The following is a 57,671-nucleotide window of genomic DNA, read 5'->3' on the forward strand; positions in this document are numbered from 1 at the left end:
GCTTCTGGATCGGTGCCGGCGGGTTTCCTCGTTTCCGTCGGCATTTTTTACAAATAAAAAGCCGGCAGGATTGCTCCTGCCGGCTTTTTGACGGGACTATGTCCCGCTTTAAATGGTCTTCGCGAAAGCGACGGCCGTGTCCGACATGCGGTTGGAGAAACCCCACTCGTTGTCGTACCAGGACAGAACGCGCACGAACTTGCCTTCCATGACCTTGGTCTGGTCGTTCGCGAAGATCGACGAATGGCTGTCATGGTTGAAGTCGCGGGAAACCAGCGGCTCGTCGGTGTAACCGAGAATGCCCTTCAGCTTGCCATCGGCGGCGGCCTTGATCGCTTCGTTGATTTCCGCAACCGTCGTGTCGCGCTTGGCGATGAACTTGAAGTCGACGACCGAAACGTTCGGGGTCGGAACGCGGATCGACGTGCCGTCCAGCTTGCCCTTGAGGTGCGGCAGAACGAGGCCAACGGCCTTGGCGGCGCCCGTCGAGGTCGGGATCATGGACAGGGCTGCGGCGCGGGCGCGGTACAGATCCTTGTGCATGGTGTCCAGCGTCGGCTGGTCGCCCGTGTAGGAGTGGATCGTGGTCATGAAACCATGATCGATGCCGACAACGTCATCGAGAACCTTCACGACCGGCACGAGGCAGTTGGTGGTGCAGGACGCGTTGGAAATGACCAGATGGTCCTTCGTCAGCTGGTCGTGGTTCACGCCGAAAACGACGGTCAGGTCAGCGCCGTCAGCCGGAGCGGACACGATGACGCGCTTTGCGCCGGCCGTCAGGTGGGCAGCGGCCTTGTCACGGGCGGTGAAGATGCCGGTGCACTCGAGCGCGATGTCGACGCCCAGTTCCTTGTGCGGCAGCGTTGCCGGATCGCGAACGGCCGTTACCTTGATCGGCTTGCCGCCGCCAACGATGATCGTGTCGCCTTCGACCTTCACCTCGGCCGGGAACTTGCCGTGGATCGAATCGTAACGCAGCAGGTGGGCATTGGTTTCAACCGGGCCGAGGTCGTTGATGGCAACGACTTCGATATCGGTGCGGCCGGATTCGACGATGGCGCGCAGAACATTGCGGCCGATGCGGCCGAAGCCGTTAATGGCAACTTTTACAGTCATTTACAGTCTCCCGAACAAGAATGGGCGTGGTCTTTGCTGAATGGTGAGGGCCTGGGAAGCCCTCACGCAAGTTTTGCCTCGACTGCGGCGACGACGGCTTCCGCCGTGATGCCGAAGTGCTTGAAGAGATCCTTCGCCGGCGCAGAGGCTCCAAAGGAGTGCATGCCGACGAAAGCGCCGTCATTGCCGATGAAGTAATCCCAGCCCTGGCGGATGGCGGCTTCCACCGCGATCTTGACCGGAGCCTTGCCGATGATGGCGTTGCGATAGGTTTCCGGCTGCTCCTTGAAGAGTTCGAAGCAGGGAACGGAGACGACGCGGGTGGAAACACCCTGGTCCTTCAGCGTTGCGGCAGCCTTCAGCGCCACTTCGACTTCCGAACCGGAAGCGAAGATCGAAACCTTGGCGTCGCTTGCGGATACGAGTTCGTAAGCACCGTAAGCGGAGAGGTTCTTTTCTTCATATTCCTTGCGCGAAGGCGCGAGGTTCTGGCGGGTAAGCGCCAGCGCGGACGGACGATGCTTCTGCTCAAGGGCGAGCTGCCAGCATTCCGCCGTTTCGGTCTCATCCGCCGGGCGGAAGACGAGCAGGTTCGGAATGGCGCGCAGTGCTGCGATCTGTTCGACCGGCTGATGGGTCGGGCCGTCTTCGCCGACACCGATGGAATCATGGGTCAGAACGTGGACGACGCGGATACCCATAAGCGCGGCAAGGCGGATCGACGGACGGCAATAGTCCGAGAAGATCAGGAAGCCGCCGGCATAGGGGATAAGACCGCCATGCAGTGCGATGCCGTTCATCGCCGCAGCCATGCCGTGCTCGCGGATGCCGTAATGCAGGTAGCGGCCTGAGAAATCCGTCGGGGTGATGGACTTCATCTGGCTGGTCTTGGTGTTGTTGGACGGCGTCAAGTCGGCCGAACCACCAACGGTTTCCGGCAGGATGCCGTTGATGACTTCGAGCGCATCCTCGGAAGCCTTGCGGGTGGCAACCGTCGGGTTGTTCTCGATGATCTTCTTCTTGAAGGCATCGATGGCGCTGTCGAAGTTGCCGGGCAGGTCGCCGGCGAAACGGCGCTTGAACTCTGCCTTCTTGCCGGCTTCAGCGGCTTCGAGGCGGGCTTCCCAGTCCTGGCGGGTCTTGGTGGAGCGCAGGCCGGCAAGGCGCCATGCATCGAGGACATCTTCCGGAATGACGAAGGCTTCGGCTTCCCAGTTCAGGCTCTTGCGGGCAGCGGCGATTTCTTCGGCGCCGAGCGGGTTGCCGTGAACCTTGTGGGTGCCGGCCTTGTTGGGCGCGCCGAAGCCGATCACGGTCTTGCAGGCGATGAAGGTCGGGCGGTCGGATTTCTGCGCGGCTTCGATGGCGGCGGCAATCGCATCCGGATCATGGCCGTCGACGCGGATCGTGTTCCAGTGAACGGCCTGGAAGCGGGCGATCTGGTCGGTGCTGTCGGAAAGACCGACTTCGCCGTCGATGGTGATGTTGTTGTCATCCCAGAACAGAACGAGCTTGTTGAGCTTCAGGTGGCCGGCAAGCGCGATGGCTTCGTGGCTGATGCCTTCCATGAGGCAGCCGTCGCCGCACAGAACATAGGTGAAGTGGCTCTGCAGGTCGGAGCCGAATTCCTCTTCCAGCTTGCGTTCGGCAATCGCCATGCCGACGGCATTCGCGATGCCCTGGCCGAGCGGGCCGGTGGTCGTCTCAATGCCGGTCGCATGGCCATATTCGGGATGGCCGGCGGTCTTGGAACCGAACTGACGGAAACGCTTGATCTCGTCGATCGTCATGTCCTCGTAGCCCGTCAGATAGAGCAGCGAGTAAAGAAGCATCGAACCATGGCCCGCCGACAGCACGAAGCGGTCGCGATCCGCCCAGAGCGGTGCCTTGGGATCGAATTTCAGGTAACGGGTGAAGAGAACGGTGGCGACATCGGCGGCGCCCATCGGCAGACCGGGATGGCCTGAATTGGCCTTCTCCACTGCATCCATGGCAAGAAAGCGGATCGCATTTGCCATCCGGTTGTGTTTGTCGCGAGAAATCATGGCTTTTCCGTCTGTTCCGGGTGAAAGGAGATAGTTTTACGCAACTATCCAAAAAGCGGGTTGATCCATAGCAGGTGAGGCAGGCAAGTCAATAAATCCACGGGCAATTGCGGTTCGCCCAAGGATAAAAATCGTTTAGAAAATCGGCTGTCCCGACAAAAATCGTGCGATATGGGCCGCGCTGCTTCGTTCATCCACAGAGCAAAACGCTTCAATGCACTGGTTTGATTGACGGGATGGTAAATCGGGTAATAACCTCGTGAACGTGGAAAAGGCCTGAAACCGGACGATTCGGCCGGTTGCTTGCGAGTTGGAAAAAACGATGTCGGCTGAGAAGACCGTACAATCTGCGCTGACGGAGCTGAATGCTGCCATCACGAATCTCGAAAATGCCATCGATATGCGTATCGAGCGGCAAAGGGAGACGGGCGAGATCGATAACGAGGTCAAGCGGGTCCATGTCGACCGCGCAAGGCTCGCGCACGAGCTGGATCAGGCCGAATTTCGCGCCAACCGTCTTGAGGAAGTCAATCGCGAGGTTTCCCGCCGGCTGGTGACGGCGATGGAGACGATCCGCGCGGTGCTGGATCGATAGGAGCGGTTTCATGGCGCAAGTCACTGTTATGATCGACGGCAAGGCCTATCGCATGGCGTGCGAGGCGGGGCAGGAAGACCACCTGACCGATCTTGCCACCCGTTTTGATCGTTATGTCGGGCATCTCAAGAGCCAGTTCGGCGAAATCGGCGATCTGAGGCTCACCGTCATGGCCGGCATCATGGTGATGGACGAGCTTTCCGAACTCAATCGCAAGATCGAGAAACTGGAAGGCGAGGTTGCTGCCCTTTCCCACAACCGCGACGGCATGGCCGAGCACAAGGCGAAATCGGACGAGATGGTGGCGCTCGCCATCGGCGATCTGGCCGACCGGCTGAACGGCATTACCGAAAAACTGCTGGCGCGGCCGAAGCCCGCGGCGCATTGATTGCCTGAAGGGTTCTGCGGCGGCAAAATTTCGCGCCGCGCCCTCTGGCGGTTTTCTCCGATCCGTCCTATATCTTGCTAGCGTTCTGCGCTTCCCGACAGGAACCACAATCCCTGGGGCCATACTCGATCCAAAGGGAGCTGTCCCTGGCCAGTCCCGTGGGGCTGGACACACGGTGCCCACCTACTTTTGTAGGCACCCAGGATCGTAAATCTCCATCGGTCGCCGTGGATCGCGCTTGAAGTTTCGGATCACCCGCCGATGCTTCTCCTGACCTTTAATATTGTCGACAGTCATTTTCATCGCTGCCGGAGGCGGCTTTTTTATACCGTCGTCATTGCAATGGCGGAACAATTGCCTATTATTCGAATTGGTATGTCTGTCATGCCCTTTAAAAAAGGGCGCTGCGGCCAAAACCGCGACGTGCCGTTCAACAGCCCAAAGAGCTAAACTTGTTTACTGAAATTATGATCGTGGTCCTGCTCACCGTATTGAACGGTGTGCTTGCCATGTCCGAGCTTGCCGTTGTCTCCTCCAGACCGGCGAGGCTCAAGGTGCTTGCCGCGCAGGGCAGCAGGGGTGCAACGCTGGCGCTCAGCCTTTCCGAAAATCCCGGACGTTTTCTTTCCACGGTGCAGATCGGCATCACGCTGGTCGGCATCCTTTCGGGCGCCTTTTCGGGCGCCACGCTCGGCGCCCGCTTCACGACCTGGCTTGCCGAGCAGGGCGTGCCCGACCGTGCGGCCGATGCGCTCGGCGTCGGCTCGGTGGTCGTCGCCATCACCTATCTGTCGCTGATCGTCGGCGAACTGGTGCCCAAGCAGATCGCGCTGCGCGACCCGGAAAAGGTCGCGGCCCGCGTTGCGCCCACCATGACGCTGCTGTCCAAAATCGGTGCGCCGCTCGTCTGGCTGCTCGACAGGTCCGGCAAGGCCGTCCTGGCGCTTCTTGGCCATAGCGGCGAGTCCAACGCGTCGGTCACCGACGATGAAATCCGCACGGTTCTGGCCGAAGCCCATAGCGCCGGCGTGATCGAGACCGAGGAATCGGCGATGATCACCAGCGTCATGCGCCTTGCCGACCGCAATGCCCGCGGCCTGATGACGCCGCGCCGTGACGTGGAAGTGGTCGATATCGAAGACAGCGCCGAGGAGATCCGCGAGCAGCTTCGCCAGACGCAGCGTTCGCGCCTGCCGGTGCGCAACGGCGCCTCCGACGAAATTTTGGGCGTGCTTTTCGCCAAGGATGCCTTCGATGCGCTGGCGTCCGGCAAGGAACTCAATATTCGCGAGCTTCTGCGCGAGGTTCCGGTGGTTTCCGACCTGACGAGCGCGGTGGATGTCATCCAGTCGCTGCGCCGTTCCACCGTGCATATGGTGCTGGTCTATGACGAATATGGCCATTTCGAAGGTATCGTCAGCTCGGGCGACGTGCTGGAGGCCATTACCGGCGCTTTCCAGGAAGAAGATGACGAGGAGCCGGCCATGGTCGAGCGTGAGGACGGTTCGTTCCTCGTCGCCGGCTGGATGCCCGCCGACGAATTCGCTTATCGCATGGGTTTCCAGATCGACGAGGATGCCGAATTCGAAACCGTCGCCGGTCTGGTGCTGGACGAGTTCCGCCGCCTGCCGGAACTGGGCGAACATGTGACCCGCAACGGCTGGCGTTTCGAGGTCATTGATCTGGATGGCCACCGCATCGACAAGGTTCTTGTGAGCCGGGCTGCATGATGTCGGGCGATGTTGCGGAAAAGGCCAGACTGCGCGGTGAGCGGCTTGCCGCGCGCGACGCCTTGAGCGAGGCGGATCGCCGGCAAAGAAGTCTGGCCGTCGCGGCCTATGCGGTTTCCGGCATAAATTTCGAGCCGGGAACCATTGTTTCCGGTTTCATGCCCATCCGCACCGAGGTTGATACGCGTCCGTTGATGGATGTCCTGCGCCACAAGGACGGGCGCCTTGTCCTGCCGGTGGTGCTGACACGCGAAACCATCGTGTTCCGGGCGTTTGCCGCGGATGCGCCCCTCGTCAAGACCGGTTTCGGAACGATGGGGCCGGGAGAAGAGGCTGAGGTTCTCGACCCGGATATACTGCTTGTGCCGCTTGCCGCATTCGATGCGGAGGGCCGCCGTATCGGTTATGGTGCGGGGCACTATGACCGCGCCATCGCGCGATTGCATGACAAAGGTCGAAAGCCCGTTCTCATCGGCATCGCCTTCGATTGTCAGGAAGTGCCCTCGGTGCCGGCCGAGCCGCATGACGTGCCGCTGCACGCCGTCCTGACGGAGAGCGGTCTGCGCTGGTTTTCTGAGCCGCCATCGATGCCGGACAATGGGCAAAAGGCGCTTTAGCACTTTTTAAATGACCGCTTACCCGTTAGAGGGAGCGGAATTCAAACAACATGCGCAAGATCGGGGCGGGTGAATGAGGCTTCTTTTTCTCGGAGATATGGTTGGCAAGACCGGACGCACGGCGGTCTGGGAGCGATTGCCGGGGCTTATTTCCGATCTGAAGCTCGATTTTGTCATCGTCAACGGTGAAAACGCCGCCGGCGGTTTCGGCATCACCGAGGATATCTATCTCGAGACCATCAATGCCGGCGCCGATGTGGTGACGACCGGAAACCATGTCTGGGATCAGAAGGAGGCCGTTTCCTTCTGCGAGCGGCACGACCAGTTCCTGCGGCCCGCCAATTATCCGGACGGCACGCCGGGCAAGGGCTCGGGCATTTTTTATGCCCGCAACGGCGCGCGTATCCTCGTCGCCAACATCATGGGCCGGGTGTTCATGCACCCGGAACTGGACGATCCTTTCAAGTCGGCGGAAAACATTCTTGCGGCCTGTCCGCTGAAGGAACAGGCCGACGCCATCATCTTCGACTTCCACGCCGAGGCGACCAGCGAGAAACAGTGTTTCGGCCATTTCGTCGACGGCCGCGCGAGCTTCGTCGTTGGCACCCACACCCATGTTCCGACGGCGGATGCGCAAATCCTCAACGGCGGCACGGCATATATGTCTGATGCCGGTATGTGCGGTGACTATGACAGCTCGCTTGGCATGGAGAAGGAAGAGCCGATCAACCGCTTCATTTCCAAAATGCCGAAGGGCCGTTTCGAGGCCGCAAGCGGGCCGGCGACGATCTGCGGCGTCGGTGTCGAAATTTCCGATCGCACCGGGCTTGCGGAAAAGATCGCGCCGCTTCGCATCGGCCCGCGTCTTTCGGAAACATTGCCCTCCTTCTGGGCCTGAACGTCTGCCGGAAGCGTTCACAATGACGAGAGTGTGAGCATTCCGCCGTTCTTGTAACTGGACGCCCCGCAAAACCTGCCTCATCCTCTCAACCTTCGCAAGTTCAGGGGAGTGGCATGATGCTGCGCGTGCTAATGCTTGCAATGACCGGGCTGATCGCCTGTGCGGGAGCCGCCTTTTCCCAGACGGAAAGCCGGCCTCCCGTCAGCCAGTGCCAGGCGATTGCCCGCAATATTCCCGGTGTCACGTTCGCGAGCTTCAATCAGCCCGGTGTCCAGCTTGCCCAGGCGGCGGCGAAGGAAGAGGTGAAGATCAGCTTCATCGGCCATTCCACCTATCTGATCGAAAGCCCCGGTGGCGTGACGATCGCCACCGACTATAATGGCGTCTACCGTCCGCCCGTCACGCCGACGGTGGTGACGATGAACCGGGCCCACTCCACCCATTTCACCCTCAATCCGGATTCGGCCATTCAATATGTCCTGCATGGCTGGAGCGATACGCCGGGAGAAAAGGCCGAGCACAAGGTGCTGGTGGGCGACGTCTATATCCGCAACGTCGCGACCGACATTCGCAACCGCTGGGGCGACTACGAATCCTTTCAGGAAAACGGCAATTCCATCTTCATCTTCGAGGTTGCGGGCCTCTGCATCGGTCACCTCGGCCATCTGCATCACGAGCTGACGGATACACATTATGCCGAGATCGGGCGTCTGGATGTGCTGATGGTGCCGGTGGATGGCGGCCTGACCATGGGGGCTGACAGCATGAGCCGGGTGGTCAAGCGCCTGCGCTCGGCGCTGATCCTGCCGATGCATCGCACCGGGCCGCCGCTCGAACAGTTTCTGACGATGTTCGGTGAGAATTTCCGGATTGCCTATGCCGGCGATCCGGTGATCCGGGTTTCGATGAGAAACCTTCCCCGCCAACCGCAGATACTGGTGCCGAAAGGCATGTAGCTGGCAACCGGCGACGAGGCCGGGAGAGATGCTGGTCGGGCATCACGATCAGGCAAAGGTGAGGTGCTGGCGCACGCCGACATCAGGCGTCTTGTCGTCCGACATGTTGGCCTTGGCGATTTCCCAGCCGAATTTGAGCGTGCTGTCGGTCGAGGCCCAGATTTCGGCGTCATCGACATGAAGCGCGAGCATGGCGAGTTGCGGATCGACTTTGCCGTGCTCGTACCAGGCAGCGGTGACGGAATTCCAGTATTCGTCGATCTTTGCCCTGTCGTCACGGGCTTCCAGAATGCCGAAGAGGCAGGCGTGGTAATCATGATCCTTGCCGACGAGGCAGAAATGCGCGCGGGAACCGGACTTCAGTGATTTTACGAGATGGGCGTCTTTTTTCGAGAAAAACCAGATGGTGTTGGTCCTGGGGTCGGCATGCGGCGCCATTGGTTGCATATGGTTGTGCAGGCCCTCGAGGCCGAGCATCCCGGCATGGACAGAGTTCACCTCGTCCCAGAGCTGGCGGGCCGGGGTTTCTCTTGCTTCAGTCAGGCTGACCATGTGTTTTCTCCTTCCGGTTTGATACGGCGGCGGAGCGGGTGAACAGGGCCGGCTCCTTCGCGTTCATGACCAGAACGAGAAGCGGATAAATCAGTTCCTTCCATCGTTGCGGCAAGAGAAAGCGCCTGCGGGCTTGAACGATGCGCTTATCGCACTTATAAGGCCCGCAATCTCCAAATTAAGACAATCGGGTTTTCCATGGCTGGTCATTCACAGTTCAAGAACATCATGCACCGCAAGGGCAAGCAGGACTCCGTACGGTCCAAAATGTTTTCCAAGCTTGCGCGTGAAATCACCGTTGCGGCAAAGTCGGGCATGCCCGACCCGAACATGAACGCGCGCCTGCGTCTGGCAATCCAGAACGCCAAGGCCCAGTCCATGCCGAAGGACAATATCGAGCGCGCGATCAAGAAAGCTTCCGGTGCAGACAGCGAAAACTACGATGAAGTCCGTTACGAGGGTTACGGCCCGGGTGGCGTGGCTGTCGTCGTCGAGGCCCTGACCGACAACCGCAACCGCACCGCCTCCAACGTACGCTCCATCTTCACCAAGGCAGGCGGCGCGCTCGGCGAAACCGGCTCGGTATCCTTCTCCTTCGACCGCGTTGGCGAGATCGCCTACAAGGCCGAAGTCGGCGATGCCGACAAGGTCATGGAAGCGGCTATTGAAGCCGGTGCCGATGATGTCGAATCGTCTGAAGACGGCCACACCATCATCTGCGGTTTCGAAGCGATGAATGAGGTTTCCAAGGCGCTGGAAGGCGTGCTGGGCGAAGCCGAAAGCGTGAAGGCCATCTGGAAGCCGCAGAACACGGTGCCTGTGGATGAAGAAAAGGCGCAGTCGCTGATGAAGCTCATCGACAACCTCGAAGATGATGACGACGTACAGAACGTCTATTCCAACTTCGAAGTTTCCGAAGAAATTCTCGCCAAGCTTTCCGCCTGACGTTTGATATTCCAAGAAAAAGCCCCGGCAGCCACATGGCTCCGGGGCTTTTTGTTTAAAGCGCTTCCAGGAAATGCGAAAAGTCTAGGCGGCCTTCCTGATGGAGGTTCGCACGTCGGCGAAAATCTCCACGGAACGCAGCCGCTTTTCGATATCGTGGATCGGCATCGAGACGATCAGCTCATCCGCCTGCGTTTCGGCCAGAAAACCGTCGAGATGGCGCTCGATCGTCTGGGGTGAACCAACAGCGGCGAAACGCAGCGTGTGTTCGACGGAGAAACGTTCCATCTCGTTCCAGTAATCGTCCATGCTGTGCACCGGTTTCGGAAACTGGGTGCGCACATTGCGCCGCAGATTGACGAATTGCTGCTGGGACGAGGTGAAGAGATGCTGCGCCTCTTCGTCGGTCTCGGCGCCGACACCCATCACACCCACCATCACATAGGGCTTGTCCAGCACCTCGGAAGGCTGGAACCGCTCGCGATAGATGTGGATCGCCTCCATCAGCATATCAGGGGCAAAATGCGAGGCGAAGGAATAGGGCAGGCCGAGCGCTGCGGCCAGATGCGCGCTGTAGGTGCTGGAGCCGAGCAGCCAGAGCGGCACGTTGGAATTCATGCCGGGCACGGCCAGGATCGCCTGATCCGGCTGCGGTGGGCCGAGGTAACGCTGCAGTTCGATGATATCCTGCGGGAAATTTTCCGCGCCGGCATCGAGGTTGCGGCGCAGGGCTCGTGCCGTGCGCATATCGGTTCCCGGCGCGCGGCCGAGACCGAGATCGACGCGGCCCGGCAGAAGTGCTGCAAGTGTGCCGAACTGCTCGGCAATGACGAGCGGTGAGTGGTTGGGCAGCATGATGCCGCCGGAACCGACACGGATATGTTTCGTCGCAGCACCCACATGGGCGATGACGAGTGAGGTCGCGGCACTTGCAATGCCCGGCATGCCGTGATGTTCCGCCAGCCAGATGCGGTTATAACCGTGCTCTTCGGCCTTGATGGCCATGCGGCGGGAATTTTCGAGCGCCGCGCTGACGCTCTCGCCTTCGCCGATCGGCGAAAGGTCGAGAATGGAAAAGGGGATCATCGGACGCTCCTGCAGAAGTTTAAGTCTTTGCTGCGGATGTAGGGCGCGTGTCCTGATTTACCAGAGAAGTCGCGCAGAATTGAAGCATGGTTCAAAAAAATTGGGGCCTCCGGAGAGACCCCTGCTTTCGCCTGCCGGTCGCCTCAGCCCGCCCGCCGGAATTGCCTGTTCTCGTGATGCCGCGCCGTTTGTTGCTCCGAGGCCAGCACGAACTCTCCGAGCCTGCCATCCATTTCACCCGCTTCGGAGGCGAGATTGTGAATGGCCGCTGTCGTCTCTTCCACCATGGCGGCATTCTGCTGGGTCATGGTATCGAGGCTGGTGACGGTGCTGTTGATTTCCGAGAGCGTATGCGCTTCCTCGCGGGTGGATTCCATGATCTCCTCGATGCGCGCGCTGATGGTCTGCACATGTTTGCCGATGCCGGTCAGCGAAGCGCCGGCTTTTTCCACCAGCGCCACGCCGGCGGAAACCTCGTCGGTGGAGCGTTTCAAAAGGCTGGTGATTTCTTTCGCCGCGGCGGCCGAACGCTGCGCCAGTTCGCGCACCTCCTGCGCCACGACGGCAAAACCCTTGCCGGCATCACCGGCGCGTGCTGCTTCCACCCCGGCATTCAAGGCAAGGAGATTGGTCTGGAAGGCGATTTCATCGATGACGCCGATGATCTGGTTGATCTGGCGCGACGAGGTCTGGATCGCCTCCATGGCGGCGATGGTCTGTTCCATGACGCGGCTGGATGTGGTTGCCTCCGTGCTGGCGTCGCGCGCGATCCGGGTTGCCTGTTCGGCGCGTTCGATCTGGTCGCGGACGGCCTCGGCAATCGCCTTGATGGCGCTTGCCGTTTCGGTGATGGAAGCCGCCTGCCGCTCGGTGCGTTCCGCCAGCTGATCGGCCCCCACCCGCATTTCCTCGGAGCCGCCACGAACAGCGGCGGAGTTGCCGCCAATCGCCTCCATGGTCTCGCTGAGCCGGGCAAGCGCCGTATTGAAGTTGTGGCGCAGGCTTTCGAGATCATCTGGAAAAACGGTCTCTATGCGATGGGCGAGATTGCCGTTCGCCAGCCGGTCGAGCCCCTCATCCAAAGACTGCACGACCATCTGCAGGGTGCCGGCCTCGGCCTCGCGCTCAGCAAGATGCGCGCGCCGCGCCGTTTCGGCTTCCTCCCGCGTGCGCGATGCGGTCTCTTCCATTTCCCGCTGCAGGATGAGTTTTTCACGGAAACTGCCGAGCGCACGCGCCATCCGGCCGATCTCGTCCCCGCGATCCTGATTGCCGATTTCCATATCGAGACGGCCGGCGGCCACCTCACCGGTTAACCCTGCAAGTTTTTCCAGTGGTGCGAACAGGCGCCGCGCGAAAAAGGCTGTCGCCGCGCACATGGCGGCCAGAACGCAAAGGCCGATCACGGCAAGCGTACCGGCAATCGAGACGGAGCCGGCATTCAACTCGCTGCGCAGCATGCTTTCGACCGCGAGATATTTCTCGCCGGCAAAAGAGAAGGGGCGGGCATAGGCATTGGCCTCGCCATCCGCGCGATTGATCTTGGCAATGGTCATGCCGGTCGCGTTCAGCGCTTCGCCATGAAAACCGTAGACGACAGGGTCGAGGTTCACCAGCTTTTCGCCTTCCACGCCGAGAACCTTGCCATCGGCGGATATGATGGCGGATTGTTCGGAGCTGCCGACCGCGATGCCTTTGGTAAGTATCTGGCCGAAAACGCCCTCCTTGACGCGGAAAAGAACGATGCCCTTGAACGCGCCAAATTTGACGACCGGAACGCCGAAATAAATACCGGCCTCCTTTGTCGCAGCATCGATCCGCAACCCGGAGAAGCTGGTCTGCGCCACATCGTTGACCGCCTTTTCCGCATTCGTCGCGCCGCGCGCAAAGGCTGCGCCAAGGCCGCTTTCCGTCCAGACGCCGGACGTTACGGTTTCTCCGAAAGCCGGTCCTTTCAGATAGGAATAATAGACCGCCCCGGCGGGATCGATGAAGAGGACGTCGCTGAACGGCGTTCCCTTGAGATAACCGGCTATATCCGTCTGGGTCTTTTCATGGGTGGAATAATAAAAGCCGCTCGGGCTTTCCGGCTTGATCAGCTTTTCCCTGTCGCCAAAGGGGTTCTCCTTGACGAAGACGCGCTGCAACTCCGCCTTCGCGTCACCGGAATTTTTCTGCACGGTCGCCCAGCCGCTGCGCATGGAAACGACAGCCATCTGCAGGGCTTCGATCTTGGCAATGGAATCCGCCTGTGTCTTCAGCTGTTCAAGACGCTCCTGAAGCATGTCACCGCGGAAGACGAGAATGCTCTCCGTGGATTTCGACGCCTGTTCTTCCAGAACGCCGCTGCTGCTCTGATAACCGAGAAGCGTGAGAGCCCCGGTCGAGATCGCCATCAGCGCCAGGAAAATGACGAGCACCTTGGTGGATATGGAATGAAAACGGTTCAGCATGGCCGATACAGCCCCCAATGCCGGATCAGTTCCTACGCCATGCATGGATGGCGCCATCGGACGGCTGATATGGCGAAACTATTGTGCTGCGGATCATCATGTCCGCAGCTCCCCTTTTTTGATTTTGTGGAGAACAATGCGGTACGCGGTTTAAGCAGAGGTAAATGCTGCACTGCAAATTTGATGAATGTTGTCGTTTTGTTCACTTATCGCTGGCAGGGTCGCAACCGGAAAGATAAGGTAGCTCATGCAAAAGACGATTCGAATCATCGGCATCGACCCCGGGCTGCGGCGCACCGGCTGGGGTGTCATCGACACCCTCGGCAATAGCCTCAGGTTTGTCGCTTCCGGCACGGTGACGTCGGATGGCGATATGGACCTCGCCTCCCGGCTCTGCCAGCTGCATGACGGGCTGGCGGATATCGTGCATAGCCATCAGCCCGACGAAGCGGCCGTGGAGCAGACCTTCGTGAACAAGGATGCTGTCGCCACGCTGAAACTTGGCCAGGCGCGCGGCATTGCCATGCTGGTTCCGGCGCGCGCCGGATTGCCGGTCTTCGAATATGCACCGAATGCGGTCAAGAAGGCCGTCATCGGCGTCGGGCACGGCGAAAAGCAGCAGATTCACATGATGCTGAAAATCCTGATGCCGAAGGCCGAATTTAAGGGTAACGATGCGGCGGACGCGCTCGCCATCGCCATCTGCCACGCCCATAATCGCGGCGGTGACAGGATGCGGCGGCTCTTGGCGGCCGGTTGAATATAAGTCTCATTGAGCGGGCGGCATCATGATCGGAAAATTGAAGGGCAGCATCGAAGAAATCGGCGCGGATTACGTGCTGGTGGATGTGCATGGCGTCTGTTACGTCGCCTATTGTTCGGCGCGCACCCTGTCGAAAATCGGCTCCGTCGGGGAAGCGGTGGTGCTGTTCATCGAAACCTACGTGCGTGAGGACCAGCTGAAGCTCTTCGGCTTTCTCTCGGCGCTGGAGCGGGAATGGTTCAACCTGCTGCAAAGTGTGCAGGGGGTTGGCTCGAAAGTGGCACTGGCCGTCCTGTCCACGCTTTCTCCTTCGGAACTCGCCAATGCCATCGCGCTTCAGGACAAGGTGATGATTTCGCGCGCGCCCGGCGTCGGGCCCAAGGTGGCGGTGCGCCTCGTGACCGAGCTTCGCAACAAGGCACCCGCCTTTGCCGGAGAGGCCTCTGCCTCCATCGGCCTCAAGCAGGAGCTTGGAGAGGGTGTCGCCTCCGCGCCGGTGGCGGATGCCGTTTCAGCACTCACCAATCTCGGCTATTCGCGCGACCAGGCCGCCAATGCGGTTGCCGCCGCGCTGAAGAATGGCGGGGAGGGTGGCGACAGCGCCAAGCTCATCCGGCTTGGGCTGAAGGAGCTTTCGCGGTAAGGACGGTCTGTCAATCGGACGTAGAGCCCATACATATCCTGAATTTCGTGAAGCGCGTTGTCGCGATAGTCGTGATATAGCGACGGCGGTCACCTGATGAATTTGACGAGAACAATGGAATGCCCTGAATGAGCGATGCGGAAAGATTGATCACCCCCGAAAAGCGCGGCGAGGATATCGACACCACGCTGCGTCCGCAGTCGCTGGATGATTTTACCGGCCAGGCGGAAGCCCGCGCCAATCTCAAGGTGTTCATCGAGGCGGCCAAGAACCGTGGCGAGGCGCTGGACCACGTGCTGTTTGTCGGCCCGCCCGGCCTCGGCAAGACGACGCTGGCGCAGATCATGGCCAAGGAGCTTGGTGTCAATTTCAAGTCCACCTCGGGACCGGTCATCGCCAAGGCGGGCGATCTTGCGGCCCTCCTTACCAATCTCGAGGAGCGCGATGTGCTCTTCATCGACGAAATCCATCGACTCAATCCGGCGGTGGAGGAAATCCTCTATCCGGCCATGGAGGATTTTCAGCTCGATCTGATCATTGGTGAGGGACCGGCGGCGCGCTCGGTGAAGATCGATCTTTCCAAATTCACCCTTGTGGCCGCCACCACCCGTCTAGGCCTGCTGACGACGCCGCTGCGCGACCGTTTCGGCATTCCCGTCCGGCTGGCCTTCTACACGGTCGATGAACTGGAGCGGATCGTCCGGCGCGGGGCGCGGCTGATGGGGCTCAACATGACCGACGAGGGCGCACGCGAAGTGGCAAGGCGTGCCCGCGGCACACCGCGTATTGCCGGGCGGCTTTTGCGCCGGGTGCGCGATTTCGCCGAGGTGGCGCGCGCGGAAGCCGTTACCCGCGAGATTGCCGATGAGGCTCTGACGCGGCTTCTGGTCGACAATATGGGTCTCGACCAGCTGGACATGCGGTATCTCACCATGATCGCCGTCAATTTCGGCGGCGGCCCCGTCGGCATCGAAACCATCGCCGCCGGTCTCTCGGAGCCGCGTGATGCCATTGAGGACATCATCGAACCCTACATGATCCAGCAGGGTTTCATCCAGCGCACGCCGCGCGGGCGCATCCTGACCGCGACGGCCTGGAAACATCTCGGCATGCAGCCACCGAAGGATCTCGAGGCGGCGCAGTTCCGGCTGACGCTGGAGGATGATTGAGAAAAAAGCCGGCATGCCCACGGGGGCCTGCCTATCTGACCGGGCAGGAAGACGGTGCAAAGGTTCTGAACGCAGGCCGGAGCTTGAGCACTCCGATTGAACGAGGCCGGCTTTTTGCAGGATGGAGGAATAGTGATGGCTTACGATCCGCTACGGGTCTTTCGCAAACTCGCGCGCAACAACCGGTTGGCCAATTTCCGGCTGCATCAGGCCTGTCTTCAGCTTCCGCAGGAGGCCTTCATTGCGCGCCGCGTCAGCTTCTTCGCGACGATCCGGGCGACGTTGAACCACATCCATACCGTCGACCGTTTTTATATTGACGCCCTGCAGGGTGGAACGCTCGGCTTTGCCGCCTTTGCGGTAGTGGAGCCCTTCGCCACCATGGCGGCGCTGCACGACGCCCAGACGGAGCTTGACGAGGTGCTGATCGCATTTGTCGATGGGCTCGATGAGGGAGATCTCGCGGCCTCCGTCAATATTCACCGCGGCGCGCGCATCCAGCAGGATCGTTGCGACGATGTCCTCTCCCATCTCTTCCAGCATCAGACGCATCATCGCGGGCAGGTGCATGCGATGCTGTCCGACACTGCGGTAAAACCGCCGCAACTGGATGAATTCATTGTGGGAGATGATGCACAGGCGAGAAAAGTCGAGATGGATGCGTTAGGATGGGCGGAACCCGATTTGATGTTTCCGGCCCGCAGGTCAGTACAATGACGCACGATACGAAAAAACAGGACACCCGCATTCGCATGAAATTCAAGCCGAAGCGCATCTTCCAGATGCGCGTTGCGGGATTGGCGTTTCGTGATGGCCACGTGCTGGTGCACCGGGCGTCGCATGAAAAATTCTGGACATTCCCGGGTGGTCGCGCCGAAATGGGCGAGCGCTCCGAAGAAACGCTGGCGCGGGAAATGGTGGAGGAGCTGGGTGTCGAGGCCAAGGTGGGAAGGCTTCTCTGGGCGGTGGAGAATTTTTTCCACTATGAAGGCAAGGACTGGCACGAACTCGGCTTTTATTATCTGATGGACCTGCCGCAGACGCTGGCCTTTCATCCCACGGCTGTCATTCACCGCGTTCAGGACGGTGATAACGAACTGGAGTTCCGTTGGGTCGAGGCCACGCGACAGGCATTGACGGAGCTTGATATTCCGCCCTATTTCATCGCCGACGAAATAGAACACCTGCCGCAGACCACAAGACACCTCGTCTGGCATGACGGCGATCTGGACGATAAATGACTTCTGCCCCTGAACGCCACATGATCCGGCTGGACCGGAAACCGCAGCTCTTCAGCATGCGGGTTGCGGCGCTGATCTTGCAGAACGATCATCTTCTCGTCCAGCGCGGCACCAAGGACAATTATTGGGCCTTGCCGGGCGGAAGGGCGGAAATCGGCGAAAGCTCCGAAGAAACCATCATCCGCGAGATCGGCGAGGAACTTGAGCGGGATTGCTCGGTCGAGCGCCTTCTCTGGTCGGCCGAAAACTTTTTTGCCTATGACGGTTATGCTGCGCACGAGTTGGCATTTTATTATCTCATCTCGCTTGCGGCACCTTTTCCGTTCCATGAAAACGATATTGTGCACCGGATTGTGGATGGCACCGAGGTGGAGTTCCGCTGGCTGCCGGCTCAGCCTTCCGTCTTGCTCAAAAACGATCTGCGGCCCCGGTTTATCGCGGAGCGCATCGGGGTGCTACCTCAGCGTCACGAGCATCTTATCGTCTGCGAAGGTCGTTCCCCTGCGGCCGAAATTCTCAAGGAGACAGTATGAGCGGGCTTGTGGTTTCGCTTTCGGGTGAGCTTATCGAACATGGCCATCGTCTGACGCAGCGGGTCTATTATGAGGATACGGATTTTTCCGGTCTCGTTTATCATGCGCGTTATCTGCATTTTCTCGAGCGTGGCCGCACCGATTATCTACGTTGCCTCGGCTGCGAACAGAGCGCGCTTCTGACCGCCGATGAGGAAGGTCTGGTCTTCGTCGTTCACCGCATGGAGATCGATTTCAAGACCCCGGCACGGATGGACGACGTCTTGACCATCACCACCGTGACCGAGAAGGCGGGCGGCGCGAAAATGGTGCTCAATCAGGAAATCCGGCGTGGCGAAACGCTGCTCGTCGCCGCCAAGGTGATCATCGCCGTCATCAATGCCAATGGCCGCCCAAGGCGGCTTCCGGAGACGGTGGCGGAAAAATTCCTGAAGTAATTGACGGCCGGGCGCAGTAAATCCACCCGGCGTGGCCCGGCTGTAACACTCCTTTAACCATAATGGTGTCTTACTTTAGCAACTGGCATTTGTGCGGCGCACGCCTTCCTTTCACCAAATTTATTGGCAAGTAAGGCTTACTGGCAAGTATCGGGGTATGGCTAAGGGGTTAACGGCTACGGCCGTACGACTTCGAGCGTTAACACGCGTTTGAATCGCCCGGTCCCGTACCGGGCGTTTGGATTCGGGGATTGGATTATTTATGGAACAGGCAGGTTTGGCAGCGGCGACGCATGATGTAAGTCTCTGGGCGCTGTTTATGCAGGCGGGCTTCATCGTAAAGCTCGTGATGATCGGACTTATCGCCGCCTCGGTCTGGACGTGGGCGATCGTCTTCGACAAATATGTGACTTTCGGTAAGGCGAAGCGCCAGTTCGACCAGTTCGAACAGGTCTTCTGGTCCGGCCAGTCGCTCGAGGAGCTTTATCGCACGCTGGCGGAGCGCCAGAATGGCGGTCTTGCGGCGATTTTCGTTTCTGCCATGCGGGAATGGAAAAAATCCTTCGAGCGTGGCGCACGTTCGCCCATCGGCCTGCAGATGCGTATCGACCGGGCGATGGATGTGACGATCGCGCGTGAAGGCGAACAATACGAGGCCCGCCTCGGTTCGCTCGCAACGATCGGTTCGGCCGGCCCGTTCATCGGTCTTTTCGGTACGGTTGTCGGTATCATGACCTCGTTCCAGGCGATCGCCGGTTCGAAGTCGACCAACCTTGCGGTCGTGGCACCGGGTATCGCCGAGGCGCTTCTGGCGACGGCTATCGGTCTCGTCGCGGCTATTCCGGCGGTTATCGCCTACAACAAGTTCACGGCCGATGCGCACAAGCTTTCCGCTCGCATGGAAGGTTTTGCCGACGAGTTCTCCGCGATCCTGTCGCGCCAGATCGATGAAAAACTTCAGACGCGGCAGGCCGCCCAATAAGCGGCCGCGATTGAGATGCCGTGCAGTAATTTGCCGCAAGGCAAAATGGAGTAGATGATATGGGTATGTCAGCAGGTGGCAGCGGCGGCGGTTCCGGTGGACGCCGGGGTGGGCGCGGCGGACGGCGCAGAGGTGGCGCGATCAGCGAGATCAACGTGACGCCACTGGTCGACGTCATGCTCGTGCTGCTCATCATCTTCATGGTGGCAGCGCCGATGATGACGGTCGGTGTGCCGATCGACCTGCCGCAGACCTCCGCAAATGCTCTGAATTCGGACACCCAACCGATCACCATTTCCGTCAATGCCAATGGCCAGATCCATTTGCAGGAAACGGAAATCCAGGCAGCCGAAGTGGCCGACAAGCTGCAGGCGATCGCCACCACGGGTTATAACGAACGCATCTTCGTGCGCGCAGATTCCGTTGCCGCCTATGGCGTCGTTGCCGATGTGATGGCGCGTATCCAGGCGGCAGGCTTCAAGAATATCGGCCTCGTGACCCAGCAGAAACAGGACAATTGACGTAAGACGATGAAGGGCAGCCTTACCACATCCGCGATCGTGCACGCGTCGCTTCTGGCTTTCGCCCTTGTCTCCCTGGGCTCGCCGGAACCGCTCGACGTGTCACAGGCCGAGGCACTGCCGGTGGAGCTGGTGCCGATCGAGGAACTGACCCAGATCCAGCAGGGCGACAAGAACGCGCCGAAGGCCGAGAAGTCCGCCCCTGTTCCCACCACGCGTCCTGATATCATCGAGAATGCGCAGAATATCGGCAACAACACCGCCGATATCGAAGCGCCTCCGACCCCGACCGCCAAGCCCAACGACAATATCGCCGCAGCCGCTCCGCCCAAGCAGGAGAAGCCGCAGCCGGTCGTCGATACCAAGGCGAACGAGGTGAAGGAAATCGTCAAGGAAGAAACCTCGGCCCCCAAGCCGCAGGAAATGGCCGCCTTGCCGCAGACCAAGCCCGAAATAGCGCCGCAGCCGAAGACGGAACCGCCACCGCAGGAAACCAAGGCGGAAGAGCCGCCGCCGGCAACGCAGGAGCCGGCCGAAATTCCCGTGCCGCAAAACGTTCCGCGCCCAAATTCCCGCCCGGAGCCGCCGAAGCCGGAGGAGCCGAAACAGGCTGAGACCAAGCCCGCCGAGCAGAAGCCGGCCGAAAAACCGGCTGAGAAAAAGCCGGATCAGGCAAAGTCCACGGACAAGCCTTCCGACAAGAAGCCGGGCGAGAAGAAGCAGGAGACTGCAAAATCCGCCTCTTCGAAGGAGAGCGATTTTAACGCCGATGACGTTGCCGCCCTGTTGAACAAGCAGGCGCCCTCCGGTGGCGGTGCCAAGCGCTCCACCCAGCAGGCAGCCCTTGGCGGCAAAAAATCGACCGGCGGCTCGACGCTCAGCCAGACGGAAATGGATGCGCTACGCGGTGCGATCCAGAAGAACTGGCAGATCATTCCCGGTATGGCGGATGCTTCGGACGTTCGCGTCCGGGTGACCATGAAGCTTGACCGTGACGGAACCATCATTGGTCGGCCCGAGATCGAGGCAACCGGCGGTTCGGAAGGAACGCGCCGTGCTCTTTCCGGCGGAGCCTATCGCGCCATCATGCGTTCTGCTCCGTTCACGAACCTTCCCGCCGAAAAATACGATGCATGGAGCGAAGTTGTCGTGAACTTCGATCCCAGTGAATTGCTATGAATGCTGAAAGGCCTGGCAACATGAAGATATTTTCGCCGATCCGGCTGGTGCTCGCTGTCGCGGCCCTCATGTCGGTTTTCTCCGTACCGGCTTTTGCACGGGTGGAAATCAACATCAACAAGGGCAACGTCGAGCCGCTGCCGATCGCCATCACCGACTTCATGTCGAGTGACGGCATCGGTGCGCAGGTTTCGGCCGTCATCGCCGCCGACCTGCAGCGTTCCGGCCTGTTTGCGCCGGTCAACAAGAATGCCTTCATCGAAAAGATCAGCAATCCGGATCAGCAGCCGCGTTTCGAGGACTGGAAGGTCATCAACGCACAGGCGCTCGTCACCGGCCGCGTGACGCGCGAGAGCGACGGTCGTCTGCGCGCCGAATTCCGCCTGTGGGATACTTTCGCCGGCCAGCAGTTGGCTGGACAGCAATTCTTCACCCAGCCGGAAAACTGGCGTCGTGTCGCCCATATCATCGCGGACGCCATCTACGAGCGCGTCACCGGTGAAAAGGGCTATTTCGATACCCGCGTCGTTTTTGTCTCCGAAAGCGGCCCGAAGACGGCCCGCAAGCGCCAGCTGTCGATCATGGACCAGGACGGCTTCAACGTCCGCAACCTCACCAATTCGAACGATATCGTTCTGACGCCGCGTTTCTCGCCGAACCGCCAGGAAGTGACCTACATGTCCTTCGAAGGCCAGCAGCCGCGCGTTTACCTGCTGCAGCTGGAAACCGGACAGCGCGAAGTCGTCGGCAACTTCCCCGGCATGACCTTCTCGCCGCGCTTCTCGCCGGATGGCCAGAAGGTCATCATGAGCCTTCAGCAGGACGGTAATGCCAATATCTACACCATGGACCTGCGCTCGCGCACCACGACGCGTCTGACGAATACGGCCGCGATCGATACCGCGCCCTCCTATTCGCCTGACGGTCAGCGTGTCGCCTTTGAAAGCGACCGCGGCGGGCGCCAGCAGATTTACGTCATGAATGCCGATGGCTCCGGCCAGCAGCGCGTCTCCTTCGGTGATGGTTCCTATTCCACGCCGGTCTGGTCTCCGCGCGGCGATCTGATCGCTTTCACCAAGCAGTCGGGCGGCAAGTTCTCGATTGGCGTGATGAAGACCGACGGCTCGGGCGAACGTATCCTCACCAGCGGTTTCCACAATGAAGGCCCGACCTGGGCGCCGAATGGCCGCGTGCTGATGTTCTTCCGTCAGAACGCCGGTGCGGGTGGTCCGCAGCTCTATTCGATCGATCTGACGGGCTACAACGAACAGCTCATCAAGACGCCGACCTTCGCTTCGGATCCGGCCTGGTCGCCGCTTCTGGACTGATATTGACTGCCACAGCGGCGCCGGTCTGAACCGGCGCCGTCATGTTTTACGCATGCCATGGGGAAGTGCGCCTCTTTCTTGCCGCAAAGTGTTGTGAGGGAGCAAAAAAGTGGGACATTTCCTTTCTGTTAACCATAAGCGTTTGTCGGCTATTAACCGCGATCAGTTAGTGTCCGACAACGTTATTGAAATCCTAAGGAGAGACCGGCGATGAGCCGTACACACATTTCGGCACTCAGCCCCATGCAGAAACTGGCCCGTAACCCGGCTGTCATCGCCATGACGCTCGCGCTTGCTCTTGCAGGCTGCGCGAACAAGAAGAACATGCCGAACAGCGCCGGTGAACTTGGCCTTGGTGGCGCGGGTTCCGCAACGCCGGGCTCCCAGCAGGACTTCACGGTCAATGTCGGCGACCGCATCTTCTTCGACACCGACTCCACCTCGATCCGCGCCGACGCCCAGCAGACCCTGCAGCGTCAGGCCCAGTGGCTGGCCCGTTACCCGAACTACGCAATCACCGTCGAAGGCCATGCCGACGAACGCGGTACGCGTGAATACAACCTGGCGCTCGGCGCCCGTCGTGCCGCTGCAACCCGTGACTTCCTGGCTTCCCAGGGTGTTCCGGCAAACCGCATGAAGACCATCTCCTACGGCAAGGAAAAGCCGGTCGCGGTTTGCGACGACATTTCCTGCTGGTCCCAGAACCGCCGCGCTGTGACGGTTCTCGGTGGCGCGGGCATGTGATTGCCTGACGTTATTGTGAACGTGAACGAGAGGCGGTCTTCGGGCCGCCTTTTGTTTTTTTCATAGTTTGGCCGAAGTTAAGTTGCTTTTTCGGTTGATATGGAAAAAATCCGGCTTGCGCCATTCCGGTGCAAATCAGTTAAGGCAGGACGAATGAGATGAAGAAACTTGTCGTGGCGGGAATGCTGGGGCTTGCAGCCTGCACCGGCTTGAGCGGCATCGCCGTTTCGGGTCCGCTGTTTGGTGCGGGGGGTAGCTTCGGCACGATCAACTCTCAGCAACAGCCCCCGGTCGTCCGGGTTCAGGCCAATGAAGCCTATCGGGTTCAGCAGCTTGAAGAACAGATCCGGCAGCTCAACGGCCGTATCGAAGAAATGAGCTTCCAGCTCCTGCAGATGCAGGAAACGATCCGAAAGGCACAGGAAGACAACGAGTTCCGCTTCCAGGAACTGGAAGGCGGCAATGGCGGTGGTAAGGGTGCAAGCCCGGCCGCTGCACCGAAAAAGAAGGCGGAAGCCAGTCCGGTCAACCCGGCCTCGCCGCCGACCGACGACGTTGCAACGATCATCGAAACGCCACCCGAGGGTGGCGCTTCCGTTTCGTCCTCCGCTCCGTCCAATGGCGCAACGGGCGCTCCGGGAGAAACGACGCTCGGTTCGATCGAGCTCGATTCCAAAGGAATGCCGGTTGGCGGCACGCTGAACCAGGGCGCCAACAATTCCTCCGGCAGCCTTCCCGGCGTGACCACCGGTAACAGCACCCGCAAGACCGATCCGGTCAATACGGCGGCGCTGACCAGCGAAGGCGATATCTATCAGGCCGCTTATGGCCATGTGCTTTCCGGGGACTACAAGCTGGCGGAGCAGGGCTTCCAGCAATATCTCCAGGGCTACCCCAAGGGCGCCAAGGCGGCCGATGCGAGCTTCTGGCTGGGCGAGGCGCAATATTCGCAGGGCAAGTTCAACGAGGCGGCGAAGACTTTCCTCAACGGCCATCAGGCCTATGGCAAATCTCTGAAGGCGCCGGAAATGCTGATGAAGCTCGGCATGTCGCTTGCTGCTCTCGACAATACCGAAACCGCCTGCGCCACGCTGCGCGAGGTGCCGAAGCGTTATCCCAATGCCTCCAAGACCGTGCTGACCAAGGTTGCCAGCGAACAGAAACGGCTGAGCTGCTGATTTTTTCCTGCCATGGCGGGTATTTCCATGCCGGTTGATGCCCGCATTTCGAATGAAGAGACAGTCGCGCCGCTTGCGGCGGTGAAGTCTTTTGTCGAAAATCTCCACAAACCCACCCATATCCTCGTTGCAATCTCAGGCGGCAGCGACTCCACCGGCCTGTTGCTGGCATTAAACGAGGCAAGATCGGCTGGCGGCGATGGGCTGCGACTTTCCGCCGTCACGATCGACCATGCGCTGAGGGCAGAATCCGCCGATGAGGCGCGCAAGGTCGCCGTGCTCTGCGCCGAACTTGGAATTCCCCACACGACACGCCGATGGGATGGCGCAAAGCCGGCCTCCGGCCTGTCCGAAGCCTCCCGGCTTGCGCGTTATCGCCTGATTGCCGACGTTGCCCGGGCAACCGGCGCCGATCTTGTTGCGACCGGGCACACAATCGGCGACCAGCGCGAAACCGTGGCGATGCGCGCTGCGCGTAGCGGCGGCAGTGACAATCTCGGCCTCTCCGGCATGGCGGATGCGGTCCTATATGATGCACATCTCTGGATCATGCGGCCGTTTCTCACCTGCGAGAGACAGGCGATCCGTGATTACGTATCGTCACGCTCGCGGCATTGGCTGGACGACCCGAGCAATGAAAATGTCAGATATGAGCGGGTCCGCGTGCGGCAGGTGCTGCCCTACTCCCCGATTGCGCTTGATGACAGCGCTGCCGTCAGAAGGCGGATGCTTTCCGAAAGAACAGCCGTTTTCCTGCACGAACATGCCGAGGTTTTTCATGCCGCCCTTGCCAGATTGGCCGGCGATAACGTCAATCCCGATCTTCCCGAGTTTCGGCATGGACTGGCGGCGTTGATCGCCACACTTGGCGGCAGATCCTATTTTCCGGCTGCAAGCAGTATGGAGCGCGTTCTGCTCTTTCTCAAAACGGGTGAAAACGGGCGAATGACCGTCGGCCGGGTTTTGCTCGAGCGCCGGCGGGACGGGCTCTATATTTTTCGTGAACAGCGAAACCTGCCGGAGTTTGAAATCGAGCCGTCCGGGCAGGCCCTTTGGGATGATCGTTTCCTGGTGAAAAACGGAGCGGACTTTGCAATTGATGTTATGGCGGGCAGAGCTGGCACCGCTGAGCAGGCCGCGGCGCTCTTTCCATCGGCGCCCGCCGGGGTGGCGAAACCGGCAATGGCGGGTCTGCCGCAAATTGCCGCAGCGGCCGAAGGGAGGGTTTCCATGCCGGAGGTCGCCGTCATCACGCCAAGGCTTGCCCCTTTCGATCTTTTCCTGCCGCGTTTCGACCTTGAGTTGGCGAATGCAATCGCCAATTTATTCGGGCGGCCGGCCTATCCACAGCCCCCGGTTTAAATCCGGCCTCTTTTTCGTGAATTGCCATGGAATAGTTTTTACACCAAAACGCATCAGATAATGCGCTTTGCCTTGGCAAGGGCATATGTCGTCCTTATGTTAGGGGCACATAATGGCGGGCAGCAGATATGCCCGTGTGAGTTCGGGGAGTTCGATGAACCCAAATTTCAGAAATTTCGCCTTGTGGGCCGTGATCGCCCTCTTGCTGATCGCGTTGTTCAGCATGTTCCAGACGTCGCCGACGCAAACGGGTTCGCGGGAAATTCCGTATTCCCAGTTTCTTCGCGATGTGGATTCCGGGCGAGTTCGCGACGTGACCGTCACCGGTAACCGGGTTCTCGGAACCTATACCGAAAACGGCACGGCCTTTCAGACCTATTCCCCCGTCATCGACGACAGCCTGATGGAGCGCTTGCAGAGCAAGAACGTCACCATCGTGGCGCGTCCCGAAAGCGATGGCTCGTCCGGTTTCCTGAGCTACCTCGGCACTCTTCTGCCGATGTTCCTCATCCTCGGCGTCTGGCTGTTCTTCATGCGGCAGATGCAGGGTGGTTCGCGCGGCGCGATGGGCTTTGGCAAATCCAAGGCCAAGCTTTTGACGGAAGCGCATGGCCGCGTCACCTTTGACGATGTTGCAGGCGTGGACGAAGCCAAGCAGGACCTCGAGGAAATCGTGGAATTCCTGCGTGATCCGCAGAAGTTCCAGCGTCTCGGCGGTAAAATTCCGCGCGGCGTGCTGCTCGTTGGTCCTCCAGGCACCGGTAAGACGCTTCTCGCGCGCTCCGTTGCCGGTGAAGCCAATGTGCCGTTCTTCACCATTTCCGGTTCGGACTTCGTTGAAATGTTCGTCGGCGTCGGTGCAAGCCGCGTGCGTGACATGTTCGAACAGGCCAAGAAGAACGCGCCCTGCATCATCTTCATCGACGAAATCGACGCCGTCGGCCGCCACCGTGGCGCCGGTCTCGGCGGTGGTAACGACGAGCGCGAGCAGACCTTGAACCAGCTGCTGGTCGAGATGGACGGTTTCGAGGCGAATGAAGGCATTATCCTCATCGCCGCCACCAACCGTCCCGACGTTCTGGACCCCGCACTTCTGCGTCCCGGCCGTTTCGACCGTCAGGTCGTCGTGCCGAACCCGGATATTGTCGGCCGCGAACGCATCCTCAAGGTGCATATCCGCAACGTGCCGCTGGCGCCGAATGTCGATCTTAAGGTTCTGGCCCGTGGTACGCCCGGTTTTTCGGGTGCTGACCTGATGAACCTCGTCAACGAAGCCGCCCTCATGGCCGCCCGCCGCAACAAGCGCGTGGTCACCATGCAGGAGTTCGAAGACGCCAAGGACAAGATCATGATGGGTGCGGAACGCCGCTCTTCCGCCATGACCGAAGCCGAAAAGAAGCTGACTGCCTATCACGAGGCCGGCCATGCGATCACCGCGCTGAAGGTCGCCGTGGCTGACCCGTTGCACAAGGCGACGATCATTCCGCGCGGCCGTGCACTCGGCATGGTCATGCAGCTGCCGGAAGGCGACCGCTATTCCATGAGCTACAAGTGGATGGTCTCGCGTCTCGTCATCATGATGGGCGGACGCGTCGCCGAGGAACTGACCTTCGGCAAGGAGAACATTACCTCCGGTGCGTCTTCCGATATCGAGCAGGCCACCAAGCTTGCCCGCGCCATGGTTACGCAATGGGGCTTCTCCGATGCTCTCGGCCAGGTGTCCTATGGCGAAAACCAGCAGGAAGTCTTCCTCGGCCACTCCGTCTCGCAGTCGAAGAATGTCTCCGAAGCGACGGCCCAGACCATCGACACGGAAGTTCGCCGCCTGATCGACGAGGCTTATGCCGAGGCACGCCGTATCCTGACGGAAAACCACGATGGTTTCGTTGCGATTGCCGAGGGGCTGCTCGAATACGAAACCCTGACGGGTGACGAAATCAAGGCGCTGCTGAAGGGCGAAAAGCCCGCCCGCGATCTGGGCGACGATTCTCCGGGCAGCCGTGGTTCTGCGGTTCCGAAGGCCGGCACCAAAAAGGACGGCCCCAGCGAAGCAAAGGGCGATGGCGAGACCAAGGGTGACGGCGAAGCCGAAGGCGGCATGGAGCCGCAGCCGCACTGATCGCTTTCGCAAACGCATGATTGTGAAAGGCCATCCGGGTTTCCGGGTGGCCTTTTCATTTTGGTAACAAGATATAAGCCATTTTTGCGCTAATTTACGTGCTGTTTATCGTGGTTTGTGGCATCTAGCCAAAAACGCTTCCGGCTATTTTTATCTTTTGCCGGAATGCCCGAGAGATTTGGAGTTCAAATGGCACGCCGTTATTTCGGAACCGATGGTATCCGTGGACAATCGAACGTCTTTCCCATGACGCCGGATCTGGCGATGCGCGTGGGTATTGCCGTTGGCACGATCTTCCGCCGGGGCCATCATCGCCATCGCGTCGTGATCGGCAAGGATACGCGCCTTTCGGGCTATATGCTGGAAAACGCGCTGGTCGCCGGTTTCACCGCAGCCGGCCTTGATGTCTTCCTGCTCGGCCCCATCCCGACACCGGCAGTTGCCATGCTCACGCGCTCGTTGCGCGCTGATATCGGCGTGATGATCTCGGCCTCGCACAATCCTTTCTCCGATAACGGCATCAAGCTTTTCGGACCGGATGGCTACAAGCTCTCCGATGAGCTGGAGCTTGAGATCGAGGATCTTCTCGACAAGGACATCTACGCCCAGCTGGCCAAGCCGAGTGAAATCGGTCGCGCCAAGCGTGTCGATGGCGACATCTATCGTTACATCGAATTCGTCAAACGTACCCTGCCGCGTGATGTGACGCTGAGCGGGCTCAGGATCGCCATCGATTGCGCCAATGGTGCCGCCTACAAGGTGGCGCCGGCAGCGCTCTGGGAACTGGGTGCTGAAGTCGTTACCATCGGCAACGAGCCGAACGGCATCAATATCAATCTCGAATGCGGCTCCACCCACCCGGAAGCCCTGCAGAAGAAAGTGCACGAAGTGCGGGCCGATATCGGCATCGCGCTCGATGGGGATGCGGACCGCGTCATCATCGTTGATGAGCGCGGCGAAATCGTCGATGGCGACCAGCTAATGGCGGTCATCGCCGATAGCTGGGCTGCTGACAACACACTGCGCGGTGGCGGCATTGTCGCGACCGTCATGTCCAATCTCGGCCTGGAACGCTTCCTAGGCGACAAGGGCCTCACCCTTGCCCGCACCAAGGTCGGCGACCGTTATGTCGTCGAACATATGCGCAATCACAATTTCAACGTCGGTGGTGAGCAGTCCGGCCATATCGTATTGTCGGATTATGGCACAACCGGAGATGGCCTCGTGGCGGCATTGCAGGTTCTCGCCAAGGTCAAGCGCTCCGGCCGCACGGTCAGCGAAGTTTGCCGCAAGTTCGAGCCGGTGCCGCAGCTCTTGAAGAATGTGCGAATTTCCGGCGGCAAGCCGCTCGAAAACCCTGTCGTGCAGCAGGCGATTGCGGATGCGGAAAGCGCCTTGGCCAATAATGGCCGTCTCGTCATCCGCCCTTCCGGCACCGAGCCGCTGATCCGCGTCATGGCGGAGGGTGATGACAGTGCGAAGGTGGAGCAGATCGTCAACGATCTCGTTGGCGTCATTACCAATGCCCGATCGGCCGCGTAAGGCTTACTGATAATAACGCAACAAGAAGCCGGCCCCGACGCCGGCTTTTTCTTTGAGTATTCGCTAATAAATATAGTGAATGATCGTGGTTAATCGGGACTTAACCATTTTACGTCAATCTCCATGACTGAACCGTTCACTGGCATCTGCTGCCGAAACCGCACGTGCCTCTTCTGGAGTGGAAGTCATGAAAAACGCCCTGGCCGGATTTCTGGCCGTCCTGCTGACCGGCACCAGCGCTATTGCTGCCGATCTTTATCAAGCCGAGCCTGCGCCGGCCTATGTCGAGGCCCCCGAAGTTGCGATCACCCAGGCGAGCGGCTGGTATCTGCGCGGCGATGTCGGTTATTCCTTCAACAAGCTGCGCGGCGCCCATTATTATCAGGGCGGACCGGGTGGTTATCTCCGGGACTTCGATACCGCGACAATCAAGGACAGTTATGTCATCGGTGGTGGTGTCGGTTATCAGTTCAACAACTATCTCCGCAGCGATGTGACCTTTGACTATATGGGGAAATCGGATTTCCGCGGTTCCACGAGCGGTTTCTGCGGCTCCGTTCCCGGTCGCTGCGTCTCGGCTGATCTCAGTTCGTTGAGCGCCTATACGCTGATGGCCAACGCCTATGTCGATCTCGGCACCTATGGTCGCGTCACGCCTTATGTCGGCGGTGGTATCGGCGGCTCCTATGTCAAGTGGGACAAGCTGCGCAACACCTCGTGCAGCGTTAATGGTCTCGGCTGCGATCCGACCACCGAGCACGGCGGCAAGGGCAAGTGGCGCTTCGCTTACGCGCTGATGGCCGGCGCATCCATCGACGTCACCTGTAACCTGAAGGCCGATATCGGCTATCGTTTCCGCCACATCAACAAGGGTGACATGTTCGCTTATGAGAATGGTGGCGGCCCGGGCCGTGACAAGGGTCTCTATTCGCACGAGGTGCGCGTTGGCGGCCGTTATGTCTTCAATGGCTGCGATACGGCACAATATATGCCGCCTGCCGATATTCCACTGCAGCCTGCCGTTTATAAATAAACGTCACGCCCTGCTGGTAGTTTCAAACCGTCCGCATCCTCCGGGTGCGGGCGGTTTTGTTTTGGCGGCATCTGACCCGACGCATGACGCATATGGACCAAAATTCTTCTGCGTAGCGACATATTCCGCTTGACTGAGGTCGGCGACAGGAATAGCAACGGCGTCAGGACACCTCTCCCTAACGAGAGGCGCCTATCTGAAAGGGTAGTTAAATGACAGATATAGTGAAGCCGGACGTCCGTCCGGGCAATACGCATTTTTCCTCTGGTCCCTGCTCGAAGCGTCCCGGTTGGTCGCTAGATGCTCTCTCCGATGCACCGCTCGGTCGCTCGCATCGCGCCAAGGTTGGCAAAGCCAAGCTGAAGCAGGCCATCGATCTCACCCGTGAAATTCTGAACGTTCCTGCCGATTATCGCATCGGTATCGTTCCCGCGTCCGACACCGGCGCCGTTGAAATGGCGCTCTGGTCGCTGCTCGGTGAACGCGGTGTCGATATGCTCGCCTGGGAAAGCTTCGGTGCCGGCTGGGTCACCGATGTCGTCAAGCAGCTGAAGCTGAAGGACGTGCGCAAGTTCGAGGCCGATTACGGCCTGCTGCCGAACCTCGCCGAAGTCGATTTCGACCGTGACGTGGTCTTCACCTGGAACGGCACGACCTCCGGCGTTCGCGTTCCCAATGCCGATTTCATTCCGGCCGACCGTAAGGGCCTGACTATCTGCGATGCCACCTCGGCGGCTTTCGCACAGGACATGGACTTTACGAAACTCGACGTCGTCACCTTCTCCTGGCAGAAGGTTCTGGGCGGTGAGGGCGGCCATGGTGTCATCATTCTGTCGCCGCGTGCTGTCGAGCGTCTGCTGAGCTATTCGCCCACTTGGCCGCTGCCGAAAATCTTCCGCATGGTTTCCGGCGGCAAGCTGATCGAAGGCATCTTCACCGGCGAAACCATCAACACGCCGTCCATGCTCTGCGTTGAAGACTATATCGACGCTCTGCTGTGGGCGAAGAACCTCGGTGGCCTGAAGGCGCTGATCGGCCGTGCCGATGCCAATGCCAAGGTCATCTACGACTTCATCGAGAAGAATGACTGGATCGCCAATCTGGCCGTCAAGCTGGAAACCCGCTCCAACACCTCCGTCTGCCTGAAGATCGTCGATCCCGAGGTGCAGGCGCTGGATGCCGCCGCGCAGGCGGACTTCGCCAAGGGCGTCGTCGCCCTGCTCGAAAAGGAAAATGTCGCCCTCGATATCGGCGCTTACCGTGACGCACCGTCCGGTCTGCGCATCTGGGCCGGCGCCACCATCGAGACGGCGGATATGGAAGCCGTCATGCCCTGGCTCGCCTGGGCCTACCAGACGCAGAAAGCAGCGCTTTCCAAAGCTGCCGCCTGATTTTGATACCGGCCCTGCGCGGATGCAGGGCCGCACATTCCCCATTCGTACATTTCCATCACTTCCTTCAAGGAGCCCGTGAACCATGGCACCTCGCGTACTCGTATCCGACGAACTGTCGGAAACCGCCGTCCAGATTTTCCGTGATCGTGGCGTCGAAGTCGATTTCCAGCCGAAGCTCGGCAAGGACAAGGACAAGCTTGCCGAAATCATCGGCAATTATGATGGTCTCGCCATCCGTTCCGCCACCAAGGCGACCGAAAAGCTGATCGAAGCCGCGACCAATCTCAAGGTCATCGGCCGCGCCGGCATCGGCGTCGACAATGTCGATATTCCGGCTGCTTCGCGCCGCGGTATCATCGTCATGAACACGCCCTTCGGCAACTCCATCACCACCGCCGAACACGCCATCGCGCTGATGTTCGCCGTCGCCCGCCAGCTTCCGGCCGCCGACAGCTCCACGCAGGCCGGCAAGTGGGAAAAGTCGAAATTCATGGGTGTTGAGATCACCGGCAAGACGCTCGGCGTCATCGGTGCCGGCAACATCGGCTCCATCGTCTGCTCGCGTGCGCTTGGCCTCAAGATGCATGTTCTCGCCTATGACCCCTTCCTCTCGCCGGAGCGCGCGCAGGAAATGGGCGTCACCAAGGTTGAGCTGGACGAGTTGCTGGCCCAGGCCGATTTCATCACCCTGCATGTGCCGATGACCGACAAGACACGCGGCATCCTGAACGCTGAAAACCTTGCCAAGACCAAGAAGGGCGTGCGTATCGTCAACTGCGCCCGTGGCGGTCTGGTGGATGAAGCGGCTCTTGCCGAAGCCATCAAGTCCGGCCATGTCGCCGGTGCCGGTTTCGACGTGTTCGAAGTCGAGCCCGCCACAGAGAGCCCGCTTTTCGGCCTGCCGAACGTTGTCTGCACGCCGCACCTTGGCGCCTCGACCACCGAAGCGCAGGAAAATGTTGCCCTGCAGGTTGCCGAGCAGATGTCGGATTACCTCGTCAAGGGTGCCGTTTCCAACGCCATCAACATGCCGTCGATCACCGCGGAAGAAGCGCCGCGCCTGAAGCCCTTCATCCGTCTGGCGGATGTTCTCGGCTCTTTCGTTGGTCAGGTGCAGGAAAGCGCCACCAAGGAAATCGAAATCCTTTATGATGGCGCAACTGCCAACATGAACACCAAGGCGCTGACCAGCGCGTTGCTGGCCGGTCTCATCCGCAGCCAGGTTGCGGATGTGAACATGGTTTCCGCCCCTGTCATGATCAAGGAAAAGGGCATCATCCTGTCCGAGGTCAAGCGCGACAAGACCGGCGTCTACGACGGTTACATCAAGCTGACGGTGAAGACGGAAAACCAGATCCGCTCTGTCGCCGGCACGGTCTTCTCGGATGGCAAGCCGCGCTTCATCCAGATCAAGAACATCAACATGGATGCCGATGTCGGATCGCACATGATCTACATCACCAATACCGACGTTCCCGGCATGATCGGCTTCATGGGCACCACGCTCGGTGAAGCTGGTGTCAACATCGCCAACTTCCAGCTCGGCCGTGAAAAGGAAGGCGGCGACGCCATCGCGCTTCTTTATGTCGATGGCCCGGTTTCTGAAACCGTGCTCGACAAGCTGCGGGCCAACCCGGCGATCCGCCAGGTCAAGCCGCTGACGTTTAACGTCGACTGATACGCCTATCGTTCCTCCCAAGGGGACAATAAGGCCCGGTGCAGGGGAAACCCTGTGCCGGGTTTTTCGTTTTTCCAATGACTGTTTCGTCGCAAAATGCGTGAGATTATCGCATTGGTTGCATATCACAAAAAATTTAAGCCGAGTGGTCTAAAAATGATGATCATGAGTTGCTATATCGCCTGCTGACATGCCGCTCATGGGAGGGCGGCCAACAGGAGATAACAATGTTTGCTGCCTTTCGGCGCTTCAAGGGTTTGTTCGCAGTCGCCGCGCTTGGTATCGCGGTGTCTTTCGTTGCCGTTGACATGGCAGAGGCGCGCCGCGCCAGCGGCGGTTTCGGCAGCCGCGGCACGCGGACCTATTCCGCTCCGCCTTCGACCAGCACGGCACCCGGCCAGACCGCGCCGATCAACCGCAGCATGACCCCGAATACGAACCAGAACCAGGCGACACCGGGCGCGGCCCAGCCGGCACGCCCCGGCGCGCAGGCCCCGCAGCAGAACCGTGGCCTGTTCGGCGGCATGATGGGTGGTCTGATGGGCGGCCTGTTGATGGGCGGCCTGTTCGGCATGCTGCTGGGCGGCGGTTTTGGCGGCATGGCCGGTTTCTTCGGCATGCTGCTGCAGGTGGCGCTGATCGGTCTTCTGGTCATGTTCGCCATGCGTTTCTTCGCCTCGCGCCGTCAGGGCCAGCCGGCCTATGGTTCGGCAGGCGGATCGCAGCGCACGGATAACTCCGGTTCCTCCTTTAACGGTGGTTCGCAGGCGGGCTCTTCCGCATCCTCGTTCAAGATCCCGAAGATCGGCGCGCTTGCCGGCGCTGCGGGCGGTGTGGCTGCTGCAACTGCGGCCAAGCCGGTGCCGCATGCCAATGCCGTGTCGGAAGGCGATGAAATCGGCATTACCCAGGGTGACCTCGAAACCTTCCAGAAGATGCTGGAAGACGTACAGGCTGCCTATGCCGCCGAGGATTACGGCACATTGCGCAAGCTGACGACGCCGGAAGCCATGTCCTACCTCGCCGAAGAACTGAGCGACAATGCCACCAGCGGCGTGAAGAACGACGTGCGTGACGTGACGCTGCTGCAGGGCGATGTCGCCGAAGCCTGGCACGAAGAGGGGCAGGACTATGCGACGGTGGCGATGCGTTATTCCGCCATCGATGTGATGCGCGACCGCAACTCCGGCAAGGTGATCGAAGGCGACGAGCAGCATCCGTCCGAAGCGGTCGAGATGTGGACCTTCGTACGCCGCGCGGGCAATGACAACTGGCAGGTCGCAGCCATTCAGGCCGCTGCCTGAGGCGAAGGATTCGATCTTTATTGAATGAAACGGCCCGGAGGTTCCCCAACCTCCGGGCTTTTGTTTGTGAGGACTCACAATGATCTCCGTCCCGAGGTTGGCCACACTTCAGCTTCGCCCCGCGCAAGACCGGCAGGCGGTAAAAAAATCGACTGATAAATCTAACGGGTGATATCTCCGCCAATGACGGGTCGCGATTTTGACTTCGCCCTGCTATGCAAGGCTTTAAGTCCTGTTTGTCGAGGCATATCGCTAACGCATGGCTTGGTCACTCCACGGAATTGCCTTTTTTCATTCATCCGGCATTCAGTCCCTGCATCCTAACCAGAACGCCTACACGTCAATGTGACTTTTCGCGCCGGTTCTAAACCGCTTTGGAAAGGGAACCTCAGCCGCAAAACAGCGTTGACAATCCAATCCCCGGCGCCTCCCAAGCCGGGCTGGGTGGCCCGGCAATGTGCGGTCCGCGAGAACGGAGAGCTATCGAGATGAAACGCTTTGACCTGATCGACGGGATGCGTGGTTACTTCCTCGTCTTCATGCTGATCAATCATCTGGTGTTTGCCGGCGGTTTCTGGCTGGTGGAAATCAATCACCGGCAGTTTGCCTTTGTTGAGGATGCGCAGGGCTTCGTGTTCCTGTCTGGCCTCCTGATCGGCATGGTTTATGCGCGGAAAATGATGAAATACGGCTATGATGCCGGTAAGCAGATGATCTGGAACCGGGCGATGGAGCTTTATCGTTATGCGATGGGCCTCGTCATTGCCGTGCTGTTCTTCCGTATGGTCATCCCGCATGCGCCCTATATCTGGTACAACTGGCTCGGCATGACGACGTTTGACGACCCGCTGCGTCTGGCGGCGATTGCGACATTCCTTTTCCAGCCGACCTTCATGGATATCCTACCGCAATATATCGTCTACATGATTTTTGCTCCGCTGCTGGTGAAGCTTTGCCTCGACGGCAAGTGGGCCTATGTGATGGCCGGTTCTTTGCTGGTCTGGATGGCCGGCCAGCTCGGCCTGCAGCAGATCGTGACGACGCCGCTCAATGAACTCGTCAAGGGTGCTGACGAGCAGGGCATTCGCGTCAGCTTCAACCTGCTCGGCTGGCAGCTTGTCTTCTATTCGGCGCTGGTCATGGGCGCGATGACGGCGCAGAACCGCATTCCGTGGAAGGCGATCTTCTCGCCTGAGCATACATGGCTGCCGAAGGCCGCCCTTGTCATCTGCCTGTTCTTCATGCCGCTGCGCATCGCCACCGCCTGGGGCCTGATGCCGGAATTCATGATGGGCAAATTCTCCACCATGGAAATCCGCGCCGATTTCGGCCCGGTCTATCTCATCAACTTCCTCGCCGTCGGTGTCGGCCTGACCTGGCTGGTGATTGCCGGTCCGAAGCACCACCGCCCGCTCGTGCGTTCCATTGCCGAAGGGGTTATCTGGGTGCTTTCGCTGAAGTTCCTGCAATTGCTCGGCCGTCATTCGCTGCAGGTCTACGTCTGGCACGTGGCGATCGTTTATGGCGTCTATTATCTGGATGGCCGTACGGCGGAACTGTCGCAGCTCAACAAGACGCTGATCGCCTTCACGGCCATCGGATTGCTGGCTTTGCCCGCTCTGTGGCGGGAACGCGACAGGTGGTTCGGCAGCAGCGACCAGAAGACGGCCGGCGCTTAACGGCCCGTCACGACCCGAATCTGATGGCTTTACGGGGCGGTTTTCCGCCCCGTACTTGCGTGCGCGGCCATTCCTTTCTATATGCAGCCCTTAAATCCGCAGGATGGCGAGACAGGACGGCCCGATTGATGGCCAGTTTTCTCGCGGCGGATGACCGACAGGCGGCGGGGCCTTTACCCCCGTTATGACTGACGATGGGAAAAAACGTGAATACGCTCGATTTTGACAAGAGGCCGGAAGATACCCGGATCGTTGTCGCCATGTCCGGTGGCGTCGATTCTTCCGTGGTGGCCGGTATCCTCAAGCGCGAGGGCTATGATGTCCTCGGCATTACGCTTCAGCTTTACGACCATGGTGCTGCCGTGCATCGCGCCGGTTCCTGTTGCGCGGGGCAGGATATCGATGATGCGCGCAGAGTCTGCGAAACGCTCGGCATTCCACACTATGTGCTGGATTACGAAGCGCGGTTCCGTGAAACCGTCATCAATCCCTTTGCCGAAGCCTATGCGATGGGCGAAACGCCGATCCCCTGTGTTGCCTGCAACCAGACTGTAAAATTTGCCGATCTGCTGGCCACGGCGCAGGAACTGGGCGCCGATGCGCTGGCGACCGGTCATTACATCCGCTCGCGCCCCAATCCCGTTCCCGGCCAACCGGGGCGGCGCGCGCTCTATCGCCCGATCGACAGCGACCGTGACCAGAGCTGGTTCCTGTTTGCGACCACGCAGGAACAGATCGATTATCTGCGCTTCCCGCTCGGCGGCCTCTCCAAGGCCGAAACGCGGGCGCTGGCGGAAGAAATGGGGCTTGTCGTGGCCAAGAAGGCCGACAGCCAGGACATCTGTTTCGTGCCGCAGGGCAAATATACCGACATCATCAACAAGCTGAAGCCGAATGCGGCTCTGGCGGGTGATATCGTGCATCTCGACGGCCGCGTGCTCGGCCGCCATGATGGCATCGTGCACTATACGATCGGCCAGCGCCGCGGCATCGGCGTTGCGACGGGCGAGCCGCTTTACGTCGTACATCTCGATGCACGGGGCCGCCGGGTCATCGTTGGCCCGCGTGAGGCGCTGGAAACCCGTCGCGTCTATCTGCGTGACATGAACTGGCTTGGCGATGGTGAACTGGCGAATGATGCCGGGCAGGGCTTTGCCTGTTTTGCCAAGGTGCGCTCCACCCGCCCGCCGACGGAAGCGGTGCTGCATGCGGACGAAAACGGTATCTATGTGGAGCTGATGACCGGCGAGGCCGGCGTTGCGCCAGGGCAGGCCTGCGTGCTCTATTCCGCGCCGGGCGCAGATGCCCGTGTTTACGGCGGCGGTTTCATCGAACGTTCGGAACGCTCGGCGGAAGCGGAAGCTTCGCTCAAGGCTCTTCTGGAAAAGCCGGTTGCCGCCTGAAACAGCGTACTTTTTGCAGCACTGCGGAAAGCGAATTTTTTGCGCATCTTGCGCTTGACACTTTGGGGAGCGGCACCTTATAAGCCGCTCATCCTGATGGAGCGGCCAGTCACATGACTGTCACGTTTCCCCTGTGGCGGGGTAGCTCAGGTGGTTAGAGCAGCGGAATCATAATCCGCGTGTCGGGGGTTCAAGTCCCTCTCCCGCTACCAAACAACAGCCGATATTCGGGCTGCATCAAACCGATAGATACCTTGATCTGCCATATAGTCTTCGCCTGTTTTTCTCAGGTGTGAGATGACGCTTGCGATCAATTCTCTGCACGCGAGCCACGCCGCCGCCATTCACACGGTGCATTTCGACACCGCAGAATTTGAGCGCCTTGTGGATATGCGCAAGGTCGGCCATGTCACGGGAAATGCGGTTGGGCGCTTCCAACCCCTCCAATTGAAACGTTCACCTGGCTGTTCAGGCCCGATTAACATCGCGTGCGTCAGTATTGGCCAATGGAACCGCTGCATTTGCAATGCGTTTGAGTCGGTCATTGGGAGCTAAAATCATGAAGCTATTGAGCGCAGCTATTTGTCTGGTGTCGCTGGGTGTCCTGACTGGATGCGTCGACGATAGCGGATACCGAGGTGGATATTATTCATCCGGCGTCTATTATCGGTCTTATGATCGTGATCGCTACTATCGCGATTACGATCGCCGGTACTGGGGCGAACGGAGAGAATGGCGCGATCATCGCGACCGCAGAGAGTGGCGAGACCGAGAACGGAACCAAACGGAGTGGCGCGATCGGGTGCAGCCCCGCGTAGAGCCTAGCGCCAGAAACGGCCGCGATTCAGGGAATGCGCCAGTTATCTTGCCAAATGGTCGGGCAATTTATCCAGACTAGACAAGAACTGACTATCGGCACCCGAACGCTTCTTGGTCTCTCGCTGTTCAACCGATATCGGCATCATCAGCAGGCTGATGGCGTGCGCTCGGGTTTCCCCTGTACAGACAATGCTCCCGGCAATGCCAAGATGGCTTCTGGAGCGGCTAGCAAGCTGCGGGCGGCTTGGTACAGACAATCAGGGTTATTCCGGCAAGCCGTGTCCGCCCAATCTGGCGGCCTTCGGGAAATCAAGGTCATTGTGCAGAGGATGGAGAAGAAGGGCGCAGGCCTTCAATAATGGAAAGTAAGCGATAACTTACACACATTGTAATTGAGAGGCTCCGAGGCGCTATCGTCCGTCAAAGGCAAATAAGTACTCATACGCGTAACATTAGCCGATAAGTCTTGCCCTAAAAAAGGGAAACCCGCTTGCTGTCAAATGCAGCTAGCGGGTCTCAACCTCTACCCCCTCCCACAAGGGCGGCTGCACAAAAGCACATGAAATGAAATATGGCAAGATCATGGCGAATATATTCTTGTGATGCGTCGCGGCCCTTGGCTGATTTTGGATCAGAAGCTGGGCAGCACAGGGGTCAGTTCTTTGAGGCCTCGGTGAAGACCGCCAGTTGGGCGTCATAGGCCCGCTTGAACGCCGGACGGGCCTTGCCTCGTTCAACATAGGCCGAAAGGTTTCCATAGCCTTTCAATATGCCCGATGATTCCAGCCGGCGTAATACGCAGATCATCAGAATATCTGCAGCGCTGAAAGAACCTTCGAGCCATTCGCGCTCGCCAAACCATGCGGACAATTCGTCAAGGCGCTTCAGGAGCTGCTCCTTGACCCGGGCAAGGCGGGCTTCGTGCCAGGGCTCGTCGCGCTCGAAAAGCCAGGTCGTACCAAAGTTGAGGACGGGCGGCTCGATCGTGTTCAATGCGGCGAACATCCAGGCAATGGTCCGGGCTCGTCGCAATTCGTCCTCCGGCAGCAGGCCCGCATGATTTTGCGCGATATGGAGCACGATCGCCCCCGACTCGAACAGAATGAGGTCGCCCTGCTCATAGGAGGGTATCTGGCCGAAAGGCTGGCAAGCGAGGTGCGAAGCTTCCTTCATCGCTTCGAACGACAGGCGCCGGACATGATAGGGCTGGCCTACTTCCTCGAGCGCCCACCGCACCGGCATATCACGCGCGAGACCGCGGCCACCATCGGGAGAGCGTTCAAAAACAGTGATCGTGGGGTTGGGCTTCATTTCGATAGAAGCGGGGAATGTTTCGATATTTGACATCCGGCATCTCCCATACGAAATCCGTATTTCGAGGAACAACCTCCGCCTCGCGGGGCGTTCAGTCAACGGTGCTGCGTGGTGCACAAGCGGTCAATGTAGATATCAAGATGGCGATGGGCGGGCGGGCGCTCTTCGGCAGCGTGGAATGGAAACGCCGATTGCAAGCCAAAACCGCGACATCTTAAGAGACGATCGCCCAAATATCGATTTTCCTAGGGAAATTTGGAGCGGGCGAAGGGATTTGAACCCTCGACCCCAACCTTGGCAAGGTTGTGCTCTACCCCTGAGCTACACCCGCTCAAATCCACCGGTCCGGGGTAGTTCGCTGAACCGTGGGCCGCCAAGTGGCGACGGGCGCTATATCGCTCAATCGATTTTGGAATGCAACAGGGAAATGACAAAAACGCGAAAATTTCTTTGAGAAATGCGACAAGCAGCGGAAATGATTGAGAATTTTTCATCTCGCCGTTTTTTCCAGCGTTGCCAAGTGCCGGTCACCCCCTTAATCAGGTAAGGAATGACAATGGAATCGACAGAGGCAGGCGGCAGGATATGGCAGAAAATTCTCCCAAGACGGCAACGGAACTCTTCGAGTTTCTCGACGGGCTCGGCATTTCTCATACCACGAAAGAGCACGAGCCGGTGTTTACCGTCGCGGAATCCCAGTCGCTGCGCGATCTCATTCCCGGCGGTCATACAAAGAACCTCTTCGTGAAGGACAAGAAGGATCAGTATTTCGTCCTGACTGTTGAGGAAAATGCCGTCGTGGATCTGAAAAGCGTCCACAAGACCATCGGCGCGGCAAGTCGCGTCTCCTTCGGCAGGCCGGAAAAGATGCTCGAATATCTGGGCGTCGTGCCGGGCTCGGTCACGGTCTTCGGGGCCATCAACGATACGGACAGGCAGGTCACCTTCGTGCTCGACAGCGATCTCCTGGAAAACGAGCTGGTCAACGGCCATCCGCTTTCCAACGATCAGACGACGACGATCGCGTCGAGCGATCTCATTCGCTTTCTGGAGGCGACCGGACATGCGCCGCTCGTCTTGAAAGTCAGCGAGTGAAATACGATCTTTGCTTCAATTAACACAGACAGAGAGTTCAGGAGACCGGCATGAGCGGCACGAATAATCCTTACGGCGGTTCCTATGGCGGGCAGATGACCGCAAGCGTTCATCACAATGGCGAGTTGAACGGCGCGGCCTCCGGCCACATCAAGGACACGACGACCGCGGGTTTTACCAGGGACGTTCTTGAAGAATCGCGTCGCCAGCCGGTTCTGGTGGATTTCTGGGCGCCCTGGTGCGGCCCCTGCAAGCAGCTGACGCCCGTGCTCGAAAAGGTCATCAACGAGGCGAATGGCCGCGTGAAGCTTGTGAAGCTGAATATCGACGATCATCCGTCCATTCCCGGCCAGCTCGGCATCCAGTCCATTCCCGCCATCGTTGCCTTTGCGGATGGTCGGCCGGTGGATGGCTTCATGGGCGCGGTTCCGGAAAGCCAGATCAAGCAGTTCATCGACAAGATTGCCGGGCCCGACGCAGGTGACCCCAAGGCCGAGATCGAAGCCGTTCTGGCCGAGGCGAAGCAGCTTTTGGCGGATGGCGATTTTAATGGTGCGGCACAGCTTTTCGGCGCCGTCATGCAGGCCGATCCGGAAAACCCCGCAGCGATTGCCGGTATCGCCGAATGCATGATCGCCGCCGGCCAATATGAGCGGGCGGGTGAATTGCTCTCCTCTCTTCCAGCGGAACTCAATGACGATGCGGGCATTCAGCTCGTTTCGAAAAAGATCGCGCAATATGAGGAAGCCCGCAAGATTGGTGATCCCGTGGCGCTTGAACGTGATCTGGCGCTTGATCCCGACCGCCACGAGGCGCGGGTGAAGCTTGCCAAGGTGCTGAATGCGCAGGGACGGCGTGACGAAGCGGCGGACCATCTGCTTTACGTCATGCGCAAGGACCGGACCTTTGACGATGACGGTGCGCGCCGCCAGCTTCTGGAATTTTTCGAGGCCTGGGGCTTCAAGGATCCGGCGACGGTTGCCGGCCGCAGGAAGCTTTCGGCGATACTGTTTTCGTAATGCGGGCATATCCCGGCCGTGGCGGCTGAGCCGCCGGCCGGGCAGCAGTGAACAGGGGGCTTGATCCCATGCATATCGGAAATGCAAGATATGTGAAGAATGACGACCTGCCGGAAACCGTGCCGGTCTTTCCGTTGCCGGGCGCGCTGCTTCTGCCGGAAGGCCATCTTCCGCTCAATGTTTTCGAACCGCGATATCTCGCCATGATCGACACGGCACTGGCGAGCCACCGGCTCATCGGCATGGTGCAGCCGGCGCTTCATGTCATCGAGGCGGGGCTGGAAGGCGGTCCGCTCAGCGCGGTCGGATGTCTTGGCCGCATCACCTCCTTTTCCGAAACGGGGGATGGCCGTTACATCATCTCACTCACCGGTGTCTGCCGCTTCCGCCTGCTGGAAGAGGTCGAGGCGGGCGAGCCCTATCGCAGCTTCCGGCATGCGCCCTTCATCGCCGATCTTTCCGGTGAATATGACGAGGAGGCGGTGGACCGTGAAAACCTGCTGCGCGTATTCCGCTCGTTCCTGGATGCTAATCAGCTGGAAGCGGATTGGGAAAGCGTGGAGAGGGCCGGCAATCGCGTTCTCGTCAATTCACTTTCCATGATGTCTCCTTTCGGGCCGGCCGAAAAACAGGCGCTGCTGGAAGCGCCTGATCTGAAGACGCGGGCTGAAACATTGATCGCCATCACCGAGATCGTTCTTGCCCAGGGTTCGGGCGAGGGCGGCACCGTGCTGCAATAGGATCGACGCCATGGACGACAGGATGAGCAATGTCGATCCGAAGCTGCTGGAGCTTTTGGTCTGCCCTTTGACGAAGGGTCGCCTTTCCTATGACCGCGCCCACAACGAGCTCATCTCCGAAAGCGCGAGGCTCGCCTATCCGATCCGTGACGGCGTGCCGATCATGCTGATTTCCGAAGCGCGCAAAATAGAAGACTAGTCTCCCCGTCTTCAGGTCTCCACCGATTGTCACGTCGCAAATTGACGAAGATGCGTTGACAACCATGCGTGGATTTGACCAGAGTCCCGCCCGACATGTCTGTTGCGGGGAGAATACCGATGTCGTTGCGCGCTCTTGTCCGGATCTCGTTGGTTGCGGTCTCTACCGCCCTCTTTTTTCTTCCAGTCACGGCAGCAGAACCGTCTCGAAAGGTGGTAACCACCCAGAACGGCGATTATTTCGGCTTCGATCTTAGAACGGAGCAGAATGTCTCGCTGGAGCAATGCGGCGAGATTTGTGTGGGCGACGCTGCCTGCAAGGCCTTCACCTACAATCCCAAGGTGAAATGGTGCTTCCTCAAATCCGATTTCAATCAGCTGAACGCCTTCCCCGGCGCTGTTGCCGGCAAGATCGTGGAAGTGGCGACGGAAGCCGATATCGGCGCGCCTCAGCGCCTGTCTTTCGTCACTGACAGCCTGCAGCAGGAAGCGCGCCGGCTGAAATCCGGCCTTGCGGCAAATGATGGCGAGACAGGACAGGGTGTGGAAGCGCTGGTGGAGACGGCGCGGCAGCAGGCGGCATCTGGCAATATTCCCGATGCGGTGGCGACCTACAAGGCGGCCCTTGCAATCACGCCGGATGATGGCGCGCTCTGGGCGGAGTTCGCGGAAAAGGCGGCGCAGGTCACCGATAATTACTCCATCGCCGGTCAGGCCGCTTCCGCCGCCATCAATGCTTATCAGCTGAGCCGTACGGTCAGCGCCCGCACCGAAGCCCTGAACCGGCTGGCGCAGGCCTTCGAGAAAACCCAGAATTATCGCGCGGCACTGAACGCCTATAAGGAGAGCCTCGCGCTTTCCAACAATGCACGTATCAAGGCCGCCTATGCCGACCTGCGCACCCGCCAGGGTTTCCGCGTCATCAACAATACCGTGGATACGGACAGCGTCAGCCCACGCGCCTGCGTGCAGTTTTCCGAACCGCTGGTGAAGAATGGCGTCGATTATTCCTCCTTCATCACGCTGGATGGGGCAGCCCCCAAAGCCATTGAGGCGAAGGGCAGCGAGATTTGCGTCGAAGGCCTGACCCATGGCCAGCGTTACAAGATTGCGCTGCGCGCCGGCCTGCCGTCTTCGGTGGAAGAGCCGCTGGAAAAGCAGGTCGATCTCGATATTTACGTGCGTGACCGCGCCGCGACCGTACGCTTCACGGGTGAGAATTTCGTGCTGCCGGGCACCGCGCGCCGCGGCATCCCGATCGTCTCGGTCAATGCCGACAAGGCCGACCTGAAGCTCTATCGCGTCGGCGACCGCAACATTACCTCGCTGCTCACAAATTCGCAGTTCCTGACGCAGATGGACGGTTACAATGCCGACCGTATCGAAAACGAGATCGGTGAACTCGTCTGGCAGGGCTCGATCGAGATCAAGCCTGATCTCAACAAGGATGTGGTGACGAGCTTCCCGGTGGATGAGGCCCTGCCGGAGCGCAAACCCGGCATCTATGTGCTGACCGCAGTGCCGCCGGGCGTAGCACCGGAAACATGGGATTCCCGCGCCACGCAATGGTTCCTGGTTTCTGACACCGGCATCACCACCTACGCCGGCACCGATGGGCTGAATGTCTTCGTCCGTGCGCTTGGCAGCGCCAAGCCGCTCGCGGATGTGGATCTGCAGCTGCTTGCCAAGAATAACGAGGTGCTGGGCACGGCAAAGACGGATGCCGATGGCCGCGCGGTATTCTCCGCAGGCCTGATGCGCGGCACGGCCGCACAGGCACCGGCAATCCTGACCGCGCGCAACGGCGACGAGGATTACGTCTTCCTCTACATGACCCGCGCCGGCTTCGACCTCTCAGACCGTGGCGTGACGGGACGGGCAGCCCCCGGTGCCATCGACGTGTTCAGCTGGACCGAGCGCGGCATCTACCGCGCCGGCGAGACCGTGCACGCGGCAGCGCTTGCCCGTGATGTCGATGGCAAGGCAATCGAGGATCTGCCGCTCACCTTCATCTTCTCGCGCCCGGATGGCGTCGAGGATCGGCGTTTCGTCAGCGATGGCAAGGCGCTGGGCGGCCATGCGGTCGATCTGCCGCTGCAGGCAAATGCCATGCGTGGCACCTGGACGCTGCGTATTCATACCGATCCAAAGACGGCTGCCATCAGCGAAAAGAGCTTCCTTGTCGACGATTTTGTGCCTGATCGCACCGAGTTCGACCTCTCGAGCAAGGCAAAACAGATCGACCCGGGCGCGGAAACGGCAATCGACGTCGATGGCCGTTATCTCTATGGCGCGCCCGCTGCCGGCCTGACGCTGGAAGGCGAGGTGGCGATCAAACCGACGCGCACGAGTGCCGATTTCGAAGGTTATTTCTTCGGTCTGGCGGATGAGGAAAGCGAAGAGGAAAACCGCAGCACGCTTGCCGAGCTGCCGGTTCTGGACGAAGAGGGCAAGGCGAGCTTTAACGTCGATCTCACCGATCTGCCTTCCACCACCCAGCTTCTTTCGGCCAACATTACCGTCCGCATGCAAGAGGCCGGCGGCCGCGCCGTGGAGCGCTCGCTGACGTTGCCTATCAAGGCGGATGCCCCGGTCATCGGCATCAAGCCGCAATTTTCCGGCGATCTTGCCCAGAATTCCGTTGGCCGTTTCCATATCATCGGCGTCAGCGCCGATGGGGCGAAGCAGGCGATGAGCGGCCTCAACTGGAAGCTCATCAAGGTCGAACGGAACTATCAGTGGTACCGTCAGGGCAATTCCTGGCGTTACGAGCCGGTGGAATATACCAAGCAGCAGGAAGCCGGCACCCTGTCCGTCGATGCCAATGGCGGCGAGATTTCCGTGCCCGTCACCTGGGGCCGTTACCGGCTGGAAGTGGAGGGCGCCGGCAATGGCGCGCCGGTTTCCAGCGTCGAATTTGATGCCGGTTTCTACGTCGAGGCAAGCTCGACGGAAACGCCCGATGCGTTGGAAATCGCGCTGGACAAACAGAGCTACAAGATTGGCGATACGGCGAAACTTAAGGTTTCCTCGCGTTTTGCCGGCGAGTTGATGATCACTTCCGGTTCCGAGAAGCTGATTTCCGTTCAGAATGCCGAGATCGGTGAGGATGGCGGCGAGATCGACATTCCGGTCACCGAGGAATGGGGAGCGGGTGCTTATGTGACGGCGACGCTGTTCCGGCCTGGCGATGCGCAGGAAAGCCGCATGCCGATGCGCGCCATCGGCATTAAGTGGCTTGCCGTCGATCCGGCCGAGCGCAAGCTCGCCGTCACCCTCGGTGCGCCGCAAAAGACGCTGCCGCGCCAGCCGCTTGAAATTCCGATCACCGTTGCGGGTGCCGGCGTCGGCGAAAAGGCCTATGCCATCGTTGCTGCGGTGGATGTCGGTATCTTGAACCTCACCAGCTATGAGCCGCCGAAGCCGGATGAATGGTATTTCGGCCAGCGCCGGCTGGGGCTTGAAATCCGCGACCTTTATGGTCGCCTGATCGATGGTTCGCTTGGTGCCACCGGCCGGTTGCGCACCGGCGGTGATGGCGCAGGGGCGGCCCTTCAGGGCAGCCCGCCCACCGAAAAGCTGGTGGCCTTCTTTGCCGGTCCGGTCGAACTCGACGGTGACGGCAAGGCGACAATCAGCTTCGATATTCCGCAGTTCAACGGCACGGCCCGTATCATGGCGGTGGCCTGGACGAAGACGGGTGTCGGTCATGCGGTCTCGGATGCCATCATCCGTGATCCCGTCGTGGTCATCGCCAGCGCGCCGAAATTCCTCGCCCCCGGTGATGTCTCGCAATTGCGGCTCGATATCGCCAATACGGATGGCGAGGCCGGCGATTACCGGCTGGATGTGACTAGCAACACGGCGCTAACGGTCGATCAGGGCGAGATGTCGCAGACATTGGCGCTTCAAAAAGGCGGCAAGTCGTCACTGACCGTGCCCCTGACGGGTGAACAACCCGGCAATGGCGCGATCACCATCAAGGTCTCCAACGCATCAGGTGTCTCGCTGGAGCAGGTGCTGAATGTTCCAGTCCGCCCGGCCGTTCTGCCGGTCACGACGCGGCGCGAAATCAAGATTGCGCCCAATAGCAGCCTGACGATCAATGGCGATCTTCTGGCCGACAGCATGCTGCTTGGCTCCTCCGTCGCGGTCAACGTCACGCGTTCGCCGGCCTTCGATATTCCGGCGCTGGTGATGATGCTGGATAAATATCCTTACGGCTGCGCCGAGCAGACGACGAGCCGCGCTTTGCCGCTGCTTTACGTATCGGAACTGACGAAAGACAGTGGCATGGCTGAGGACCCTGATACCCGCAAGCGGGTGCAGGAAGCGATCTACCGCGTGCTGTCCTTCCAGTCGAGTTCGGGCAGCTTCGGCCTCTGGTCGCCCGGTTATGGCGATCTGTGGCTCGATGCCTATATCACCGACTTCCTGACCCGCGCCCGCGAGCAGAGTTACGACGTGCCCGAAGCGGCCATGGTGCAGGCGCTGAACAACCTGCAGAACGGCCTTTCCTATGACAGCAACGTCAAGGACCGCGGCAACGAGATCGCCTATTCGCTCTATGTGCTGGCGCGCAACCGCAAGGCTGCAATCAACGATCTGCGTTATTATGCGGATACGGCGCTGGCCGATTTTCCGACGCCGCTGGCCAAGGCGCATGTTGCCGCCGCCCTTTCGCTTTATGGCGATCAGGTCCGGTCCAAGAGCGTTTTCGGCGCTTCGCTTGATATGGCAAGCCGTGCCACCAATGTGAGCTTCGCGCGTTCGGATTATGGCTCTGCCCTGCGCGATGGCGCAGCGACGCTGGCGCTTGCGGCGGAAAGCCGGCCGGTGCCGGCCGTCGTGCCGCAGCTTGCCGGTGCCGTGGCGAAGGAATGGGAAAAGAAGCCCTATACCAGCACGCAGGAACAGGCCTGGATGCTGCTCGCCGCCCGCGCCGTCAAAGGCGAGGACAAGGACATCCGCCTCGATGTGAACGGCGATTTGCAGACGGGAGGCTTCGGCAAGCGGATGAGCGGCGATGAATTGCTGGCAGCTCCCTTGAAGATCGCCAATGCCTCTGCCGATCCGGTCACGGCGGTCGTCACCACGGTGGCACCGCCGGCACAGCCGCTCGCCGCCGGTGGCGAGGGCTTCACCATCACCCGCACCTATTATTCCATGGATGGCGAGGAGGTGAACCCGAGCGAGGTCACGCAGAACGAGCGTTATGTAGTGGTGCTGAATGTGGTGCCGCAGAATAACTGGCAGTCGCGCATTCTGGTGACCGATCTCTTGCCCTCCGGTTTCGAAATCGACAATCCGAGCCTCGTTAATTCGGCCGAACTGTCGAATTTCGACTGGTTGCCGGAAACGGAAGCCGCACATACCGAATTCCGCTACGACCGTTTCGTCGCGGCCTTCGATCGCTCGGCCGGTGACAGTTCGGAGATTGCGCTCGCTTATGTGGTCCGCGCCGTCACCCCGGGCACCTATGATCACCCGGCAGCCTCGGTTGAAGATATGTACCGGCCGCAATTTGCCGCCCGCACGGCAACCGGCCGCATGGAGGTGCGCTCGGCAACCCCATGAGGCGGAAAAAGGCTGTCATCATCGGCTTCGTAACGGCCGCGTTGCTTTTGGGCGGCGCGGCCTTCGGTCTTGATGCGCTCGACAAGGCCTATCCGCCGCCGCTGGAGGCTGCGCGACAGCGCTCCTTCGAGGTGCTGGACCGTGATGGAAAACTGTTGCGCGCCTTCGCGACGCCGGATGGCCGCTGGCGGCTGAAGACCACGGCTTCCGAGGTCGATCCGCAGTTCCTGCGCATGCTGATCGCTTATGAGGACCAGCGCTTTTACGATCACCACGGCGTCGATCCCTGGGCGCTTTTGCGCTCCGCCTGGCAATTGGCCAGTAACGGCCGGATCGTCTCCGGCGCCTCGACGCTGTCGATGCAGGTGGCGCGGTTGATCGAGCCGCGCGCTGATCGCTCCTTTTCGGCCAAGCTTCTTCAGGCCGTTCGGGCCATTCAAATTGAAAGACGGCTCGGTAAAGCGGAGATTCTCGATCTTTATCTGAATATCGCGCCCTATGGCGGCAATCTGGAAGGCATTCGCGCCGCAAGCCTTGCCTGGTTCGGCAAGGAGCCGGGCCGGCTCGACACCGCGGAGGCGGCCTTGCTGGTGGCGCTGCCGCAATTGCCGGAAAAACGCCGCCCGGATCGTTTCCCGGAGGCGGCAAGGCAGGCGCGCGAGCGGGTGTTACAACGGCTTGCCGTCGAACGTGTGGTCGGCGAGGGAGAGGCGGAGCGGGCCGCATCGGCGGCCGTGCCGGTCAACCGGCGGGACCTGCCATCCTATGCGCCGCACATGGCCGTCGCCGCCCGTGCCAAATTTCAAAATGCCGCAGAGGCGCATTCGACGCTGAGATTGCCGATCCAGCGGGAACTGGAAGCTGTTGCCCGCCACGCGGCGGAAAAACTGGGCGACAAGGTCTCCGTCGCCATCCTCATGGCTGATGCGCAGACCGGTGATATTCTGGCGGAAGTAGGTTCGGCGGATTATCTCGATACGGCGAGGCGCGGTTTCGTGGAGATGAGCCGGGCCGTTCGTTCGCCGGGCTCCACCCTCAAACCGTTCATTTACGGCCTTGCCTTTGAAGACGGTCTTGTCGGACAGGAGACCATCATCGAGGATCGGCCGGCCGATTTTTCCGGTTACCGGCCGCGCAATTTCGATATGCATTATCAGGGTGATGTCAGCATCCGGCAGGCGCTGCAACTGTCGCTCAACGTGCCGGCGGTCAAGCTGCTTGATGCCGTCAGCCCCTCGGCGCTGATGGTGCGTTTCCGGCGGGCGGGCGTCAAGCTCGTGCTTCCGGCCAACGAAGCGCCCGGCCTTGCCATTGCGCTTGGCGGTGCCGGTATCTCTCTCGTGGATCTGGTGCAGCTTTACGCCGGGCTTGCTGGCAACGGCGACCCCGTGCGGCTCGGCGATGGTGTCCGCGCCATCCCCGAACGGCTGGAGGGCGACCGGCTGTTTTCCGATGCCGCGATCTGGAACGTCACCGACATACTCTCCGGCGTGCTGCCGCCGCTTGGCGTGAAACAGCGTGGCATCGCCTACAAGACCGGCACCAGCTATGGGTATCGCGACGCATGGTCGGTAGGTTATGACGGGCGGCACATCATCGGCGTCTGGGTCGGCCGTGCCGATAATGGCGCGGTGCCGGGCATTGCCGGTTATGCGACGGCGGCCCCGATCCTTTTCGAGGCTTTTGCGAAATCCGGTGTGGCGGTGACGCCGATGCCCGCCGCACCCTCCGGCATTGCGCGCGTAGCCGTAAGCGATCTTCCCGCCAACCAGCGACGTTTCACGACAACCGCAAGCGGTCTGCTTTCTGCTTCAAGACGCGAAAGCGCCCCCCGCATCGTGTATCCGCCGGAAGGCGCGCGGGTGGAACTCTCCAGCCAGTCCGGCATTTCACCGCTGGTGCTGAAACTGCAGGGCGGCCGCGCGCCCTTCCGCTGGCTTGCCAATGGCAGGCCCCTGCCGGACCCTTCCCACCGCCGCAACAGCGAATGGCGGCCGGAAGGGCAGGGGTTTTCAACGCTCACGGTAATCGACGCCGACGGCCGCGCCTCGAGTGTGCGGGTTTTCGTCGAGTGAATTCTACGACGCACAAAAGATGGCGCGTGCCGTCGGCCTGATTCTGTTCAGCGCACCAGAGTGCCAGTGGCTCCGAATACTCGGTCACTGCGGGTGCCAGTTTTTTCTTCCTTCGGCTTGAAACCAGCCCTAAAAGGACCGAAACCGACACTCGCGCCGAAGCCGCGTTTATACCAGGTTTCGATCTCACTGCCGACGGCAACCTGATCAACAACCAGATATGGTTTGTTGCGAGGCAACACGGCGTCGAAACAACTATCTTTCCCTCGTTTTACATTGGACAAGATATAGGACGCATCGACAGGCGTATTTCCGTCGCGGACATCATAGGTTTGATATCCTTTTACTTTGATACTATTGTAAGTCGCGAGGGATTGCCCCAATACCTCGATTTCCAAATCTCTTGGACGATCAGCAATAGTCTCGGTTTTCTCGTCGACCTTAACTGGGGCGAGTGTTTTCAACCTGTTCTGTTGCTCGATATCTTTTCCGCAAATTTCTTTGAAATCGTTGTCAGCTACTTTGTAAATATGGCCTGGAAGAAGTTTTTTGGGGCTGACGAGCGCAATATTGTGTGCGGAACCGTCCAACGCCTGCTGCGCTGCTGTCTGACCAATAAAAGGATTAGGACGAACTAAAATGCTACTACTTTCGCAAGAGGTAAGCATGCCGGTGACGATGAATGCTAAAAACAATCTTTGCATTTATTCCCCCCAAAAAATAAATCCTCAGTAGTAAGGATGATTCTGTATCCTTAGTCAACTTTGGCGTGTTTTATTGGGTTTGCACCTGAGGGCGCGCGTCTCAGTCGGCGGTAAAATCAATTTACAAATTGAAATACAATCGTAAATTATTATATTTATTCGATTTTTTATGCTAAAACTGTAAAATATTATTAATTAAATCAAGAAAATAACAGAATTGTACTGTGTTATCTCGGTGTTTTCTGGGGGTAGTATTTTTCTTGTATGGATTAATTCTAAATAAAAGCCGGAAATATTATTATTTTACTTCTGTTTTCCGAGATTTTTCAGAAGTGAGGTGAATTTCACCTTGTGCCTAAGCTCTACTATGAGGAGAATTCAGGAGAAATGGCGTCCACGAGAGGATTCGAACCTCCGACCCCAGGATTCATACCACTTCGGCTTTAGCCGCCGTCCTGCCGCTAACGACAGAACGTTCGTGGTCTGGACTGTCCCTTCACCATGGACCTTGCGGCCTTTAGGTGCTGCCCATCCAGTCTCTACACCTTCACCGGATTTCTCCGGAGCTTGGCTCGGGATTGGCATGCTGGAAGACCAGCGAAGCTTTCCCCGACTTTGAGCAGATCGATTGCGTCGTTTCCGGGCGCAACCCCCAATTTACCTTAGGAATCCTGTGCTCTATCCTGCTGAGCTACGTGGACACTGAATTGCTCTTTAACCCGACGATGCCTGCGGATCAACCGCGTTCTGCATCGCGGTCGATCTCTTCCTCGGCTTTCTTTCCGTAAGTCGGCGGTCAGTTCGCCAGACGCTGTTCGGCCAGCTTCACCCAGTAGGAAATGCCGTAGGCGATGGCGTCGTCGTTGAAATCGTAGCCGGGATTGTGAAGCCCGGCCGAATCGCCATTGCCGATGAAGATGAAGCAGCCCGGTCTTTCCTTCAGCATGAAGGAGAAATCCTCGCCCGCCATGGAGGGGTCTACATCGGGGTCGACATTCGGTTCACCCGCCACATCACGGGCAACGAGGATGGCGTGGTCGGTTTCGGCCGAATGGTTGAAAGTGACAGGGCAATAACGCTCATAGACGACTTCCGCTTCCGCGCCATTGGCGAGTGCTATGCCTTCCGCCATCTGTTTGATGCGCTCCTGCGCGAGATCGCGCACCGTTTCATCCAGGCTGCGCACGGTGCCGGCGATCAGCGCCTCGTTGGGGATGATGTTGTGGCTGGAGCCGGCGTGGAACCGGGTGACGGAGACGACCACCGAGCGGATCGGATCGGCATTGCGCGAGGCGATCATCTGCAGGTTGCCGACGATCTGTGCGCCGATGGTGATGGGATCGATGGTGCGGTGCGGCTGTGCCGCATGGCCGCCACGGCCCTTGACGGTGATGGAGAATTTGTCCGGCGCCGCCATGATGCCGCCCTTGCGGATGGCGAAGGCGCCGAGCGGAATGCCCGGCATATTGTGCATGCCGTAGACCTCGTTGATGCCGAAACGCTCCATCAGGCCGTCCTCGACCATGGCGAGCGCGCCAGCACCACCTTCTTCGGCGGGCTGGAAGATGACAGCGATCGAGCCGGTGAAATTGCGGGTCTCGGTGAGGTATCTGGCGGCGCCGAGCAGCATCGCGGTGTGGCCGTCATGGCCGCAGGCATGCATTGCACCCGCCGTTTTCGAGGCCCAGGGTTTGCCGGTTTCCTCGAGGATGGGCAGCGCGTCCATATCCGCCCGGAAGCCAATGGTACGATTACCCGGAAGATTGCCTCTGATGATGCCCACTACCCCGGTGCGGCCGAGACCGGTCACGATTTCGTCAACGCCAAAGGATTTCAGCTTCTCCGCGACAAAGGCCGCGGTGTTGTCGACGTCATACAAAATCTCGGGGTTTTCATGCAGGTGACGCCGCCATTCGCTGACTTCCTGCTGAAGTTCGGCGGCTCTGTTCAAAATTGGCATTCGTTCATTCCTGGGTTCATCGGTGCGGCATGTGGTAAAAGCCCATCCTCCGTGGTGGATAGTGCGCCGCATAATTGACGTAATCAATGTACTTTGCCATTGCTAGGACATATATGGTGAATATTGCCATTCCCCGACCGAAGACGGGAATTCGAGGACTAGCCTTGCCAAACACAGTGAAATCGCCAAACGCCGCCCGCCGGCTTTCCGCAACCATTGCCATCGTCACCGCAGGCCTTGTTGCAGCAGTGCCCGTGGCCAATGCCAATCCGAAAATGGTGGTGGATGTCAAAACCGGCAAGGTGATTTCCCATCAGGAAGCCTTCCGCAAATGGTATCCGGCTTCGCTGACCAAGCTGATGACCGCCTATATCGCCTTTTCGCAGATGAAGGCCGGCAAGATCAGCCCGCAGACGGAAGTGGTGATGAGCAAGAAGGCCGCCGACCAGCCGGCCTCTAAAATGTATTTCAAGCCGGGCCAGAAGCTGACGATGGACAGCGCGCTGAAGCTGCTGCTGATCAAATCCGCCAATGACATCGCCGTGGCGATCGCCGAAACCATCGGCGGCACCAGCGACAATTTCGTGGCGCAAATGAATGCGCAGGCGCAGCGGCTGGGCATGAGCTCCACCCACTACATCAATGCCAACGGCCTGCCCGGCAAGGGGCAATATACGACGGCGCGTGACCTTGCGCTGCTGGCGCTGATCATCAAGCGGGAATTCCCGGAATATGCCGGCTATTTCTCGCTGGAAGGTGTCAGCACCGGCAAGAAGAACTACGCCAACTTCAACATGCTGGTCGGCCGTTTCGATGGTGCGGATGGCATGAAGACCGGCTTCATCTGTGCCTCGGGCTTCAACCAGGTCTCGTCCGCCGTGCGCAATGGCCGCTCGGTCATCACGGTGGTGCTGGGCGCGGATAGCCTTGCCGGGCGAACCGACCAGTCCGCCGATCTCTTGCAGATGGGGCTGACGGCGCCTTCCGGTCAGGGTGTTTCGCTTGCCGCGCTCGCGCCCTATGGCGAGACCGGTGATGTGAACGACGTCAGTGCCGAGATTTGTAACCCGAAGGCTGCCAAGGTGCGCAGCGAAAGCCGCGATGAGACGGGTCGTATGGTCATCCATTCGCCCTATGTCAAGGAAATGACCCGGCCACCGGAATATTCCTTCGCCGGTCTCATTCCGGGCAGCGAGACCGTGGCGGTGAATACCGCCAAGGGCGCTGCCGGCAAGGGCGAAGTGGCCAATGTGCCGATCCCGATTCCGCGTCCGACATTCTGATCGCCGGCAACGGGCTTCGCGGCCGCCGCGATGCGGTTTATGTATTCGCAGCTTGCTGATGTTATGATATTACGATGGCGCCCGTGGCTTTTGCCCCGGGCGATTTCTTTTTGTTCCGTGCGGTTCCGGCTCTTGTCTTACGCAATGGCATGCCGGGGCAGCCATCACCATACAGGCAAGGCATGTCTCGCGATCGCATTCCGGTTTCCATCATCACCGGCTTTCTCGGCGCCGGAAAATCGACGCTGCTCAATCGGCTTCTCAAAGACCCTGAGATGAGCGATGCCGCGATCATCATCAATGAATTCGGCGATGTCAGCATCGATCACATGCTGGTCGAAAGCGCCGGCGAAGGCATCATCGAGCTGGCGGAAGGTTGCCTGTGTTGCACGGTGCGGGGTGAGCTGGTGGATACGCTGGCGGAACTCATGGATGGTATCCAGACCGGCAAGCTGAAGCCGGTCAAGCGGGTGGTGATCGAGACTACGGGTCTTGCCGATCCCGCCCCTGTCATGCAGTCGGTCATGGGTAATCCGGTCATTGCGCAGAATTTCGTGCTGAGCGGCATGGTCACGGTGGTGGATGCCGTCAACGGCCTGTCCACGCTCGACAATCACGAGGAAGCGGTGAAACAGGCGGCGGTGGCCGACCGGCTGGTGATGACCAAGCGGGCACTTGCCGATGCTGCCACGATTGCCGCACTGACGGCGCGCCTTGAGGCGCTGAACCCGCGCGCGACAATCGAGGATGGCGACAAAACCGACTGGAGTGCCGCAGGGCTTCTCGACAACGGCCTTTACGATGTTTCCAGCAAAAATGCCGATGTCGGCCGCTGGCTGGGGGAAGAGTCCGGTCATGATCAAGACCATGAGCATGATCACGCGCACGGCCATCACCACCATCATGGCGACCACGATCATCATCATGATGTGAATCGGCATGACGCGTCGATCCGCTCCTTCTCGATCATTCATGACAAGCCGATCGAGCCGATGGCGATCGATATGTTTGTAGATTTGCTGCGTTCGGCCCATGGCGAAAAACTGCTGCGCATGAAGGCCATCGTCAAATTGTCGGACAATCCGGGCCGGCCTTTGGTGCTGCATGGGGTGCAGAACATTTTCCACACGCCGGAACGCCTCGCGGCCTGGCCGGACCCGGCGGACCAGCGCACACGTATGGTGCTGATCACGAAGGATCTGCCGGAGGCCTTCGTGAAGGACCTGTTTGCGGCCTTCACGGGAACGCCGGGCATTGACCGGCCGGACAGGCAGGCGATGACGGATAATCCGCTGGCGGTTTCGGGGTTGCGGTTTTAGGTCGTGCCGTGATGGGCGAGGTCGGCGGGTGTGGTTCACCCCCCTCTGTCCTGCCGGACATCTCCCCCGCAAGGGGGGAGATCGACTCGCGGCTGGGTTTCGCCCAACTTCACCGTTGCGATTGTAGTGACGACGATACATCTTGCTGATCTCCCCCCCTTGAGAGGGAGATGCCCGGCAGGGCAGAGGGGGTAACCGCGGCTGGTGCCGTCAAATGTCGGTTTACCCGCCCTTCACGATCCGAAACCGATGCCCCTTGTCCACCGCAACGGCCTCGACCAACCGATGCCCGTCCTCATTGCACATATGGGTAATATCGATCACCGCAAGAGGGTCGGTCGTCTCGACGGTCAGAATATCGCCGGCCTTGAGGGTGGCGAGTTTCTTGCGGCTTCTCAAAACCGGAAGGGGGCATTTAAGCCCCCTCAAATCATAAACAATCTCGGCCGTGTCGTTCATTCCTTGGCCCAGAACTTCCAGAAGGGCTTCTTTTCCGGTGCTTCCGGTGCCGGGGCGGGGGAATAGGCGAGCGGGTTCATGGTCGGGACCGGTACGCCCTGGGCGGCAGTGCTGGTCTGGCCAGCCGCTGCGGGGGTAGCCGCGGCAACCATGGTCGGGGCCGCTGGCGCCGGGTTCGATTGCGGGGCGGCGGGTTGGGTCGCCGAAGGGCGCGGGCCGCGCAGGGCAGAGGCGGTCGCGGACGTCGCTGGTGAGGACGACGTAACCTGCTGCGCCTTTTTCTCCATCAACGCGGCATATTCTGTTTCCTTCATCAGCTTGCCGGCCTTCAGCGCCGAGCCGGTCGGGGCGTATGCGGGTTCGCGGCCCTTGCGCTTTTCGGCCACCAGCGCCTTGCGCTCGGCCTCGCTCGGGTCGTACCAGGCCATGCCGTCATATTTCTTCATCGCCTTTTCATAGGCGAGATCATAGGTCTTTTCGTAGCTTGAAAGCGCGCTGATGAGTGCCGGCGGCGTGCTCATCGGCGGGCACTGGGCGGCGGCGTTGAAGCTGCCGCCTTCCGTCTGCTGGTTGAAGACATATTTCTTCTCGCAGACATTCACTTCCGGCGGACGCTTGGTCACTTCGAAATTGTCGTAACCGACCTTCAGCATCTTCCAGAATTCGAGATGTTCGCTCTGGCGATGGCGGGCCATGTTTTCCGCCGTCATGCGGAAGGGAAAGGCCTGCAGCTGCACGGTCTTCTGGCCGCCCTTGAAGGCGTCGCGCGCAAAACCGTAGATTTCAAGAATCTGCGCATCCGTCATCGAATAACAGCCGGAGGACGAGCAGGCGCCATGGATCATCAGATTGGTGCCGTTGCGGCCATTGGCTGCATCGTAACGGTTCGGAAAACCGGTATTGATGGCGAGGTAATATTTGGAATTCGGGTTAAGGTGCGCAGGCGTCAGGTTGTAGAAACCTTCCGGCGCCTGGCGGTCGCCTTCCTTCACCTTGGGGCCGAGTTTACCGGACCAGGCGCAAATCTCGTAGCCGGCGATCTTCTCGAAACGGTTGTCGCGCCTGGCCTTCCAGATTTCCAGCGCGCCTTCTTCCTTGAAGATGCGGATCATGATCGGTGAGGTGCGGTCCATGCCCCGCTTGTCGATCTCGGCCAGAATAGCCGGAGACAGCGGGTAATCGACCTTGTTCTTAACGTGGGAAACGTCGCGTTCGACGGTTTCGAGCGTATCGTTGCAGCCGGCAAGAACGAGCGCGGTGCAGGCAAGAAGTGCAAAATGTGTCAAACGCATGATCTGATCCGAAAGACGATGGCACGAAACGGCGGCAGTTCTATACCGTTCCGTGTGCAATTTAAATACGGTATTAACCGTTTACATCTTCTTAACTCAAATCGGATCCGCCCCCGCGGCCGCCGATACATCTGTTGATGTGACCGGACTATGGCCGAGTTGGGGCGATCTTGCCGGAAATTAAGGCCGGAGTCGGAT

General features: G+C 59.7%; 47 protein-coding genes, 2 tRNA genes and 1 other RNA gene. 39 read left to right on the forward strand and 11 right to left on the reverse strand.

The window, feature by feature from the left end; all coding sequences use genetic code 11:
* Nucleotides 1–108 precede the first annotated feature (108 nt).
* Both gap and tkt read right to left on the reverse strand, forming a co-directional pair.
* Nucleotides 109–1,119, reverse strand: a complete 1,011-nt coding sequence (gap, locus tag O3S81_RS21935) for a type I glyceraldehyde-3-phosphate dehydrogenase (protein WP_269346651.1) — start codon at nucleotides 1,117–1,119, stop codon at nucleotides 109–111.
* Nucleotides 1,120–1,181: 62 nt separating this feature from the next.
* Nucleotides 1,182–3,164 (reverse strand): transketolase, encoded by a 1,983-nt coding sequence (gene tkt / locus O3S81_RS21940; RefSeq protein WP_269346652.1) that lies wholly within the window; start codon nucleotides 3,162–3,164, stop codon nucleotides 1,182–1,184.
* Nucleotides 3,165–3,486: 322 nt separating this feature from the next.
* Between tkt and O3S81_RS21945 the strand changes: the two genes are divergently transcribed.
* From O3S81_RS21945 to O3S81_RS21975, 7 genes are all read left to right on the forward strand, one after another.
* Nucleotides 3,487–3,759 carry a DUF4164 domain-containing protein gene (locus O3S81_RS21945; RefSeq protein WP_003506205.1) on the forward strand — a complete coding sequence of 91 codons (273 nt, stop codon included), beginning with the start codon at nucleotides 3,487–3,489 and terminating at the stop codon, nucleotides 3,757–3,759.
* A 10-nt stretch (nucleotides 3,760–3,769) separates the two neighbouring features.
* On the forward strand, nucleotides 3,770–4,147 hold the full coding sequence (locus O3S81_RS21950) for a cell division protein ZapA (protein ID WP_269346656.1): 378 nt from the start codon (nucleotides 3,770–3,772) through the stop codon (nucleotides 4,145–4,147).
* 79 nt (nucleotides 4,148–4,226) lie between these two features.
* Nucleotides 4,227–4,385, forward strand: a non-coding RNA gene (gene ssrS, locus O3S81_RS21955) — 6S RNA.
* A gap of 229 nt (nucleotides 4,386–4,614) precedes the next feature.
* Nucleotides 4,615–5,877, forward strand: a complete 1,263-nt coding sequence (locus O3S81_RS21960) for a hemolysin family protein (RefSeq protein ID WP_331284203.1) — start codon at nucleotides 4,615–4,617, stop codon at nucleotides 5,875–5,877.
* Nucleotides 5,877–6,494 carry a 5-formyltetrahydrofolate cyclo-ligase gene (locus O3S81_RS21965; RefSeq protein ID WP_269346781.1) on the forward strand — a complete coding sequence of 206 codons (618 nt, stop codon included), beginning with the start codon at nucleotides 5,877–5,879 and terminating at the stop codon, nucleotides 6,492–6,494. The genes O3S81_RS21960 and O3S81_RS21965 overlap by 1 nt, the downstream gene beginning before the upstream one ends.
* A gap of 73 nt (nucleotides 6,495–6,567) precedes the next feature.
* On the forward strand, nucleotides 6,568–7,392 hold the full coding sequence (locus O3S81_RS21970) for a TIGR00282 family metallophosphoesterase (RefSeq protein WP_020012218.1): 825 nt from the start codon (nucleotides 6,568–6,570) through the stop codon (nucleotides 7,390–7,392).
* Between the two features lie 116 nt (nucleotides 7,393–7,508).
* Nucleotides 7,509–8,351 carry an MBL fold metallo-hydrolase gene (locus O3S81_RS21975; protein ID WP_269346658.1) on the forward strand — a complete coding sequence of 281 codons (843 nt, stop codon included), beginning with the start codon at nucleotides 7,509–7,511 and terminating at the stop codon, nucleotides 8,349–8,351.
* Between the two features lie 48 nt (nucleotides 8,352–8,399).
* On the opposite strand, the gene O3S81_RS21980 is transcribed toward O3S81_RS21975, so the two are convergent.
* Nucleotides 8,400–8,903, reverse strand: a complete 504-nt coding sequence (locus tag O3S81_RS21980; protein WP_269346660.1) for a pyridoxamine 5'-phosphate oxidase family protein — start codon at nucleotides 8,901–8,903, stop codon at nucleotides 8,400–8,402.
* 198 nt (nucleotides 8,904–9,101) lie between these two features.
* Here O3S81_RS21980 and O3S81_RS21985 point away from each other — a divergent pair, with 198 nt between their 5' ends.
* Nucleotides 9,102–9,848: a YebC/PmpR family DNA-binding transcriptional regulator gene (locus O3S81_RS21985; protein ID WP_269346662.1), complete on the forward strand. Its 747-nt coding sequence runs from the start codon at nucleotides 9,102–9,104 to the stop codon at nucleotides 9,846–9,848.
* Between the two features lie 84 nt (nucleotides 9,849–9,932).
* On the opposite strand, the gene O3S81_RS21990 is transcribed toward O3S81_RS21985, so the two are convergent.
* Complete coding sequence (locus O3S81_RS21990; RefSeq protein WP_269346664.1) at nucleotides 9,933–10,934, reverse strand: LLM class flavin-dependent oxidoreductase; 1,002 nt, start codon at nucleotides 10,932–10,934, stop codon at nucleotides 9,933–9,935.
* 143 nt (nucleotides 10,935–11,077) lie between these two features.
* The gene (locus O3S81_RS21995) at nucleotides 11,078–13,387 is read right to left on the reverse strand and encodes a methyl-accepting chemotaxis protein (RefSeq protein WP_269346665.1); all 2,310 of its coding nucleotides are present in this window, start codon (nucleotides 13,385–13,387) and stop codon (nucleotides 11,078–11,080) included.
* Between the two features lie 247 nt (nucleotides 13,388–13,634).
* Between O3S81_RS21995 and ruvC the strand changes: the two genes are divergently transcribed.
* From ruvC to O3S81_RS22110, 23 genes are all read left to right on the forward strand, one after another.
* Nucleotides 13,635–14,147 (forward strand): crossover junction endodeoxyribonuclease RuvC, encoded by a 513-nt coding sequence (gene ruvC / locus O3S81_RS22000; protein WP_003523217.1) that lies wholly within the window; start codon nucleotides 13,635–13,637, stop codon nucleotides 14,145–14,147.
* Nucleotides 14,148–14,175: 28 nt separating this feature from the next.
* Complete coding sequence (ruvA, locus tag O3S81_RS22005; RefSeq protein ID WP_003506224.1) at nucleotides 14,176–14,793, forward strand: Holliday junction branch migration protein RuvA; 618 nt, start codon at nucleotides 14,176–14,178, stop codon at nucleotides 14,791–14,793.
* Nucleotides 14,794–14,921: 128 nt separating this feature from the next.
* Nucleotides 14,922–15,962: a Holliday junction branch migration DNA helicase RuvB gene (gene ruvB / locus O3S81_RS22010; RefSeq protein WP_269346667.1), complete on the forward strand. Its 1,041-nt coding sequence runs from the start codon at nucleotides 14,922–14,924 to the stop codon at nucleotides 15,960–15,962.
* Nucleotides 15,963–16,097: 135 nt separating this feature from the next.
* On the forward strand, nucleotides 16,098–16,679 hold the full coding sequence (locus O3S81_RS22015) for a DinB family protein (RefSeq protein ID WP_269346668.1): 582 nt from the start codon (nucleotides 16,098–16,100) through the stop codon (nucleotides 16,677–16,679).
* On the forward strand, nucleotides 16,676–17,203 hold the full coding sequence (locus O3S81_RS22020; protein ID WP_269346670.1) for an NUDIX hydrolase: 528 nt from the start codon (nucleotides 16,676–16,678) through the stop codon (nucleotides 17,201–17,203). Before O3S81_RS22015 ends, O3S81_RS22020 begins: the two co-directional genes overlap by 4 nt.
* The gene (locus O3S81_RS22025; RefSeq protein WP_269346672.1) at nucleotides 17,200–17,736 is read left to right on the forward strand and encodes an NUDIX hydrolase; all 537 of its coding nucleotides are present in this window, start codon (nucleotides 17,200–17,202) and stop codon (nucleotides 17,734–17,736) included. Before O3S81_RS22020 ends, O3S81_RS22025 begins: the two co-directional genes overlap by 4 nt.
* On the forward strand, nucleotides 17,733–18,173 hold the full coding sequence (gene ybgC, locus O3S81_RS22030; protein WP_269346673.1) for a tol-pal system-associated acyl-CoA thioesterase: 441 nt from the start codon (nucleotides 17,733–17,735) through the stop codon (nucleotides 18,171–18,173). Before O3S81_RS22025 ends, ybgC begins: the two co-directional genes overlap by 4 nt.
* 262 nt (nucleotides 18,174–18,435) lie before the next feature.
* Entirely contained in the window at nucleotides 18,436–19,155 is a 720-nt protein-coding gene (gene tolQ / locus O3S81_RS22035; protein ID WP_269346675.1) for a protein TolQ, read from the forward strand.
* 59 nt (nucleotides 19,156–19,214) lie between these two features.
* Nucleotides 19,215–19,676: a protein TolR gene (gene tolR, locus O3S81_RS22040; protein WP_004445732.1), complete on the forward strand. Its 462-nt coding sequence runs from the start codon at nucleotides 19,215–19,217 to the stop codon at nucleotides 19,674–19,676.
* 9 nt (nucleotides 19,677–19,685) lie between these two features.
* Entirely contained in the window at nucleotides 19,686–20,855 is a 1,170-nt protein-coding gene (locus O3S81_RS22045) for a TonB C-terminal domain-containing protein (RefSeq protein WP_269346680.1), read from the forward strand.
* Nucleotides 20,856–20,875: 20 nt separating this feature from the next.
* Nucleotides 20,876–22,183: a Tol-Pal system beta propeller repeat protein TolB gene (tolB, locus tag O3S81_RS22050; protein ID WP_269346681.1), complete on the forward strand. Its 1,308-nt coding sequence runs from the start codon at nucleotides 20,876–20,878 to the stop codon at nucleotides 22,181–22,183.
* Nucleotides 22,184–22,393: 210 nt separating this feature from the next.
* Complete coding sequence (gene pal / locus O3S81_RS22055) at nucleotides 22,394–22,927, forward strand: peptidoglycan-associated lipoprotein Pal (protein ID WP_003506243.1); 534 nt, start codon at nucleotides 22,394–22,396, stop codon at nucleotides 22,925–22,927.
* Between the two features lie 158 nt (nucleotides 22,928–23,085).
* Entirely contained in the window at nucleotides 23,086–24,105 is a 1,020-nt protein-coding gene (gene ybgF, locus O3S81_RS22060; protein ID WP_269346684.1) for a tol-pal system protein YbgF, read from the forward strand.
* Between the two features lie 27 nt (nucleotides 24,106–24,132).
* Nucleotides 24,133–25,467, forward strand: coding sequence for a tRNA lysidine(34) synthetase TilS (gene tilS / locus O3S81_RS22065; protein WP_269346685.1), 1,335 nt, complete (start codon nucleotides 24,133–24,135; stop codon nucleotides 25,465–25,467).
* A 154-nt stretch (nucleotides 25,468–25,621) separates the two neighbouring features.
* Nucleotides 25,622–27,586, forward strand: a complete 1,965-nt coding sequence (gene ftsH / locus O3S81_RS22070) for an ATP-dependent zinc metalloprotease FtsH (RefSeq protein WP_269346687.1) — start codon at nucleotides 25,622–25,624, stop codon at nucleotides 27,584–27,586.
* Between the two features lie 189 nt (nucleotides 27,587–27,775).
* Nucleotides 27,776–29,128, forward strand: a complete 1,353-nt coding sequence (gene glmM / locus O3S81_RS22075) for a phosphoglucosamine mutase (protein WP_269346689.1) — start codon at nucleotides 27,776–27,778, stop codon at nucleotides 29,126–29,128.
* A 187-nt stretch (nucleotides 29,129–29,315) separates the two neighbouring features.
* Nucleotides 29,316–30,161 (forward strand): outer membrane protein, encoded by an 846-nt coding sequence (locus O3S81_RS22080; RefSeq protein WP_269346690.1) that lies wholly within the window; start codon nucleotides 29,316–29,318, stop codon nucleotides 30,159–30,161.
* A gap of 212 nt (nucleotides 30,162–30,373) precedes the next feature.
* Nucleotides 30,374–31,552: a phosphoserine transaminase gene (locus tag O3S81_RS22085; RefSeq protein WP_269346692.1), complete on the forward strand. Its 1,179-nt coding sequence runs from the start codon at nucleotides 30,374–30,376 to the stop codon at nucleotides 31,550–31,552.
* An 85-nt stretch (nucleotides 31,553–31,637) separates the two neighbouring features.
* Complete coding sequence (serA, locus tag O3S81_RS22090) at nucleotides 31,638–33,233, forward strand: phosphoglycerate dehydrogenase (protein WP_269346694.1); 1,596 nt, start codon at nucleotides 31,638–31,640, stop codon at nucleotides 33,231–33,233.
* Nucleotides 33,234–33,460: 227 nt separating this feature from the next.
* The gene (locus O3S81_RS22095) at nucleotides 33,461–34,537 is read left to right on the forward strand and encodes a Tim44 domain-containing protein (RefSeq protein WP_269346695.1); all 1,077 of its coding nucleotides are present in this window, start codon (nucleotides 33,461–33,463) and stop codon (nucleotides 34,535–34,537) included.
* Nucleotides 34,538–35,025: 488 nt separating this feature from the next.
* Nucleotides 35,026–36,216 carry an OpgC family protein gene (locus O3S81_RS22100; protein ID WP_269346696.1) on the forward strand — a complete coding sequence of 397 codons (1,191 nt, stop codon included), beginning with the start codon at nucleotides 35,026–35,028 and terminating at the stop codon, nucleotides 36,214–36,216.
* A 206-nt stretch (nucleotides 36,217–36,422) separates the two neighbouring features.
* Nucleotides 36,423–37,619: a tRNA 2-thiouridine(34) synthase MnmA gene (gene mnmA / locus O3S81_RS22105; RefSeq protein ID WP_269346697.1), complete on the forward strand. Its 1,197-nt coding sequence runs from the start codon at nucleotides 36,423–36,425 to the stop codon at nucleotides 37,617–37,619.
* Between the two features lie 135 nt (nucleotides 37,620–37,754).
* Nucleotides 37,755–37,831: transfer RNA gene (locus O3S81_RS22110), tRNA-Met, on the forward strand.
* 1,261 nt (nucleotides 37,832–39,092) lie between these two features.
* On the opposite strand, the gene O3S81_RS22115 is transcribed toward O3S81_RS22110, so the two are convergent.
* Both O3S81_RS22115 and O3S81_RS22120 read right to left on the reverse strand, forming a co-directional pair.
* Nucleotides 39,093–39,785, reverse strand: coding sequence for a glutathione S-transferase family protein (locus O3S81_RS22115; protein ID WP_269346699.1), 693 nt, complete (start codon nucleotides 39,783–39,785; stop codon nucleotides 39,093–39,095).
* Between the two features lie 223 nt (nucleotides 39,786–40,008).
* A tRNA-Gly gene (locus tag O3S81_RS22120) sits at nucleotides 40,009–40,083 on the reverse strand.
* 254 nt (nucleotides 40,084–40,337) lie between these two features.
* On the opposite strand from O3S81_RS22120, the gene O3S81_RS22125 reads away from it, so the two are divergent.
* The 6 genes from O3S81_RS22125 (at nucleotide 40,338) to pbpC (ending at nucleotide 50,456) form a co-directional block, all read left to right on the forward strand.
* On the forward strand, nucleotides 40,338–40,847 hold the full coding sequence (locus O3S81_RS22125) for a prolyl-tRNA synthetase associated domain-containing protein (protein ID WP_269346700.1): 510 nt from the start codon (nucleotides 40,338–40,340) through the stop codon (nucleotides 40,845–40,847).
* Between the two features lie 50 nt (nucleotides 40,848–40,897).
* Nucleotides 40,898–41,866 carry a thioredoxin gene (trxA, locus tag O3S81_RS22130; protein ID WP_269346702.1) on the forward strand — a complete coding sequence of 323 codons (969 nt, stop codon included), beginning with the start codon at nucleotides 40,898–40,900 and terminating at the stop codon, nucleotides 41,864–41,866.
* Nucleotides 41,867–41,934: 68 nt separating this feature from the next.
* Nucleotides 41,935–42,606 carry an LON peptidase substrate-binding domain-containing protein gene (locus O3S81_RS22135; protein WP_269346705.1) on the forward strand — a complete coding sequence of 224 codons (672 nt, stop codon included), beginning with the start codon at nucleotides 41,935–41,937 and terminating at the stop codon, nucleotides 42,604–42,606.
* 10 nt (nucleotides 42,607–42,616) lie between these two features.
* Complete coding sequence (locus O3S81_RS22140; RefSeq protein ID WP_035222506.1) at nucleotides 42,617–42,805, forward strand: Trm112 family protein; 189 nt, start codon at nucleotides 42,617–42,619, stop codon at nucleotides 42,803–42,805.
* A gap of 119 nt (nucleotides 42,806–42,924) precedes the next feature.
* Entirely contained in the window at nucleotides 42,925–48,381 is a 5,457-nt protein-coding gene (locus tag O3S81_RS22145) for an alpha-2-macroglobulin family protein (protein ID WP_269346706.1), read from the forward strand.
* Entirely contained in the window at nucleotides 48,378–50,456 is a 2,079-nt protein-coding gene (pbpC, locus tag O3S81_RS22150; protein ID WP_269346708.1) for a penicillin-binding protein 1C, read from the forward strand. Before O3S81_RS22145 ends, pbpC begins: the two co-directional genes overlap by 4 nt.
* Nucleotides 50,457–50,503: 47 nt before the next feature.
* Here the strand turns inward: pbpC and O3S81_RS22155 are convergent, their stop codons facing one another.
* Nucleotides 50,504–51,160, reverse strand: a complete 657-nt coding sequence (locus tag O3S81_RS22155; protein WP_269346710.1) for a hypothetical protein — start codon at nucleotides 51,158–51,160, stop codon at nucleotides 50,504–50,506.
* Between the two features lie 796 nt (nucleotides 51,161–51,956).
* Entirely contained in the window at nucleotides 51,957–53,120 is a 1,164-nt protein-coding gene (locus O3S81_RS22160) for a M20 aminoacylase family protein (RefSeq protein ID WP_269346711.1), read from the reverse strand.
* A 164-nt stretch (nucleotides 53,121–53,284) separates the two neighbouring features.
* Here O3S81_RS22160 and O3S81_RS22165 point away from each other — a divergent pair, with 164 nt between their 5' ends.
* Nucleotides 53,285–54,403: a D-alanyl-D-alanine carboxypeptidase family protein gene (locus O3S81_RS22165; RefSeq protein WP_269346713.1), complete on the forward strand. Its 1,119-nt coding sequence runs from the start codon at nucleotides 53,285–53,287 to the stop codon at nucleotides 54,401–54,403.
* 182 nt (nucleotides 54,404–54,585) lie between these two features.
* Nucleotides 54,586–55,722: a CobW family GTP-binding protein gene (locus O3S81_RS22170; RefSeq protein ID WP_269346714.1), complete on the forward strand. Its 1,137-nt coding sequence runs from the start codon at nucleotides 54,586–54,588 to the stop codon at nucleotides 55,720–55,722.
* 222 nt (nucleotides 55,723–55,944) lie between these two features.
* On the opposite strand, the gene O3S81_RS22175 is transcribed toward O3S81_RS22170, so the two are convergent.
* Nucleotides 55,945–56,181, reverse strand: coding sequence for a sulfurtransferase TusA family protein (locus O3S81_RS22175; protein WP_269346715.1), 237 nt, complete (start codon nucleotides 56,179–56,181; stop codon nucleotides 55,945–55,947).
* Nucleotides 56,178–57,473 carry a L,D-transpeptidase family protein gene (locus O3S81_RS22180; RefSeq protein ID WP_269346717.1) on the reverse strand — a complete coding sequence of 432 codons (1,296 nt, stop codon included), beginning with the start codon at nucleotides 57,471–57,473 and terminating at the stop codon, nucleotides 56,178–56,180. The genes O3S81_RS22175 and O3S81_RS22180 overlap by 4 nt, the downstream gene beginning before the upstream one ends.
* Between the last annotated feature and the right edge of the window lie 198 nt (nucleotides 57,474–57,671).

This window comes from Agrobacterium sp. SOY23 (assembly GCF_027212525.1).
GTDB classification, from domain to species: Bacteria; Pseudomonadota; Alphaproteobacteria; order Rhizobiales; family Rhizobiaceae; genus Agrobacterium; species Agrobacterium tumefaciens_I.

Bases quoted from the DNA above. Each gene is read 5' to 3' on its own strand.
- tilS (WP_269346685.1), top strand. From the start codon at position 24,133: ATGCCGGTTGATGCCCGCATTTCGAATGAAGAGACAGTCGCGCCGCTT.
- O3S81_RS22175 (WP_269346715.1), bottom strand. From the start codon at position 56,181: ATGAACGACACGGCCGAGATTGTTTATGATTTGAGGGGGCTTAAATGC.
- ybgF (WP_269346684.1), top strand. From the start codon at position 23,086: ATGAAGAAACTTGTCGTGGCGGGAATGCTGGGGCTTGCAGCCTGCACC.
- gap (WP_269346651.1), bottom strand. From the start codon at position 1,119: ATGACTGTAAAAGTTGCCATTAACGGCTTCGGCCGCATCGGCCGCAAT.
- ruvB (WP_269346667.1), top strand. From the start codon at position 14,922: ATGAGCGATGCGGAAAGATTGATCACCCCCGAAAAGCGCGGCGAGGAT.
- O3S81_RS22115 (WP_269346699.1), bottom strand. From the start codon at position 39,785: ATGTCAAATATCGAAACATTCCCCGCTTCTATCGAAATGAAGCCCAAC.
- tolR (WP_004445732.1), top strand. From the start codon at position 19,215: ATGGGTATGTCAGCAGGTGGCAGCGGCGGCGGTTCCGGTGGACGCCGG.
- O3S81_RS22160 (WP_269346711.1), bottom strand. From the start codon at position 53,120: ATGCCAATTTTGAACAGAGCCGCCGAACTTCAGCAGGAAGTCAGCGAA.
- O3S81_RS22045 (WP_269346680.1), top strand. From the start codon at position 19,686: ATGAAGGGCAGCCTTACCACATCCGCGATCGTGCACGCGTCGCTTCTG.
- ruvC (WP_003523217.1), top strand. From the start codon at position 13,635: ATGCAAAAGACGATTCGAATCATCGGCATCGACCCCGGGCTGCGGCGC.
- serA (WP_269346694.1), top strand. From the start codon at position 31,638: ATGGCACCTCGCGTACTCGTATCCGACGAACTGTCGGAAACCGCCGTC.
- tolQ (WP_269346675.1), top strand. From the start codon at position 18,436: ATGGAACAGGCAGGTTTGGCAGCGGCGACGCATGATGTAAGTCTCTGG.
- ftsH (WP_269346687.1), top strand. From the start codon at position 25,622: ATGAACCCAAATTTCAGAAATTTCGCCTTGTGGGCCGTGATCGCCCTC.
- O3S81_RS21990 (WP_269346664.1), bottom strand. From the start codon at position 10,934: ATGATCCCCTTTTCCATTCTCGACCTTTCGCCGATCGGCGAAGGCGAG.
- pal (WP_003506243.1), top strand. From the start codon at position 22,394: ATGAGCCGTACACACATTTCGGCACTCAGCCCCATGCAGAAACTGGCC.
- O3S81_RS22095 (WP_269346695.1), top strand. From the start codon at position 33,461: ATGTTTGCTGCCTTTCGGCGCTTCAAGGGTTTGTTCGCAGTCGCCGCG.
- tkt (WP_269346652.1), bottom strand. From the start codon at position 3,164: ATGATTTCTCGCGACAAACACAACCGGATGGCAAATGCGATCCGCTTT.
- O3S81_RS22025 (WP_269346672.1), top strand. From the start codon at position 17,200: ATGACTTCTGCCCCTGAACGCCACATGATCCGGCTGGACCGGAAACCG.
- O3S81_RS22135 (WP_269346705.1), top strand. From the start codon at position 41,935: ATGCATATCGGAAATGCAAGATATGTGAAGAATGACGACCTGCCGGAA.
- O3S81_RS22015 (WP_269346668.1), top strand. From the start codon at position 16,098: ATGGCTTACGATCCGCTACGGGTCTTTCGCAAACTCGCGCGCAACAAC.
- O3S81_RS22145 (WP_269346706.1), top strand. From the start codon at position 42,925: ATGTCGTTGCGCGCTCTTGTCCGGATCTCGTTGGTTGCGGTCTCTACC.
- O3S81_RS21945 (WP_003506205.1), top strand. From the start codon at position 3,487: ATGTCGGCTGAGAAGACCGTACAATCTGCGCTGACGGAGCTGAATGCT.
- O3S81_RS22020 (WP_269346670.1), top strand. From the start codon at position 16,676: ATGACGCACGATACGAAAAAACAGGACACCCGCATTCGCATGAAATTC.
- O3S81_RS22080 (WP_269346690.1), top strand. From the start codon at position 29,316: ATGAAAAACGCCCTGGCCGGATTTCTGGCCGTCCTGCTGACCGGCACC.
- trxA (WP_269346702.1), top strand. From the start codon at position 40,898: ATGAGCGGCACGAATAATCCTTACGGCGGTTCCTATGGCGGGCAGATG.
- O3S81_RS21975 (WP_269346658.1), top strand. From the start codon at position 7,509: ATGATGCTGCGCGTGCTAATGCTTGCAATGACCGGGCTGATCGCCTGT.
- O3S81_RS22170 (WP_269346714.1), top strand. From the start codon at position 54,586: ATGTCTCGCGATCGCATTCCGGTTTCCATCATCACCGGCTTTCTCGGC.
- O3S81_RS22180 (WP_269346717.1), bottom strand. From the start codon at position 57,473: ATGCGTTTGACACATTTTGCACTTCTTGCCTGCACCGCGCTCGTTCTT.
- glmM (WP_269346689.1), top strand. From the start codon at position 27,776: ATGGCACGCCGTTATTTCGGAACCGATGGTATCCGTGGACAATCGAAC.
- O3S81_RS21960 (WP_331284203.1), top strand. From the start codon at position 4,615: ATGATCGTGGTCCTGCTCACCGTATTGAACGGTGTGCTTGCCATGTCC.
- O3S81_RS21965 (WP_269346781.1), top strand. From the start codon at position 5,877: ATGTCGGGCGATGTTGCGGAAAAGGCCAGACTGCGCGGTGAGCGGCTT.
- O3S81_RS22100 (WP_269346696.1), top strand. From the start codon at position 35,026: ATGAAACGCTTTGACCTGATCGACGGGATGCGTGGTTACTTCCTCGTC.
- O3S81_RS22140 (WP_035222506.1), top strand. From the start codon at position 42,617: ATGGACGACAGGATGAGCAATGTCGATCCGAAGCTGCTGGAGCTTTTG.
- O3S81_RS22085 (WP_269346692.1), top strand. From the start codon at position 30,374: ATGACAGATATAGTGAAGCCGGACGTCCGTCCGGGCAATACGCATTTT.
- pbpC (WP_269346708.1), top strand. From the start codon at position 48,378: ATGAGGCGGAAAAAGGCTGTCATCATCGGCTTCGTAACGGCCGCGTTG.
- tolB (WP_269346681.1), top strand. From the start codon at position 20,876: ATGAAGATATTTTCGCCGATCCGGCTGGTGCTCGCTGTCGCGGCCCTC.
- O3S81_RS21970 (WP_020012218.1), top strand. From the start codon at position 6,568: ATGAGGCTTCTTTTTCTCGGAGATATGGTTGGCAAGACCGGACGCACG.
- ruvA (WP_003506224.1), top strand. From the start codon at position 14,176: ATGATCGGAAAATTGAAGGGCAGCATCGAAGAAATCGGCGCGGATTAC.
- O3S81_RS22155 (WP_269346710.1), bottom strand. From the start codon at position 51,160: ATGCAAAGATTGTTTTTAGCATTCATCGTCACCGGCATGCTTACCTCT.
- O3S81_RS22125 (WP_269346700.1), top strand. From the start codon at position 40,338: ATGGCAGAAAATTCTCCCAAGACGGCAACGGAACTCTTCGAGTTTCTC.
- O3S81_RS21985 (WP_269346662.1), top strand. From the start codon at position 9,102: ATGGCTGGTCATTCACAGTTCAAGAACATCATGCACCGCAAGGGCAAG.
- O3S81_RS21980 (WP_269346660.1), bottom strand. From the start codon at position 8,903: ATGGTCAGCCTGACTGAAGCAAGAGAAACCCCGGCCCGCCAGCTCTGG.
- O3S81_RS21950 (WP_269346656.1), top strand. From the start codon at position 3,770: ATGGCGCAAGTCACTGTTATGATCGACGGCAAGGCCTATCGCATGGCG.
- ybgC (WP_269346673.1), top strand. From the start codon at position 17,733: ATGAGCGGGCTTGTGGTTTCGCTTTCGGGTGAGCTTATCGAACATGGC.
- O3S81_RS21995 (WP_269346665.1), bottom strand. From the start codon at position 13,387: ATGCTGAACCGTTTTCATTCCATATCCACCAAGGTGCTCGTCATTTTC.